The following is a 57,671-nucleotide window of genomic DNA, read 5'->3' on the forward strand; positions in this document are numbered from 1 at the left end:
CCCTGTAGTTCTCTTTTTAGTGTGTTTCTGCTCGAGCCTTCTAAAAGCCTGTTATATGCATATCTCATGCAGGATGACCATCTTCTCATTAAATCCAGCACTATTTGCTCATCTTCCTTGCTTGGGAAAGTAAGTTTAGCCTGTATTGTTATCATGTCTTTCCCCTTCTTTTTTATATCTTCTTCTCCCTTTTGGTGTCCTAATTGGAGTTATTAACCCTTCCTTTTCCCAATTTATTAATGTACTTCTGCTGATGTTGTATGTTTCTTTAACTTTTTGTATACTCAACAACATCGATAATCACCCAATTAAAATTATATCATTTTGTATTGTTATTTTTAACTGTTGTTACCCTCCTAACGCTGTTTTAATTTCAATCCCTGTACATAATTCTACCACATATTCGCAATCAATTCATCCCCTGGATGTCCGACAGCAAATCCTGTCTGCCATCACCCGTTTTGCACTTTACCCACCATATAATCATTCCTTACTTCCTTCAGCAGAACTTTCAGGATTTGCCCCTTCAAATCCCCTTGGCTGTTTGCCACCACCCTTATATAGTGCTGAGTGTATCCCTCATAGGTTTGAGGCCCATACGGGCTTTCCTGCTCGAAATAGACTTCCTCGACCCTGCCCACAAACCCCTCCATATAGCGCCGGGCCATCCGATGCCCCACATCTATCAGTATGCGGCTGCGCTCCTCCTTTATCCTCGCCGGCACCTGATTGGGGAATTCCGCCGCAGGGGTCCCCTCCCTGCGGGAGTACTGGAACACGTGCAGCCTGCTGAACCCAATCTTCTGTACAAAGCTAACGGTCTCCTCAAACTCGGCATCGGTCTCCCCGGGAAACCCCACCATCACGTCGGTGGTTATGGCGGCGTCGGGGAAACTCTCACGTATCATGCCTATGGCCTGGCTGTACTGCTCTGTGGTGTACCGCCTTTTCATCCTTTTGAGAACGGTATCGCTGCCGCTCTGGAGCGGAACGTGAAAATGTCGGCATACCTTGCGGAGTTTTTGAATGCCCTCCACAAATTCCGGGGTTATAAAGTTGGGTTCGATTGAACCTAAGCGTATTCTCGCCAACCCCTCTATTGAATTTAAACCTTCAAGCAGATAGACCAGGTTGACGCCCTCCAGTTCTTTTCGGAGGTCCATTCCATACGAAGCCAGATGAATCCCCGTCAGCACTATTTCCTTAAACCCGGCACCCGCCAAACGCCTTGCCTCTTCCAGCACCTCCTGTGGGTGCCTGCTCCTTATGGGACCGCGGGTGTATGGTATTATGCAGTAAGTGCAAAACTGATTGCAGCCCTCCTGGACCTTGAGAATGGCCCTGGTCCTTCCTTCATATGAGCTTATCGGGGTGCTCTCAAATTCTTTAGCCTTCATTATATCCTTGACGTCAACCACCACTTCTCCGGTGGACTGCGCCTGTTCCACCAAGTCTACAATCCTGTGTCGATCCTGCGTGCCCAGCACCAGCTTGACACCTGGAATTTTCATAGCTTCCTCGGCCGACCTCTGGGCAAAGCAGCCCACCACCACAATGGCGGCATCGGGATTGGTCCGATGCGCCTTGCGTATCATCTGTCTAGACTTCCTATCAGCCAGGTTGGTCACGGTGCAGGTATTGACCACGTACACATCGGCCTTTTCATCGAAATCCACTATGCGATACCCTCGGCTTTCAAACTGCTCCATCATGGCCTGGGTATCGTACTGATTGACCTTGCAGCCTAAGGTGTAAAAAGCAACGCTCTTTCTTTCTACTCCGCTGTCCATTGCATCTCCCCTGTATAAAACATGATTGCAGATAATATAGCCACTCCCACCGTTTCGGTCCTCAATATCCTGGGCCCGAGGGAAACGGTGTTCCAGCCCATCTCCCTTGCCGCTTCAACCTCTTGCTCTTCCCAGCCACCTTCGGGACCTACCATAACGGCTATGCCATCCTCCCAGCTGTTTGTAGCTTCAAAAAGACCTTTAAGCCCCGCCTTCCTTTCGTTTTCCCATGGGAATATGCGAAGCATTTCAGGCGACTGGTGTATCGCCCGGCTGAACGGCACAGGCAAGGATACTTCAGGGATAATCCCCCTCCTGCTCTGCTTGGCCGCCTCTCTGGCAATCCTCTGCCAGCGAGAGGCCTTCTTGATTTCATCTTCCGTAGCGCTGAGCTTCACTATGGTCCTTGCCGTAACCACCGGGACGATCTTGTGCACTCCCAGCTCAACGCACTTCTGTATTATCAGATCCATCTTGGCGCTTTTGGGGATGGCCTGATACAGAACTACCTTGACCCTGGGTTCGCCCTGACTGGGAAAGCTCTTCTCTATATGAACCTCAACCCCATTTTTGCCCACACTCTTTATCACGGCTTCATAATCGTTTCCCTGGCCGTCGCACAGCTCTATAGTATCTCCTCGGCGCAGGCGCAGCACCCTGTGGATGTGCTCGGCATCCTCGCCCTCAATCATCACCGTATCTCGCCTGATTTGCTCTCTATCTATAAAAAACCTATGCATGCCTGGCCACCACGACCGCCCAGTCGTCCATGGTACGATGTTCAATCTGCCTGTAGCCTTCTCTTTTCATGGCTTCAAGCACGTCATCCAGCCGATCGAGTATGATACCCGAAGCTATGAAGACTCCGCCGGTGTTCAAGAAGTTCTTCACCGGCCGGGTGAGTGCGATGATGGCATCGGCTATGATGTTGGCCACAACCAGGTCGTATTTGCCTTCCACCCTGTCGACCAGGTTGCCCTGAAGCACATCCATCCGGGAAAGCACTCCATTTTGCATGGCGTTTTGGCGTGCAATCCTTACGGCATTGGGATCAATGTCCACCGCCACCGCATGCCCTGCCCCCAAAAGCAGTGAAGCGATGGCCAGAATACCCGTCCCGCATCCGACATCCAGCACGCGGCTCGAAGGAAAAACATGTCTTTCAAGCTCCTGTATGCAAAGGATGGTGGTCTGGTGCGTTCCCGTTCCAAACGCCATACCGGGATCGAGCTCCAGCACTATCTCGCCTTCCTGAGGGCGGTATTCTTCCCAGGTGGGCTTGACCACAATCCTTTGGCCTACTTTAACAGGCTTGAAATACTTCTTCCAGCTGTTTGCCCAGTCCTCCTCGTGCATGCTGGCAAGGCTCAGCTCGCCCGATCCCACATCAAAGCCCAGGTCCTGCTCCTTCAGCCACTTTATCCTCTCCTTGATGTACTGGAGCTTGTCGTGAAACTCGGCATCGTTGGGCAAGTACCCCTTAAGGGTCACCTCATCGTTTAAATCCTTCAAAATCGACTCGTCCACCAGCTCCCAATCAGCATTTTCCTCAATGAAGGCGGAAATCTCCCTGGGGTCCTCAATCACAACCCCCTCAACCCCCGCTTCATACAGGGGCTGGGCCATCACATCAACCCCTTCATGAGTCGTCTTTATGCTTATTTCTATCCAGTTCATATCTCATCCCTCCGCCTTCATTGAAATGATAAACCGCTATACAACCAGTTAAACGCCAAAAGCGTCTTTCATCTTATCGAAAAAGGATTTTTTCTCATCTTGCTCCCTGTGTTCCCTGCTCAGCTCCTCAAACTGCCTTATGAGCTCCTTCTGCTTTTCGGTAAGCCGCCTGGGCACCTCTATGTTTACCTTTACATACAGGTCTCCCCGCGAACTGCTTCTCAAATGCGGGATGCCTTTATTTTTCAAGCGAAATACCGTGCCCGGCTGTGTGCCTTCAGGGATGCGGTATTTCATCTTGCCCTCAAGGGAGGGCACCTCAATCTCTGCGCCCAGCGCTGCCTGCCCAAAGGTTATGGGCACCTCACAGTACACATCATATCCTTCCCGCTTGAAGATCTTGTGAGGTCGCACCGTTACATACACGTACAGGTCTCCCGGTGGGCCACCGCGCTCTCCTGCTTCACCCTCTCCCCTTAAAGTGATGACCTGGCCGCTGTCAATCCCGGCAGGGATATTTATGCTGATTTTCCTTATTCTCTTTATCTTCTTCCTGCCATTGCAGCGCTTGCACGGCTCCTCTATTATTGTGCCCTCTCCATGGCACCTGTCGCACGTCCTCACGTTTACAAAGCGCCCAAAAGCTGTAGTCTGTGAATACGAGATCTCCCCCGTCCCTTTACATACCGGACAGGTCACAGGCTGTGTACCGCTCTTTGCACCTGTACCCTTGCATTCGGGACAGGTTTCCATGCGGGCAACCTCTATCTCCTTCTTGGTGCCAAAGGCTGCCTCCTCAAAGGATATATCCAGGTCATAGCGGATATCGGCTCCCCGTACAGGCGCATTCCTTCGACGCCTGCTGGAGGTACCAAACCCGATATCCCCGAAGAACATATCGAATATGTCATCTATGCCGCCAAAATCAAACCCGCCAAACCCTTGCCCTGTTGGCCCTTCATGGCCATACCTGTCATACTGGGCACGGGTTTCGGGATTGATCAGCACGTTGTAGGCCTCGTTGATCTCCTTGAACTTGGCTTCGGCTTCAGGATCACCCGGATTCAAATCGGGATGGTACTTCTTTGCCAGATTTCTGTAAGCCCTCTTGATCTCTTCCTCGGTAGCGTTGCGATCTACTCCCAGTATCTCATAGTAGTCCTTCTTTTCCAAGCCCACTCACCACCTTCCCGCCATGCCTCACACCGCAAATGCAATAAAAAAGAATTCTGGAAAAAGCCAAAACCGTGACGGTTTTGGCTTTTTCCAGCTTGCGAACACAAACTATTATACATCAATTATTTATTGTCGTCCATCACTTCATAATCGGCATCTACCACATCGTCATCCTTTGCTCTCTTTCCCTTGCCGGGTGCATCCTGGCCGGAAGCCTCACCAGAAGCCCTGGCCTGTTGCTGATATATCCTGCCGAATATTTCATACGAGACCTGGGTGAGCTTCTCGGTAGCAGCCTTGATCTTGTCTATATCGTTGCTCTCTATGGCCTTTCTGGTGGCCTCGATCTCCTTCTGGATCCTGTCCTTATCTTCCTTGCTGATCTTATCCCCCATCTCCCTCATGGTCTTCTCGGTATTGTAGATGAGGGAGTCAGCGTTGTTCTTGGCCTCCACCAGCTGCCTGCGCTTCTTGTCTTCCTCGGCGTACTTTTCGGCATCCTTAATGGCCCGCTGTATCTCATCTTCAGACAGGTGAGTAGTTGCCGTAATGGTGATCTTCTGCTCCTTACCTGTACCCAGGTCCTTTGCAGAGACATGTACGATGCCGTTGGCGTCTATGTCAAACGTCACCTCGATCTGAGGTACGCCTCTGGGAGCAGGAGGTATTCCGTCCAATATAAAGCGCCCAAGCGTCTTGTTGTCAGCCGCCATCTCCCTCTCGCCCTGCAGCACATGTATCTCAACGCTGGTCTGACCATCAGCAGCAGTAGTGAATATCTGGCTCTTTCTGGTCGGTATGGTGGTATTCCTCTCTATAATCTTGGTGAATACTCCGCCCAGCGTCTCAATACCCAGCGAAAGGGGCGTAACGTCAAGCAACAGCACATCTTTTACCTCTCCCGCCAGAACAGCTGCCTGGATAGCGGCGCCGATTGCCACGCACTCGTCGGGATTGATTCCCTTGTAGGGCTCCTTGCCGGTGGCTTTTCTCACAGCCTCCTGAACCGCAGGAATCCTGGTGGAACCTCCCACAAGGATTACCTTGTCGATATCGTCGGGAGTAAGCCCAGCATCCTTGAGGGCCTGTCTCAGCGGGCCCATGGTCATCTCTACCAAATCAGCCGTCAGCTCCTCAAACTTAGCCCTGGTAAGTGTCATGTCAAGGTGTTTGGGACCCGAGGCATCGGCCGTAATGAACGGGAGATTTATGTTGGTGGTAAGCGTGCTGGAAAGCTCTATCTTTGCCTTTTCGGCCGCCTCCTTTAGCCTCTGTAGAGCCATTTTATCCTTTCTCAAGTCAATGCCATGCTCTTTCATAAATTCGTCGGCTATATAATCGATGATCCTCTGATCAAAGTCATCTCCTCCCAGGCGGTTGTTACCGCTGGTAGCCAGCACTTCAAACACGCCCTCACCGATTTCAAGTATGGATACGTCAAAGGTTCCACCGCCCAGGTCATACACCAGTATCTTCTGGTTGCCCTCTTTGTCAAGGCCGTACGCCAAAGCTGCAGCGGTGGGCTCGTTGATTATACGTAGCACCTCCAGCCCGGCAATCCTTCCCGCATTCTTGGTAGCCTGGCGCTGGCTGTCGTTAAAGTAAGCCGGCACAGTGATAACGGCCTGGGTTATCTTCTCACCCAAATAGGCCTCTGCATCCTGTTTCAGCTTCATGAGGATCATTGCAGATATTTCCTCAGGCGAATACTCCTTATCATCTATTTTAACCCTGTAATTGGTGCCCATATGCCTTTTTATGGAGATTACGGTGCGCTCAGGGTTGGTTATGGCCTGCCGCTTAGCAACCTGCCCCACCAAGCGCTCCCCTGTTTTGGTAAACGCTACAACAGAAGGAGTCACTCTGGCACCCTCTGCATTGGGAATTACCACCGGTTGTCCGCCTTCCATGACAGCAACGCATGAGTTGGTGGTTCCAAGGTCTATTCCAATCACCTTTCCCATATTTATTCCTCCTTTTATCCTCCAATTTAAAATTTCAAGATTATTGCTTCACAGCCACTTTGACCATGCTGTGGCGTATTACCCTATCTTTGTATTTATAACCTTTTTGAAAAACTTCAACCACAGTGTTATCCTCAACGCCTTCCTCGGCCTCGGCTCTCATGACAGCCTCATGAAGCTCTGGGTCAAAGGCCTTACCCAGAGCATCTATCTCTTCCACCCCCAGCTTCTTAAGTACATCCTTGAACTGCCGCGCAACCATCTCAACGCCTTTGGCAATGGCTTCATGGGAAGAACTCTCCTTGGCCGAATCGAGAGCCCTTTCCAGGTTATCCAAAATGGGCAAAAACGACTTTACAACATCGGCAGTTGCAGCATCATATGCTTCGGCTATAGCGTTTTTATTCCTTTTTCTGTAATTGTCAAAATCTGCCTGAATCCTTTGGGCCAGCGAGAGGTATTCGTCTCTCTCCTGCATGACCTTTTCAAGCTGCTGTTGCAGGCTCTCAACAGTAGGAAGGGGCTGCTCATCCCGCACACAGCCCTCCTCCTGTCGCTGTTCTACCTCTCCTCCAGCATCGCGCTCTTCCAGAGGCTTATCGCCCTGGTCACCTTCAATGGCAACAGCATCTTGGACATTTTGCTTTAAGTCCTCATTCTCATTGATGGCTTGATCCATCAATTGGTCCTCTTTTGGCAAATCCTGGTTATTCATCATCAAAAAATTCACCGCCCTTAAGATATTTTGCAAACAGCCTGAAAATTATATTACTCCTCAAAAAGGGAAGTCAAGTACTTGCTCACCGTCTCGCCCACGTAGCGGACCACCGAAACCGCTTTGGAATATTCCATGCGGGTAGGCCCTATAAGGCCCATAGTACCCAGCACCTTGTCTCCTATGCTGTAGGTAGTCATCACTATGCTGCATTCCTTCATCTGCTCGCACTCGTTCTCGGTCCCTATGACCACGGTCACCCCTTTTTTATCGAACTTGCTCAGAAGGCTGTACAGCAAATCTTTCTGCTCCATAAGGCTCAAAAATGCCTTGGCCTTCCTAATATCCCGGTATTCCGGAAAATTGAATATATTTGTGGTACCTCCCAGATACACCTCAGTTTGTTCCTTCTGAGCAATGCTCTCCGTTAAAGCGTCTACCAGGGAGTTGAAAAACTCCTTCTGTCTCGTCATCTCCTTCTGCACATCCTGGATGGAGTTTATATCCACCTCTGCAAACGTCTTGTTGCGATAGTGCACCGTAAGCATGTTGGAAACTCGGTTCAGGTATCCCGAATCGACATCGGCTGGTATCCGGATAATGGTATCCTTTATTATACCGGCAGAGGTTACCACCAGCAAAAGGGCATATTGCCTGTCCACAGGTATCAATTCAATGCGCTTTATCAGTACCTTATTGAGCTGTGGCCCCAGCACCACCGAGGTGTAATTGGTGATATCCGACAGTATCCTGGCCACCTGCTCTATGACCTTCTCTATTTCAGCAGTGCGCTGCTCGTATATCTTCTTGATGTATTCAGCTTCAGCAGCGGTGAGCATCCTGATCTTCATCAATTTGTCTACATACAGCCGGTATGCCTTATCCGATGGAATACGCCCTGCTGACGTGTGCGGCTGATGTAAGTACCCCATCTCTTCCAGATCAGACATTTCGTTCCTTATGGTAGCAGGGCTGATACCCATGCCGTATTTTTTGGCTATCGTTCTGGAGCCTACCGGCTCTCCCGAACAGATATAATCATCTATCACCGCCTGCAGTATCTGCAGCTTACGCTTGCCCAGTTGCATAGATATCACCCCTCTTTCTGTTAGCACTCTCGACCGTTGAGTGCTAATCTATATTTAAGTTAACACTTCAGCAATTGTTTGTCAATAGGTTTTTGCACTATTGCCTCGAATAGATATAAAGATATTTACCGCCACGAATAGGTGTTCGAAGCAAAAATGTCTCAAAAACTGCTAGGATATTAGATGGTCAAGGCACACCATAAGGAGGGCTACAAATGCGCCTTGTTTCTTTTTGAAATCAAATTGCTTTATATTCCTAGTTTTTTCTCTTGTAATGTGGCTACATTTAGGTTATAATATAGCTACAAAGGAGGTGTCCCTAATATGGAATATGTAGGCATACGACAGCTCAAAAATTCTTTGAGCCGTTATTTGAAACTGGTTAAGAGCGGTAAAACAATACAGGTAACAGACAGAGGAAAACCCATTGCAAAACTGATGCCGGCAGATAATTCTCTTCCGCAGGGAATCATTGAAATGCTGGACAAAGAAATCGCTTCCTGGAACGGAGAAAAACCTAGAGGAATGACAATACTTCATTCCATCAACAAAGGCAGAAATGTTTCCGATATTGTATCGGAGGATAGGCGATGATAGTATATCTTGATACAAGCGCTTTGGTTAAACTGTATATTAACGAAGAAGGGACTTCTCTGGTTCGGGAGGCCGTGCAGAACTCTTTAATAGTTGCCACTTGTAAAGTTGCCTATGCTGAAGCGCGATCCGCCTTTGCACGTGCCTGCCGCGAAAAACTTATCGATATCGGTACACATGATGAAATTGTTGCTGCCTTGAAGCAAGATTGGAAAAACTACTTTAAAATCAAGATTACCGACGAACTGATAGACCTGGCCGGAGAACTGACTTATACTCATTCCCTGCGAGGATTTGACGCCATTCATCTTTCCTCTGCCCTAACTTTAAGCTATATGGCAAACAATAAGGTTACCGCAATCTGTTTTGATGTAAAATTGTGGGAAGCCTTTAAAAAGTATGCCCGTTTTAATGTGCTACCAGAGAATTGTATAGCAAACAAAAAATAGTCTTTGTCTGTCGGAGGAAAACAAAGGAAAAGGATCAAAAACTTATGGAGGAATTATGTAAAGAAGAATAATGCGGAGGGTCCATTTCATGAGCAATCAAGTTAATATGCTACCGTTTTGCTGGAGGCTTTCGCAGAAAACGAAAACCTTTTTGCACTATTGCATAAATTCTAGCAAAACGACATTTTGAATATCCATCCCCTTTTCGGTAAGCCTAATGGAGACCTCATCATCTATCAACAACCCCTGCTTCATCAGCTTTTTTATGGTTTTACCATAGTAGAACTCTATGTCCCTGCCAAACCTGGCCTTAAATCTCTGTTTGTTGACACCCTCCACCAGGCGAAGCCCCAGCATTACGGTTTCAAAGCGCTCATCCTCTTCCCCTATCTTCTCGCGGTAGTTTATCCTCTGTGTACCATTCATCACCGCCTGTATATACTCCTCTACATCGCTGGTATTTGAAAACCTTTCATTATTAAAATAGGAATGCGCTCCACTTCCGCACCCTATATACTCCTCGTTGTGCCAGTATATAAGGTTGTGGACACATTCCTTACCCGGTATGGCGAAATTGGATATTTCGTACTGTTTAAGTCCAAACCCGCTCACGTACTCCCTACCCTTGTAATACATAAGCCTGTCCTCTTCCTGAGTGGGAAGCGAAAACTTTCCCTGCTCATACCATCGATGCAATGGGGTACCGCTCTCCACCTTCAAGCTGTACATGGATATATGCTGTATCTCAAATGAACACACCTTCTCAAGGGTCTCCAGCCAGTCCTCAACTGTCTGATAGGGCAGTCCAAACATCACGTCCACATTTATATTTTCAAACCCTGCCTCTTTAGCGTACATCACGCTTTGAACAAAATCGCTGCTGCTGTGTATCCTCCCCAGAAACCTCAAATGCTTATCCTGCCACGCCTGCAATCCTATGCTCAAGCGGTTCACTCCGGCACCCCTTAGCGCGGACAGCTTGTCCAGGTCAACAGTGCCAGGGTTGGCTTCAATGGTGATTTCCGCATCTTTCCGCACATTGAAGCTCTTAAAGCACACCTCCAGCACTCTGGCTATCTGCTTGCCAGAAAAAAGGGTAGGAGTACCCCCACCCAGATATATGCTTTTAACGGCGTAATCGCAAACTTCACCCTTCCATTCGAGTATCTCCCTGAACAGGGCCTCAAGATAAGGTTCCATCCACCGCTTCATTCCCTGATAGGACGGAAAATCGCAGTAATGGCATTTCTTGAGGCAAAACGGAAAGTGTATATAAACCCCCAGTTGGCGCATATGGCTCTCCTTCTCCCCTAATTGAGCTTGAGTACGGCCATGAAAGCCTCTTGAGGAACCTCTACAGAGCCCACCTGGCGCATCCTCTTCTTGCCCTCCTTCTGCTTTTCCAGCAGCTTTTTCTTGCGGGTGACGTCTCCGCCGTAACACTTGGCAAGGACATCTTTTCTCAAGGCCTTTATGGTCTCGCGGGCTATAACCCTGCTTCCAATAGCCGCCTGAATGGGTATCTCAAACAGGTGGCGCGGTATGACCTCCTTCAGTTTTTGAACGATGGCCCGTCCCCTGGCATAGGCCTTATCCCTGTGCACTATGACTGAAAGGGCATCCACCACCTGCCCGTTGAGCAAGATGTCCAGCTTAACCAGGTCCGACTCCTTATATCCTATCAGCTCATAGTCAAACGATGCATATCCCTTTGTCCTGGACTTGAGCGCATCAAAAAAGTCGTATATGATCTCGTTAAGCGGTAGCTCGTATGTGAGCATCACCCTTGTGCTCTCCAGATATTCCATATGCCTGTACTCTCCGCGACGTTCCTGGCACAGCTCCATAATGTCTCCAACATACTCGGTGAGGGTTATGATTTGAGCCCTCACCACCGGCTCCTCCGTGTGGTCTATCTCGGCAGGCGGCGGCATTTCGGTCGGATTGGAGACTTCCACCATTTCGCCGTTTTTCTTGTATACGCGGTACACCACGCTGGGAGCGGTGGTTACCAGGTCCAGGTCATACTCCCGTTCCAGCCGCTCCTGGATGATCTCCATATGCAGCAGCCCCAGGAAGCCACACCTGAAACCAAATCCCAAAGCAGCCGACGTCTCAGGCTCAAACACCAGCGATGCATCGTTCAGCTGAAGCTTGGCCAAAGCCTCCTTCAAATCTTCGTATTTTGCTCCATCGGCCGGGTAAATGCCGCAGTAAACCATGGGCTGAAGCTTTTTATATCCAGGAAGAGGTTCAGAAGCCGGCCTGTCCGCACTGGTTATGGTGTCTCCCACCCGGGTGTCGCCTACATTCTTTATCCCAGCAGCGATATAGCCTACATCTCCTGCCCTGAGCTCATCTACAGGAACGAGATGTGGCCGGAATATACCCACCTCGGTGACCTCGAATTCCTTACCATTGGACATGATCATTATACGCTGCCCCGGCTTTACTGAGCCCTCTTTTATCTTGACGTATGTGATAACCCCCCGGTAGTTATCGTAAAACGAATCGAATATCAGGGCCCTTAAAGGAGCATCCTCATCGCCTTCGGGTGGCGGAATTCTCTCAATAATCCTATCCAGCACTTCCTCTATGCCTATGCCGTTTTTTGCTGAAATAAGCGGCGCATCCTTGGCGTCCAGCCCGATCACCTCTTCAATCTGCGCCTTTGCCCAGTCAGGCCGTGCGCTGGGAAGGTCAATCTTGTTGATGACCGGTATAATCTCCAGGTCATGCTCCAAAGCCAGATAGAGGTTGGCAAGGGTTTGTGCCTGTATACCCTGGGATGCGTCGACCACCAGCAACGCCCCTTCACACGCTGCCAGGCTCTTGGAAACCTCGTAGGTAAAGTCCACGTGGCCCGGAGTATCGATAAGGTTTAATATATACTCCTCCCCATCCTTGTATTTGTACACCAACCTTACAGCCTGGGCCTTAATGGTAATGCCGCGTTCCCGTTCAAGTTCCATTGTATCCAGTACTTGATCCTGCATCTCCCTTTCAGTCAAAGTACCGGTCGTCTCCAGCAAACGATCGGCAAGGGTGGACTTCCCATGGTCTATATGGGCAATTATACAGAAATTTCGTATCTTGCTTTGTCTAGGATTGGGCATGGTATGCTTTATTCCTCCTTCGTGCTTCGTTAACTATAATTATATACCACTTAAATTATAATAGTGAACTACCAGCACCTGTAGAGGTGGTGGCTTCATAAGAAGTTTGGCATATCTGCTCAACAGCAGACTGGCCAGTTACTCTCGTCAGTTATACAGATTTTAGAAAGGCGGCACAGCGCCTTCAATGGCCTGTGTATTTGCTCCTCATACCCTATACGGTTTTTCTGAGCCTCATACATCAGCTATCACCCAGAAAATATTTTATCATATTTTTAGCAATTCATCTCCATCTCGTAGAAGATAAAGCTTTCTTGTATCTCACATTACAGCCTATAGAGATAATACTATGTTATTTTCAATGTGGCAATTATAAAGTTTCAAATGCTACGTTTATTAAGAGACAGCCAAAAGCAAAAACTTTTTGCCCCAGCCAAGGGTACTTAATATAAGAGGGCCACAACCGATAAAGAGGAGGTACAGCCATGGCTGATGTGGATAGGGAAAAATATGAAAAATTTATACAGTCGCATCCGAAAGGCCACTTCATGCAGTCCTTAAAATGGGCAGAGGTTAAATCAAACTGGCTAAACGAAATAATAACGGTCAAAGACAACCAGGGCAATATCAAGGGTGCAATGAGCCTGCTTATAAGAAAGCTTCCTTTTGTAAACTATACTATAATGTATTCCCCTCGTGGACCGGTGTGCGATATACATGATTATGCCACAATAAAAGAGCTGATTGATAAAGCAAGAGAGGTGGCCCGGAGATATAAAAGCTATGTACTCAAATTAGACCCTGATGTGGAAAAAGATAACCTTGAATTCCAGAAAATAGTTAAAAAACTGGGATTTAGAATCAAAAGCAATTCAAAGGATTTTGAAGGGGCACAGCCCCGCTTTGTCTTTCGCCTGGATATAAAGAACAAGACCGAAGAAGAGCTTCTGATGTCTTTTCATCAGAAGGTAAGGTACAACATAAGGCTGGCAATGAGAAAAGGGGTGGAAATCAGGATAGGCTCTAAAGATGACATTCCTGAATTTCACAAGATAATGGTTGAAACGGGCATAAGGGATAAATTCGTTGTAAGGAGCGCCTCTTATTTCGAAAAAATGCTTGACTGCTTGGGTCCCGATAATATAAGGCTTTACCTTGCTTACTACCGTGGAAATATGATCGCCGGAGCCATTGCGGTAGCATATGGCAATAAATGCTGGTATCTCTATGGTGCCAGCAGCAACCAGCACAGGAATGTAATGCCCAACTATCTCTTGCAGTGGGAAATGATCAAATGGGCTGTTGAAAGGGGCTGCGATATATATGACTTCAGGGGTGTATCAGGAAACGTCGACAAAAACCACCCTTTGTACGGCCTTTATCGATTTAAAAAAGGATTTGGTGGCAAATTTACCGAGTTCATAGGTGAATTGGATTACGTATTCAACCCGCTTGTGTATTTTGCCGTGGAAGCAGTCCAAAGGATATATCGCAAAACGAGAAGGAGATTCTTTATCATTAAAAACCTGAGAACGGCCGGAGGTAAAACATTAGATGAATAAACTGATCATTGAAAAGGATAAACTCATCCAAAATATTGAAATCATAAAAGGTTTATCGAGATCAAAGATAATCGCTATTTTAAAGGCTAACGGTTACGGCCTTGGACTGCTGGAATTTGCGGGCATATTACAGGAAAACGGGATAGATTTTTTTGGCGTATCCAATATTCAGGATGCGGTCCGTTTAGCCAAAAATGGGTTCAAAAGGGTTCTTCTTCTCACCCCCACCAATCAGGAAGACAAAGCCTTATTAATTGTCAAAAATAAAGTAACGGCTACTGTGGGTTCCCTGACATCAGCTATAATATTAAACGATGCGGCTTTAAAGCTCAACACAACAGCAGACTTTCATCTAAAAATAGATACAGGGTTTGGACGATTCGGCTTTTTGCCTAGCGAAATTCCCCAAGCTTGTACACTCCTTAAAGGTTTAGAAAACATCAGAATTACAGGCACATACTCGCACTTCTCTTTTGCGTTCTCCAAAAAAACAAAGGCTGTGTACTCCCAGTATAATGCCTTTATAGACGCGGTCAACCTGATGCGCCAAAGCGGGTTGCAACCCGGCATGCTCCATATATGCAACTCGTCAGCCTTTTTGATGTATCCGCAAATGCATCTGGACGCCTCACGCATAGGCTCAGCCTTCCTGGGCAGAACCATTGTGAAAAATACCTGTGGGCTTCAAAAGATAGGCTATTTAAAATCAACCATTATAGAATGTAAAGAAATACCCAAAAATCACAACATAGGCTACGCCAATACTTATAAGACCCGCAGGAATACAAAAATAGGAATCGTACCGGTGGGATACCTGGACGGCTTTGGACTTGAAAAAGCAAGGGATGCCTTTAGAATCCGCGATATATCGAGCTATATATATAGGGATATAATGATGCTCAACAAGAAGATGTATGTCACCATCAGTGGAAAGCAAGTCCGCATACTGGGGAAGATCAACACCCACAATATTATAGTAGACATAACCGACATTGATGCAAAAGTGGGAGACGAGGTCTTGCTCAATATAAACCCCATGCTTGTCGGTCCCCACATAGAGAGAGAATATGTCTGACATACAATCATTCTATGATCTGGCTCAAAGCCTCGGCCAGATATTTGGTGGTCCGCTTGGCCTCCTCCAGCGTGGTCAAATTGCTGCCCACCTCAATGAGTATTGCCTTTGTGGATACATGCTGGTTGTATCTTGAAGGCTTGACATAGACGGGCTTTGCTATGCCGGGATACAGTTCATTCAATTTGTTTGTAAGCCGCAGGGCAAACTTATAATTTTCCTTCCAGTTGGGCTTCTCAGAAAAGCCGCCAATATACCCTTCGCCAGTGCCGATGACCACAAAAAGCTTGGCAACCCTTTGGCCGTCTATGACCACCACCTCATCGTCGGGGCTTTTTGCACCCGGCTGATATGCATTCCTGTGCAAGTCTATAAATATTTGTAACGACTTGTATTCCGCCATTCGCTTCTTTATGGTCTCCAGCGACCTTTGATAGGCGGTGGAATGGTCACCCTGTTCGTGTTCGGTACGGTCATGAAGCACTGGAATCCCTTTAGCCTGTAGATGCTTTGCCAGCTCTTCCCCTACCCGTACCACAGTATAGTTCAGGTCATTGCTACGGAAAGCCTCCACCTCTCCATAAGGATTTTGGGGATCCGGCCTGTACGCTTCCCGAGAATGGGTATGGTATATGAGTATCTGGGGCCCTTCCCCGGTCAGGGTAATGGTCCCCAGATCATCCTTTATCTTGGATATCTCTATCTTTATCTCCTCGGACATATCCGGATCATGCTTTAAAAAGACCTCTGGCGCATCGATATTTTGTTCAGTTTGGCGCTGTGTGGGCTCTCCACGGGACACGCTGGCTTCAACAGCAGTTTCTTTAGCAGCTTCCTTTTCGGCCGAGATGCCGCTCAAAAACGGCATCTGATACGCCAGGATGTTTCGTGGGTCATTCAATTTATTGAGCACCTTCAGATACAGCTGACGCCCCTCTCCCGCAGGGCTTCCATCGCTTAACAGAGCAAAGAAGCTGCCCTTGCATACCCTGGCTATTAGCTGATAGGCGAAAAAGGCTATTAACCCTATGATCACTGCCACCAAGACATAATACGCAATAGTTCTCGCTCTAATAACCCGGATATGTACCATCCCCCATATCCCTCTTTCACCTTTTTATACTTTATATAAATATTCGCCGTCAAAAACATATATGCCACATTTCATCAATCTTAATTTATAAAATGCTTTATATCTTCTATGGTCATATTTTCGTGCAGGGCCAGGTTGAGCCCATCGGCCAGCACATCGGCCACATAGCCTATCAGCAGGTCTATCTCCTTGGGAGTCACCACCAAATCCCCCAGCTCCTGCGTTACCACCTGATGCACCAAAGCATCCAGCTGGGCTTCGTCCATTTGCTTGAGCATCTGATAAAACTGACTGCCCGGACTGGTCTGATCGGCAAACTGGTCTATCAGCATCTGCAGGGAATCGCGCCCTATGGTATATGCATAAACGACGGTGGGTACGCCAATTGCGATGGTGGGAACGCCCAGCGTCTCCTTGTTAAGCCCCATCCGCTTGTTGCCTATACCCGAGCCAGGGCTTATACCGGTGTCGGCGATCTGTATTGTCACTCCAATCCTGTCGGTCCTGCGCGAAGCCAGAGCATCTATGGCGATTACCAGGTCGGGCCTTATCTTCTCCACAATGCCCTTTATTATTTCCCCAGTTTCAATGCCGGTTATACCCAGTACGCCGGGAGCTACAGCGCACACCGGCCGCAGCCTGTCATCCACCTGGTCAGGCATATACTCAAGAATGTGCCGGGTAACCAGCAACCTGTCGACCACCTTGGGTCCCAGCGAATCGGGAGTTATGTTCCAGTTTCCAAGGCCCACTACCAAAGTCACACTTTTCTTATTAAGGCTTACCAGTTTGCCTATCTCCTGTGCCAGGAGTTTACTGAGCGTTTCCTGAAACTCGGGGTCCCTGTTCTTTATATCGGGGGCTTCTAAAGTTATATAGTTTCCTTGGGGTTTGCCCAGGCTTTCCTCGCCCAAAGGAGATATGATGTGCACCCGTGAAATCTTTACCCCTTCCACCTCTTCCTCATCAACCTTGACCCCCGGTATATGGCCTCTGTTCTGTTGCTGATAAAGCTCCCGTGCTTCCAGCGCCAAATCGGTACGTATGTTTCCCATTTGTCCACCATCCTTTCAAAATTATAAACTCTCAAGCAAAGAGCTGTCTTGAAAAGTTTCAAGCAAGCCGTCACCTAAAAAGAACAAGCACTTCTCTTTCACTTCTTATAATTTATCATCAGGATTGGATTTTATACCTGAACCCCTAAAATCAAAACATACCCTGCTACACACAGCTTACGCTAACAGAGAATTAGTGCCAACTTAATTCTTGCATTGGCGCTTTACTCATGGTAGAATAATTACCGTTGAACTGGTAAAGGAGGTGAAATAGGTGGCAAATACCAAGTCGGCCCTTAAAAGGATAAGGATCATAAAAAAGCGTACCCTAAGAAACAAGATGATACGCTCCAACGTCAAAACCATGATCAAGAAATTTGAAAAGGCTCTGGAAGCCGGCGATATCGACGGTGCAAAAGCACTGTTCCCGCAAGTGGTCAAAAGGATCGATATGGCCGTTTCAAAGGGCGTTATTCACAGAAATACCGCCAACCGTAAAAAGTCCAGACTGGCTATCCGTCTAAATCGTGCATTGGCACAGCAGCAAGCAGCACAGTAATATCCTCTACTTCCGTACACCCTTGAAGGCATGAACTCACCCTTTAAATTTGTGGGGGATATATAGTATCCCTTCCATAAACGACGCAACCACTCGATCTTTAACCGAATTGTATAATGCCAAAAACACAAAAACCGCCATTTATCCCCGGCCAAAAAGAGGGATACTGTGGCGGCAATTTTGTAATATGACGATTGAGCCATCGCCTCAGCAAGCAGGGTTGGCTCATTTTTTGCACATGTTTATGATGAGCATTTCAATCCCCAGACGCTGCTGTATTCTTCCGCTCTTTATGCCGTAATCAACCTTCAAGCACTCCCTGAGCCCCCTCTTTAGCTGTTCCATGCTGAAATAACGGCTCTGCTCCAGCCCCTTTTTGACGGCATAAGGGTGAAGCCCCAGTTTCTGCGCTATCTCTCCTGCCGAAAGCCCTTTTTCAGCAAGGCCCTTGCATTGAAATATTATGCGCACCTGCCTGGCAATCAGCGCCAGCAATGCGAATATGTTTTGGCCCTCGGCCAACAGCTGATGAAGCAGAACGAGGGCCTGGTCGGTTTTTTTCATGCCTATGGCCTCTACCAGCTGGAATACGGTGTATTCCACAGCAGGCGTCACCACTTTATCGATGTCAGCGCGGGTTATCACATCCCTATCGCCTATATACACCATCAGCTTTTGAAGGTCGTTGTATATATCCTCCAGGCTGTTACCGGCAATACTCACGTAATACTTCAGGGCAGACGGCTCCATCTGCTTCCCGTGGCGCTTAAGCGTGCTTCTTATCCATGTCGCTATCTCCGCGGGCTTCAGCAGCTCAAACTCGATTACCTTACCCGCCTTATCTATGGCGGTGAATAGGCCCTTTCGCTTGTTGACCTCCTCGGTGCAATAAAAAACCAGGCAGGTGGAGGAGGGTATCCTGGGCAAATAGCTCTTGAGCCTGTCCTCGTCAATATTGCTGCGCCCTCCCTGCAGCAGGGCAGGCAGATCCTTTACCACTACCAGCCTTCTATCCGACATAAACGGCAGGGTCTCACAGGCATTGATGATATCGTCGGTGCTGGCAGCCTCGCCATCCAGCACCTGATAATTCAAGTCCTTAAGCCCCGGAGCTACCAGCGCCTGTGAAAGCTGTGAAAGCGCCTGTTCCTTCACATACCCTTCCTGGCCGTAAAACAAATACAGCCTGTCGATCTTTCCTTTTTTTATGTCCTCAAATATCTCCATGTAACCAGCCTTCAACTGATTCCACCCCTCATTATTTGGTCCTTTTATTGGTTCCACTACCCTTTATCCGCTTTAAAATAATTATAATTTATTTCCATCATACACACAAGCACGTTGACAAACCGTCGAATCTTTTGCTATAGTGTTATCATTAAAAATGCAAATCGACTTTTTCCAACTTGCATATGGAGGGAAAAACATGGAGAGCTATTACACTGAAAACACCCGTTTTTATGGAAACACCAATCCCAAGCGGCTTCTTGAAAAATACGGAAGCCCGCTTTACGTATACAACGAAAACATACTGAGAGAACGCTGCAGGGAAATGGTAAAGTTGGTCTCTTATCCCAAGTTCCGGGTATGCTATTCGACAAAGGCCAATTCCAACATACACCTGCTTAAGATAATCCATGAGGAAGGGCTGCATGCTGATGCCATATCCCCCGGTGAGATATTCTTCCTCCAGAAAGCGGGGTTCAAGCCACAAGAGATCTTCTATATCAGCAACAACGTATCCCCCCAGGAGATGGAGTTTGCCATAGAAAGGGGGGTCACCATAAGCGTTGATTCGATATCGCAGCTCAAGCAGTACGGGGCCCTCAACCCAGGCGGCAAGGTGGCCATTCGCATAAACCCCGGAATAGGCGCCGGCCACAGTGAAAAGGTGGTGACAGCCGGCAACAACACAAAATTCGGGATATATCCTGATCTCATCCCCCAGGTAAAGCGCATATTGAAGGAGCATAACCTGAAGCTGGTGGGCATAAATCAGCATATAGGCTCATTGTTTATGGAGCCAACGCCGTACGTTGAGGCCGCAAAAACCCTCCTCTCCATCGCCGAAAACTTTGACGAGCTGGAGTTTATAGACTTTGGAGGCGGCTTTGGCATCCCCTATCGCAAGCAGGAAGGAGAAAAGCGCCTTGACCTTAAGGCCCTGGGAGAGCAGCTTGACGAAATAATAGGCAGCTGGACAGCAAAGCGCGGCATTTACCCCACCTTCCAGATAGAGCCGGGCAGGTACATCGTCGCCGAATGCGGCGTGCTGCTTGGCACAGTATACGCTGTAAAGCAGGGTTACAATACCACCTACGTTGGGACCGACCTGGGATTTAACGTACTCATCCGTCCCGCCATGTACAACTCCCACCATGATGTGGAGGTGTATGATGAAAACGGCCAGCCCGTTAAATTGAATGAACGCCAGAACACCACGGTTGTAGGCAACATCTGCGAGAGCGGCGATATAATTGCCAAGAGTAGGCTCCTTCCCAAAATCAAGGAAGGCAACATATTGGGCATTATGGATGCCGGGGCATATGGCTACTCCATGGCGTCCAACTACAACAACCGCTTAAGGCCGGCCGAAGTTTTGATAGACAAAAACGGCAACGACGTGCTGATAAGGAGAAGAGACACCTTTGATGACCTTTTAAGTACCTTCAATTTCTAATGCCATTTGCGGAGGCTTAAGCCTCCGCATCGGTGTTTTATCATAAAAAACATTTGATGAAATATGAAACACAAAGCGCAAAGACCTGATTTAAAAATAAAAACGGCCGTACCACTGTACAAAGAAAGCATTGTATGGTATAGTAAAATAGCAGGCAAAATCTGTAATAAAAGCATGCTACGTTAGCCTCGTTGTTAATACCATCTAATAATAAAATATAAGGACAGGGGGTAAGAGGCTCATGCAAACCGTTATCATTGCCGATACGTGCAGCGACCTCCCCTTTGAATACGTTAAGCAGCACAACATTCCTCTCATACATTTTACATACAACTTCAAAGGCGCTGAATACGCCGATGACCTGGGTCAAACGGTGTCGTACAGATATTTCTACAACGCCATGAGGGATGGAGAGGCTCCCACCACTTCCCAGGTAAACGCTCAAACCTACGCGGACATGTTCAAAAAATACGTCTCTGAAGGGAAGTCGGTAATATACCTCTGCTTTTCCTCCGCTTTGAGCGGCAGCTACAATAATGCCCTCATAGCCCGCGACATGATACTGGAAGAATACCCCCGGGCCGACATAACTGTCATCGACACCAAGTGCGCATCACTAGGCGAAGGGCTTTTGGTATACTACGCCATAGACATGCTTGAACGGGGCGCTTCCAAGGAAGAAATTATAAACTGGGTTGAACAAAACAAGTTGAAAATGCATCACTGGTTTACAGTGGAAGATCTGGTATATCTCAAGAGAGGCGGAAGGCTTTCGGGGACGGCCGCATTTATAGGCAACATACTGGATATTAAACCCGTGCTCAATGTAGACAGAGAGGGACGTCTTGTCCCCAGGCTTAAAGTAAAGGGGCGCAAGAAATCCCTCCGTACGCTGGTGGAAAAGATGGAAGAGCACATCGTCAATCCAGAACAGCAGGTGGTGGCCATAAGCCACGGCGACTCATCTGAAGATGCCGAATACGTGGCGGGGCTGATACGTTCCAAATTCTCGGTTAAGGACATAATCATAAATCAAATAGGCCCTGTGATAGGGTCACATTCAGGCCCTGGCACATTAGCGATATTCTTCCTGGGAGGAGAACGGTAAATTTTTTGATGGGGGAATCGCAAGCGCGATTCCCTTTTTAATGCATCTTTTGGGCGTATATTCATCTAATAAAAAATCAATTAATTCAGTGCGATCCCTTTTTAATGTATTTTTTGGCCGCAATAGGGGCAATATGCAAAAGAACGATGGAGTACCGCACCACAGTTTGAACACTGATTGCCAAAATAGGTCTGCACCTCTTCAAGTCTGTTTACATCCACATCAGTGCTGTCCTTCAACTCGTTTACGTAGTCGGGCGGCACCCTAAAAATCCTGTTGCAGCACCTGAACCTCATGTAGTACCTTTTGTTCCACTTAAATATCGGGATAAAGAAAAAGTGAAAATAGGTGTACTCCTCAATCAGTTCGCCCCTCGAGAGGCTACCACACTTGCATATGACATTGGGGTATTCCCTTATAACCCTTTGTTTGTCCTGTATACCGAATATTCCGATGAAGATCATACTGCTCCCTCCTGAAAAAGCCCCGGGTATCTACTACTCTTATTATACCATTCAAACGGCTATCGTGTGAATCATGCCAGTACCACTTTATCCACCTTTCGAGTGGCAACTAAATTGGCACCTGTACCTGCTATATTCTCAACAAGCACATCGCCTATGTTTACGGGAGCCTTGACCTTCAACCCTTTTGTCTGCTTTAAAGCCTCCATTATCTTATCCCTTGGAATACTCCTGTCGGTCTTTGCCGATACCAGCCTGTGGGTTCCTCCTTCCACCCACACCGAGGTGGTAAGGGTGCGCAAGGGACACGTCATCTCCTGAACGGCGTAGCCTTTGCCGCGGCTGCATCCGTTGCCCTTGACCTCCCACTGGCCGTCTCCGCCGGGTTCAACATTCATTCTGCAGCCCCGGGGACACAGTATGCATATCAGCTCCATGCGCGCTTTACCCCCTTCACGCGAGGTTTCTCCATCTGATCAGCAGCCTGCCACCAGGCTTTATGCCAGATAAGGCCTGTTTTTTTATTTTAAACCGCTCCATCTGCCCCGGAACGATGCGCAAAAACTTTTTAGAAGCCAACAGCCTCTGCCCGTCGGTCAATTCTACCACGCCGTCATTGTATATATTATCGGACCTGAAAAACAGCTCTACGTCCTCCTCTCCCAAAATCCTCTGGGGAACAACGTAGCGTATGCCGTATCCTGTCTCTATTTTAACCCGCCTATCCACATGCTGGCCGTATTGAGAGGCCAGGCCGTTCAAATACCGCCACACGCCATATCCAGCAATCTCAGCCTCTTCGCTTACATAATCCACCAGGTCGTGAACGTGAAGCACGTTGCCACAGGCAAAGATCCCCGGCACGCTGGTCTGCCTGTACTCATCCACAACAGGTCCTCCCGTTACAGGGTCAAGCTGTACGTTGGCTTTCTGGCTGAGCTCGTTCTCGGGTATCAGGCCCACCGATAAGAGAAGGGTATCGCAGGGTACGTATTCCTCGGTGCCTGGAATGGGCCGCCGCGCATCGTCCACCTGGGCGACGGTCACCCCCTCAAGCCTTTCCCTGCCATGAATTTTGATGACGGTGTGCTTGAATCTTATGGGAATACCGTAATCCTCCAGGCACTGCCTTATGTTCCTGATAAGCCCGGTGGAATAGGGCATGATCTCGCATACCATCTTGACGTTGGCGCCTTCCCAAGTAAGTCTCCTGGCCATTATGAGGCCTATATCCCCCGACCCGAGTATGACAACCTCTCGGCCTGGCATATATCCCTCTATGTTGATGAGCCTTTGGGCCATGCCTGCCGTATACACCCCTGCCGGTCGCCCTCCCGGAATCATGAGAGCCCCCCTGGTCCTTTCCCTGCATCCCATCGCCAGTATAACCGCTCTGGCCTGTATCTCTATCGGCCCATGCTTGGGGTTTACGGCATAGACCCTCTTGTCCTCATCAATGTCCACCACCATGGTGTCCAGGAGATAAGGGATTTGCGCCTTTTCAACCTGGTCGATAAACCTCTGGGCGTATTCAGGGCCGGTAAGCTCCTCGCCAAACCAGTGGAGCCCGAACCCATTATGGATACACTGCTGGAGTATCCCTCCCAGGTGTGAATCCCTCTCGAGTATGATGATGTCCCGTATGCCGTATCTGTGACAGGACAAAGCCGCTGCCAGTCCGGCCGGTCCCCCTCCTATGACCACCACATCGGCTTTCATGCTCAACATCCTGCATCCTCCCCCCAAAAGTCTTTGATCTTCCCCAGCACAATCCTGGAGCCATCCCCTTTTTTGGTTATCTGCTCCATGGGGATGCCCAGCTCCCTCTCCATTATCTCCATAATGCGCGGCGTACAAAATCCTCCCTGACAGCGCCCCATACCTGCTCTGGTCCTCCGCTTTACCGCGTCTAGCGTAAGCGCCGGCGGATTCCTGTGAAGAGCCTGCACTATCTCTCCCTCGGTCACCATCTCACACCTGCATATTATGCGGCCAAACCTTTGGTCCTTCTTTATGAGCTCCTCCCGGGTATGCCAGTCGGCATCGCTAAAACGGCTTATACCCTTGCGATAGGGGTTGAAATCCCTCTTAGGCTCCAGCCTATGGCCGTTTCTTTGCATAACGCCGTTTAAAATGCTTGCCACATACCTGCCTATTGCCGGAGCAGCCGAAAGCCCTGGTGAACAAATCCCCGCTACCTGAATGAACTCCTCCGCCCTGCGGGAAGGACGGATTATAAAGTCCTCCCCATCGGCTATGGCCCTCAATCCCGCAAACTCGGTTATAACGTCGTTTCTTGGCAGGAAAGGCACCGACTCCAGCGCTTTTTGATACACAAAGTTCAACCCATCGGAAGTGGTGTATACGTCATCCCTCTGGTGTATATCTACGGCGTTTGGCCCTATGAGCAGGTTGCCGTCCACGGTAGGGGTAACCAGTACGCCTTTGCCAAGCCCCGACGGCGGCTGGAATATGGTGCTGGTGACCAAGCTCCCCCACTTTTTGTCATACAGGCAGTATTCTCCCTTGCGCGGGTGTATGCGGAATGAATCATCGCCTACCATCTGGCTTATCAAGTCGCTGTTTATGCCGGCTGCGTTTATCACATACCGAGCGATAAAGGTTCCGCCTGAGGTTTCAATGTGGAATTTGCCGTCGCTGTGCCTTTGAATGGATAAAACAGCATGGTTGAGATAAAACTGCACGCCATTGTCGGCGGCATTCTCTGCCATGGCGATGGTGACTTCAAAGGGGGATGTAATGCCTCCCGTGGGAGCCCACAGCGCCGCTTTGATGGAGGGATTTAAGTTGGGCTCCATCTTTAGCACTTCTTCAGCAGGTAGAATCTTGAGTCCGTTTACGCCGTTCTTTATGCCCTGCTCCATCAAGCGCTTAAGAGTTGACATGTCGTCATCGGTAAATGCCAAAACCAGCGAACCGTTTCGCTTGAAAGGGACGTCCAATTCCCGGGCTATGTCCTCATACAGGAAATTGCCCGCGACGTTGAGACGCGCCATCAACGTCCCCGGCTTGCAGTCATAGCCCGCATGCACGATGCCGCTGTTGGCACCCGAGCTCCCCATGGCCACATCAGACTTTGCTTCCAAAACGCATACATCCAGCTTGTACCTGGCAAGCTCCCTGGCTATGCTGCAGCCTACAACCCCCGCACCGATAATGGCTACATCAAACATTTGGTTTCTTCCCCTCCCCTCAAACGAAAAAAGCCATATTAATCAAGCTGCATGCAGCCTGACTAATATGGCTCTCACACATCTCCAGCCACTATTTATTACAATGACCCTCCCCACACTTGGAGGAGGTGGGTTTATCTATGAGACCCTGACAATAATATACCAACCTCTCGGCAAGCTGTCAATCACGATTCAAACCAATCATTCAACATTAGAAGCATAATTATCGAAGTATCCCTGAATAAGCACCACAGGCGTGCCCTTATCGCCGCTTCCGCTCACCAGATCACAAAGGCTTCCTAAAAGGTCGGTCAAACGGCGAGGAGTGGTACCCTGGGATATCATGCGCCCCACAAGGTTTTTATCCTTGGACCTTATAATTTCTCTTATCTTTTCCTCGATGTTTTCCTTAGTATCCATATTATCGGCCAGATATTTCAGCTTAACCTCGTTAGGTGTACCCTCCAGCCCTTTTGTGTATGCGGGTGACACCACGGGATCTGCCAGCTCCCATATGCCGCTCACTGGGTCCTTAAAGGCTCCATCGCCATATATCATTACTTCCATGTGCTTGCCAGTCAGCTCTTTAAGCCGCGCCTGCAGTCGATTCACAAACTCTTCGCCATCCCTGGGGAAAAGCTTGACGGTGGTTTCTGAAGCCTTGTTCGAGCCCAGCAAGCCGTACTGCGGATGGTAACCGCTGCCGTTAACCGGCCGGGTCAAAATATCGTCCAACCCATAGACCGTGCTGGCTCCCGCCTGTTTCAGCAGGCGCTTGGTTCTAAAACGGGTGTGAATATCGGCGGCCAGCACTTGCGGCGTGTACCTCAATATCGCCCTCGGGTCATTTGAAAATATTATGGTAATCCCTTCCACCAGCTCCTTGTAGTATTTTATATAGTCTATGCCGGTGAACGGATGAATTGCCCCGTGCCCAAAATATTTATAGAACTCCTCTTCAGTTAACGTATCGGTGTATGGGTTAATCCCTTTCTCGTCCAGTTCATCCCATGTGAGGATGGGGTTGCCCACCTCGTCGGAAGGATAGCTCAGCTGAAGGTAAACCTTCTTAACCCCTCTGGCGATGCCCAGGAGCAGCATCGAAAACCTGTTACGGCTCAATATCGGAAACACCACTCCCACTTCACCATCAGGATATTTTGCTGCCACGTCTTCTGCGATCTGATCAATGGTGGCATAATTCCCCTGAGCCCTAGCCACTACCGACTCTGTAACTCCCACTATATCCCTATCGTTCAATTGGTATCCTTCAGCCCGGCTGGACTCCACAACCGCTTTGGCGACGATTTCCACCAGGTCATCGCCTTTGTTTATTATGGGCAAGCGTATGCCCCTTGCCTGTGTGCCTACCGTCCTCATCTGCATACCTCCACTTCACCGATTTTTATGCTAAACCAATGTACCGTCAGTTCTCTAATAAGCAAAATATTACATTTCATAACCAACAACAGCATTCAAGTTTGATTATATATCATTGGTAGCCATAAATCCAATTATTAAAAATTATTACAAGTATAAGCTATTTTTATCACGCCAAAAGGCCCCTTTCGCATGAAAGGGGCCTTAAAGTTCCACTGGCTGCTTTTCAACATATGTTCGGTAATTCTGTAACGACCTGCTCTAGGCCAGTATCTGGCCTCCTAAGTTGGTAAACTGCTTTTTTACCTGACTTTGTTTAGCTACAAAGTTACCATAAAAAGCATATGAGTGAGGTTGACCTCAAAAGACGGTAAAGCGGCTTTCCCAGCGCAGTTCACCAGTCACTTTCTACAAAGAAGGTTTATCAGTAAATTCAACAACCGGTTCTTGCATCCCTTCAAGTTCGAATACTATTAACTCATTTTTTCCTTTCTTGAGCAAAGGTCCTGGAACATACAACGTTTGTTGAGGCCCTATTTTCCAATACCTACCGAGGTTAAATCCGTTTATATAGCATACGCATTTCGTCCAACCAGAAAGCTTTAAAAAAGTATCGCAGGGCTCATTCACCTCAAATTCTCCTTTGAAAAAGCAGGGGCATTCACATGATGTCCCCTTCACAAATTTCAAGCCCTCGAGATTATCCATTTCCAAAGTATATATAGTCCAGTTATATATGTACTGTTGCCCTATCCTCACTCCTTTGGTGATTCCTTTTTTGTCAGCTAAATACGGCCCGTAATTAACACGCCCCATATTTTCAACCAGTATATCCAGAGAAATGCCTTCCCTGGGCACCTTTATATTTATGGTCGGCTGCTTATCGTTTCTATACATAACTCCTGTGAATTCACCATTTATAAATACGAGTGCCCTGTCGTGCAGATCTTCAATTATAAGAGGCGCCTCATCCCTCGGCCCGGCTATAAACGTACGATACAATATAAAGCCGTAACTTTGATCCAACGCTTCCATCGGAAGGGGAACCGGGCTTTCAAACCTCCTCCCTATATCATCCAGCGAATCGAAGAGCTTTACGTGTTCATCCAGCTTTACACTACCATAAGCCTTTTTAGGCATAACTTCAATTGGAATGTCCGGGACATCCACATATTTTTTTATCACGTCTCGTATTGCATAATATTTTGGAGTTGGATCACCCCACTCAGTAAGAGGCGCATCGTAATCATAGCTGGTCACAGTCGGCTGATATTCTTCCATACAGTTAGCGCCATTCATAAAGCCGAAGTTAGTGCCCCCATGGAACATATAAAAGTTGACTGACGCTCCCATAGCCAGCATCTCGTCCAGCACCCTTGCCACATCCTCGCTATCCCTGGTATGGTGCTGCTCTCCCCAGTGATCAAACCATCCGTTCCAATATTCGGTACACATCAGAGGCCCATCAGGCTGAAATTCCCTGAGCTTATTGAACTGCTCCCTAGGCCTTGACCCGAAATTCACCGTCTTAAATACATGAGGAAGAGTGCCGCCCTGCAACATGCTGTCACAGGCCCCATCGGAAGTAAACAACAGGACATCCACTCCCCTGCTTCTTAGTCCCCTTTCCAAATGCTTCAAATACTCACGGTCATTCCCATAGCTGCCATACTCATTTTCTATCTGCATGGCAATGATGGGGCCACCTTTTGTAGATTGTAAGGGCACCAGCTTTTCCATAAGCTTATCAAAATATCTATCCACCGCATCCAAATACGGCTTATAGCTACACCTCAGCTGCATTGAAGGGTCCTTTAAAAGCCAAGCCGGCAGACCACCGAACTCCCACTCAGCGCAAATGTATGGCCCTGGCCGAACTATCACAAACAAGCCCAAGTCCTGAGCCGTCTTAATAAACCTTGTTATATCCAAACCGCCCTCAAAACAGAATTTTCCAGGTTTTGGCTCATGCAGATTCCATGGTATGTAAGTCTCCACGGTATTAAACCCGCAAGCTTTAAGCTTTCTAAGCCTATCTTCCCAGTATTGCGGGACCACTCTAAAGTAATGAATAGCCCCCGATAGTATACGTATGGGTTTACCGTCATATAAGAATTGATCATTTCCAACGGTTAATTTTCCCATAGTTCATTCCCCTCAAATAAAAAGATTATTTGCAATAAACAAAATTTTTAGTTTATTTAACGCAATATATGGAGAACTCCCTTATAATCGGGTGGGCAGCGGCCTCCAATACGGTCAATTTTACATGGTCAGTACATACATCAGCAAACCTGTCTATTTTTTTGTGTCCAATAGCGCTGCCTTCTACAATAGTTACCCAACCATTCCCTTGCTTTGCCTCCAACCTGTACTTCAATACTCTCTCCCCATGGGCTATATCCTCCATTATTATGGCGTGATTTATGCAAGTTGGGTGTCCGATATTGATGTGTATTTCATAGCCTTCACCGGCTGTTTTGGCTATTGGATTTTGAAAGCGCCGTCGTATCTCATTTCCAAACTCCAGTACTCTTTTAGCATCGGCCTCAGGTATAAGACCCCTGTTATCGGGAGCCACATTGAGCAACAGTGTAGCGCCATGGCCAACAGAACGGTAATATATATCCATAAGCTCATCCAGTGAACGAAGATTGTGCTCGCTGTTTGGATGCCAAAACCACTGACCCTTACGGATTGGCACATCACACTCTGCCGGAAGCCACTCCGGAGTACCGGGCAACCATTTGACGCTGTCGTTGGTAAACATGCTGTATCTAGCCGACCGTACGGTATTCCAGCATGGATAAGGAGCAACCCCATCCTCATTCCCTACCCATCTTATGGTAGGCCTCCCCATGTTGAATACCATGGCGTCAGGTTGGTATTTATCTACCAAAGCCATAATCCTTTCCCAATCATATTCCCTGCCCTCTGAACCTGCGCCATCAAACCATATCTCGACCAATGGTCCATACCATGTCAAAAGCTCTGTCAGCTGCCTACAGTAAAAATCGTCGTATAATTCCTTATTATTGTAAGTGGGTTCATGCCTATCCCAGGGCGACAGATACACGCCAAACCCAATACCCTCTTCTCGGCAGGCTTGGGCACACTCTCCTACCACATCTCCCTTGCCGTTCTTCCACGGACTGGATTTTACCGAATAATCGGTAGTCTCTGTAGGCCATAAACAAAAACCATCGTGATGCTTGGCAGTGAGCACAACATATTTAAAACCCGCTTGTTTGGCTATACATATCCACTGTCTGGCATCCAACTCAGTGGGGTTAAATGTACTTGGACTATCGGTACCATCACCCCATTCCCGGTCATTAAAAGTATTCAAGCCAAAGTGAATAAACATCCCCATCTCCATGTCTTGCCATGCCAATTGATTTTTTGTTGGCTTAGGCAAATTATCTTTTGGCATGCGTTTCATCAGCTCCTCCCTCAATATTCAATTATCCTAGCACAAATCATTATAAATTGTCGTACAATTACATAAGTTACAGTTAAAAAACACAGTTATAAGGTTGATGCATAATTACAATTTCATTTTAAACACATGAGCTATAGGTGTTTTACCTTTTTTTGCCCACTCTGGTAGTTTTATATACACTCCATTTTCTGTTTGCTTAAAATCAACCCTGCTACCTTGTGTACCCATTAATTCTACATAAGTTATCTTTTTATCCGTATAAGGAATTACCAGCTCATCCTTTATGATTTCATCTTCATCATAAAGATAAAAGCTATATACGGTATCATTTTTCTTTGTAAATGCAAACTTTCCCTGGATGTATGGCGGGCACATCCTAGTTCCATATACTGCTTCACCATAGATTTTAAGCCATTCTCCCATCTCTTTCATTCTAGAAATAGCGCCTCGCGGCAATCGTCCATCAGGCTGCGGCCCAACATTTAAAGCTAAATTGCCTCCCTTTGATATTATTTCAATAAGAATATGTATAATTTGCCGAGTAGATTTGTAATCATCCTCATAACTAAAGGAAAAGGATGTTCCCATTGTAATACAGCTTTCCCATGGAACATTCATGGGCTTAGGAGGAATCGTTTGTTCAGGCGTAAGATAGTTTTCGTACGGGCCACCTACAGTACGATCAACCACAATAAGCCATGGCTGTAATCTACGAGCCTTCTCAACTATCTCTCCTAAACGTATATCTTGCCCATTTCTAGCGCACACCCATCCAGCATCCAGCCAAAGTATATCAATTTGTCCATAGCGAGATATGAGTTCCATGATTTGAGCATGAGTAAACTTAATAAATTGTTCCCACAACCAAGGATATTCTTTAGGGTCATAAGAAGGACCTCGCCACATATGACGACCTCGTGCCATTCCAGGGGCCCAATAATAGGGAGTGTGCCAATCAGCTTTCGAAAAATAGGCAGCAATAGCTAATCCCCTGCTACGAAAAGCATTGAAAAGGTTTTTACATACATCGGCATATTTATGAGTATGAAATGGACACTCAGGACTGGTAATTTTATAATCCGTAACATGAGTATCCCACATGCAAAACCCATCATGATGTTTAGTAGTGAAAATAAGGTATTTAAATCCAGCCTCTGCGGCTAAATCTGCCCAAACTTCAGGTTGAAATCGAATAGGATTAAACGTTTTGTATAAGTTAAAATATTGCCGTTTAAACTCTTCGCCATCCTTTTCCCAATCAATACCTCTGCGAGACCAATGAGCATCTGCATCGCTGAGTGCCCAAGATTCTACTATTCCTAGTTGTGAATAAGGCCCCCAGTGTATCATAAGCCCTAATTTTTGATCCTGAAACCACTCAAGCCGTTCAAGCAATAATGGATCCTCTGGCTTTACCCATTCTTGTTCACGGCTGTAATTATGTACTCCAGATTCAACTTCCTCGGAATGCTTTTGCTCTTCAAACTTTGGGTTCACTTAAATTACCCCCTTGACATATTATAGGCATATTATTTTAGTAATTTATTGCAATTCTTTATAAAGAGTATCTACAAGGGTATGAGTTTTATCAAGCGAGTATTCCCAAAACATTATACCAGCTAACCCTTTTTCCTTTACATAATGGGCTTTATGTCTTAGTGATTCCTCGTCATCATAGCTTATAAAAACATCTCCATTGAAAAGATAGGGTGCCTTCGCACTATCATCCCAATACCTTATAAATCCATTTTTATTAACATAATTTTGCACTAAATCAGTATACGACAACGTATATCTGCCTGTAGTTTCAGCTTTTTGATTTAAACCGCAATTTGCATTCTTAACACCTTTCCACATTCTTCCGTAAAAAGCCGCACCAAGTACAATTTTTTCTACAGGTACACCAGCTTTTTCAAACATACCAACAGCTTTATCACAGCTTATCCCATCAGGATTATCTGCTGAAGCAAACAAATTAGTATGATGTCCTGTTATATCCTGAAAGCTACCTCGCATATCATAAGTCATTAAATTAACGTAATCAAGATATTGCTGAACTATATGCATTTCAGTACCGTCTATAAAATATTGTCCCGCCCCAGCTGCAATAGTCAAAAGATAGTGCTTATTATCTATTTGCCCCAATTTATCCAGCTTCTCTCTCAGTTCCCTCAGCATAAGCGTAAAATTATACTTATCATTCGGACTCGATGCAATACCTGCCACTGAAGAACAAGGATATTCCCAATCTATATCTATTCCATCAAAATTGTGAGCTTTCATAAACTCTATAGCAGTATCAACAAAAATTGAACGGGTTTCAGGTGTAGAAGCTGCCTCTGAAAAACCACCAGCTCCCCACCCACCAATAGAAATCACTGTATTCAATTTAGGATTAATCTTTTTAAATTGATTCAATTTATCAATATTTTTTAAATGGTCCCCTACAACTTTACCATCCCTAATTACAGCAAAAGCATAGTTAATATGCGTCAATTTAAAGATATCCTCCTGCATAATAGCATCTACTTCTTTATCCACAAGATAGGCCGCTAAAACATATTTTCTTTCCTTCTGTAAAACTGCTTTTTCCATAAATCTTCCCTCTCCTCATTACTTTTTATTATAATTCGCAACAATTTCTGAAATTTCTTTTCTAGGAGCAGTAGTATCCCTTTTTATTAATTTAACTGGTACAACAACTTCTTTAGGTTTATAAGCACCATTTTCTATAGCTTCTAAAACTATTTGAGCCGCTATCTTACCTATTTGATAAAAATCTTGATCAATAGTAGTCAATTGAAATTCCAAGTGTTCCAGCATTTCAATATTATCAAATCCCACCAATGAAACATCTTCTGGAATACGAACCCCCATATTACTGAGCTCTTTTGCAATTAATATTGCAAGATAATCATGCTCAGCAAAAATAGCTGTAATACCTTTTTTAAGCAAATCATAAAGTACATTCTTCAATCTGTTCTTTGTCTCCCCTTGAGTATACTTTGACAAAGGAACACGAATAATATCGTGATCAATAGGTATTCCGTGATCTTTTAAAGCTTTACAGTAACCTAAGAATCTCTCTCTCACACTGCTTACATCTTCAAGCTGGACAAGCGCTATATACGCTATACGTCTATGCCCCAGTTCAATCAAATGAGATACCGCTTGATAAGCTCCATCACAATTATCCGAAACTACCGAACTTAATGGTAATGATTGAAATCTCTGATCAATAAGCACAATCGGATATTGCTTTATACACAAAGTACTTAAAACATCAAAATTCGCTCTCATAGAAGGATATAAAATTATACCTTTTATACCATTTAGTGGCAATTGGATTAAGTATTCTCTTTCTTTAGCCGGATCATCATGCGTAGTATGAACACTCAAATAATACCCTTTACCATCCAGATAATCCATGGCACCTCTGATATATTTCTATCCTTCGACCAGCTGTACCATCTGTTGGAAGAACTATTGCTATAATTTTAGGTACATTCTCTTCAACTTTTCTCTCTCGGAGAGGCAAGACAAAACTGCCTTGCCCTTTCTTACGATATATCAAATTTTCTTTTGCCAGTTCATCCAATGCTCTTTTCGATGTAATTCTACTTACTCCAAACATTTTTGAGAGCTCTAATTCAGTAGGAAGCTTATCCCCTGGTTGTAATTTATTCTGCAAAATCTCATTTCTAAGATATTCTGCAACTTGGGAATACAGCGTTTTTTTATTGCTTTTTTTAGACATAATCTTTGCTTCACCTACTTTAAAACTAAGATTTGTTCTCTATATTTATGTATTAATATGTTATTTACATATCTTTTTATCGTAATTAAATATATCAATTTCAACCCACTTGTCAAGAAAATAAGAAAAGTATACAAATCACGCATTTTTTAACATCAAACTGACAGACCCCACATGATAACCGCTAAAATAACACAATGCATTCAATATACCCTCACTCGTCTTTTGAACAAGTGCTTGTACAGGATAATTCCCTTTTTTATGGCCCAATTGAACAAGAAGCATTTCTGCAAAATCCTTATCATTTGTTTTAATTAGTATAAGTTCTGGAAATAGGGATATAAGTTTTTCCACACTCTCGTTTGTATTAGCACTAATTAAAACTATTCCTATATCCTTATTCTTAATAATGTCTGCTTCTTCCATTAATTCCCTAAATAAATGCTCTGTCGGTTCTTTAGAAGGCTCTACATACGCTACAATATTGTAATCTTTTGGCAAAACATCTGACAAAGTAATATTACCCTCATCGGTCACAAAAGTATAATCTGAAATAACCACAGGTTCCATAATTTTCTCTTCTTTAGGAATAGAGACATCAAGCGTTAAATCATTACCTTTTACCAACTCTACAAAATAAGCATTAAATAGCATAGTGCCATCATCGAGCCTTTGACCGGTTAAAATGCGGTAGCAACCCTCTTCAAGCTCAAATGTAGTGCTATCATGCCCTCGGAAGTTCAAGGTTTGGTACCATCCATTGACTAAGCGAGCAATTGTAAAGTTCCTGAAATACTGTAATTTTTCTTCACAGTTCAGCGTTAATTTCACCATTTCTTTGGGTTCATAAGGAACAACACGAATAAATTTACCATCTTGATAATACTCAAGTTCTTGATCGTTGGGATTGAAACGAGCAGGTATACCTAAACTACGGCAAATAGCCACAAACAGTACCTTTTTCGAAATTTTTGAAGCTCGTTTTAACTGAAGAGTCCCCTGCGGCGAAGCGATTAATGTTCTGTAATCCATCTCAGTTGCATCTTCAATTATTTCGTTGATATAATCATATATTTTCCTAGGGTTCTCTACAAATTCTTTCTTGGTATTATCATCAAAGAAGTTATTAATAAATCCTCTATAAGGTGAAAGCATTTCTAGATAAATCCTTGGATTTAAAACATATTTTACAAAAATATCTTCATAAAAACAATCTCTAAACGGATACGCATATAATAAATGATCGTTAAGCATCTCACAAGTACTGTCAGTTAAGTCCTTTGAAGCTATAGATTTCAACAGCAATACCTTATACTTAAAGGGTATTCCATTATCGCTATCTAAAAAAGCCTTAATTTCTTCATGGTTACCCTTGGATTCCACAAGAATGCGAGCAACATCATCATGAAAGCCAGGATATTTTTTAGCCAGTTCCCTCCCTTTTTCCTCAGTAATAAACGTATTTTCAAAAGCTGCGCGCACTTTATTACAATGCTGAATCCTGGCTTCATGAACAGGATCCTGAATTGTATCCTCGTCCTCAACGGTAGCAACTGGCGGTACAAGCTTTATCGTAGTGTTGCTGGTTTCTTTTAGTACAGCATTTGCAAAATCTAAAATTACAACTTCCTGCTTACGTACATCCACCTTACACGTCATAAATTTCTCTCCATCGGTAACATGAACGTGTAAGTCACCAAGACCAGTTGTAATAGAAACTATTCCATTTTCATCTGTTTCCAGTACGGCAATAGGGCTGAGTTCGCAATAATTGGGAACCTCAAATCGCACCTTTACCTTTCTGCCACCGGTATTTAAAACCTTAATAGTCAATTTTTTGGTCTTAGCGTAATTGCTAGTCAAATTTAACTCGGTAAAAATCCCATTCCTATGTATAATTTCCTCATCTTCATAAACTATATCAGAAAACACGCGAGTATCTATAAGCATAGCCCTGGTTGCTGGAACTTTAAACCAACCTCGATCCAGCGCAGGTTCTGGTTCACAAGCTCCAAGAAACCTCCATCTTCCATCGATATACACTTCTACCCATGCATGATTACTATCACAATGTGCCCATCTAGGAGTATAAATCTGACGCGCCGGTATACCCACACTCCTTAGTGCGGTTACAGTAAACGTAGATTCTTCACCACACCGTCCCTTTGCATTCTTGATAAGCGTTAAGGGCGAAACGGTACGAGGATTCGTAGGAGTATATGTAGCTTTTTCCAAACACCAGTAATTTACCTCTAGAGCAGCTTGATACATGCTTTTACCTTTTATACGCTCATAAAGTTCGTTGAAAAATATCTCTCTATTGTATTCAATATTTTCATTATTAACACGGTAGTGCAAAACATAATTAAGAAAAATATCTTCTGGTATATCCACTCCAAATATGTTCATATCATATACTTTTAGGGTATGTCTAATTATTTTTAAAAAAAGCGAAGCATCATACGTTGCCAAATCGCTCACTGGCATATATGCATAATAATACTTCAAACATATCCGTTCTCGCTCGTCGGCGCTATCAAAAATATTCTTAAATTTCTCAACATAAGGCTCCACACGTTTAAAATCTTTTTCTATCTTTTCAATTGTTTTTTGCGTAAACATATTTATTCCCCACCCCTTCAGTTTACTTTAATTTTTTTTGTTGGAAACGGCCATCAGAAAACAATATAATCTCTTTCGTTTGATCATGATTTAAACAAGAAATTTCAAAACTATTAGAAGTAACTTCAACTTTAGGCATTATAGTATTACCTGTACCTTCGGACAACAAGACCACATCATCGGTAAATTTACCATGAATATCATAATATTCGTAAAGATTGTAATAGATCTTACGCATTTGCCATTTAATTTTTTCATCTTCAGGAATAGTATAACGTTTGTTCGAATAAGTAAAGAACACAAAACCCCATAGTTCTGGGTAATGAATGTTAACAATTCCCGTAGGTGCCCACACCCAATTGTCTTCCGGAAATGGTTTACCCGTTTGTGGATTTATGCGTTTTACATACTGATTGTCAACAATGTCTACTAACCACTGTACTCGTGAAAAATTCATTCTCCAATAAACCCCTTCATCTGGAATATTTCCCTTTGCGCATTGATTAAGTACCGAAAAAGGCATTACAATTTCCACCGACCACATCTTATTATCAGCAGAAGGATTATTTAGTTCCCCATCAATATAAACGGCAGTTCTTAAGCCTTGAATATCAAAGGCATTTACGGGCGTCCCATGATTTAAATATGGTTTTGTGAGAAGCAAATCCCATACGGTATTCAAGGCATTTATCTCCAATTCGTAGTATTCGTGAGTATCCCCATCCGGATCGATAAAAACTTCAAAATCATTATCCATAAAAATGACACTATCCCGCTCTGTTAAAGTGGCCCAGATTTCCGGTCCATACAATTCTGCGCCGATATACAGATTATCATCATCCCACAACATTTTAACTCTTGTTTGAAAGCGCGGTTTAGGGCGAATATCGCCTTCTATATCCACAAACCAATCAGTATATTCCGCATTTTCCCAAAAAGGCTTATCCAGTCTCCCATCCAGTTCGAACGGCTTATCGGCGCGCTTGCAAATGTATACTGGTGGATTAAATTCTATTTTAGGTTTTGGAATTGTGGCCATTTTCATCCCTCCATTTATTCTTTAGTATGCTTTATCCAACAATACCGGATCTTTCAATGCCTTCAATGAAATGCTTTTGGATGATTATAAAGAATACAATTAATGGTAAAATAACCAATAGTGAGCATACGGTCAAAATCAGTGAATCATAGGAAGCCGAAGAAAGCCTAACTACATCGGATGGTATTTTAGAAATAGCATTACCGATAGCAAGCTGTACATTACTTGTACCACCGCTAGGCGCACTCAGCATCCCTAACCTGACTCTTAGGTAGTTACTTGATGGATTAAATAATTGTGGGAAATAGGTATCATTCCAGTTCCATACAAAACTCAATACACCTACAGTCAATATACTGGGTTTAGATAAAGGCATAACTATTCCAAAGAATATACGTAAGAAACCGGCACCATCTACATATGCTGCTTCCTCCAATTCTTTTGGCAAACCCTTAAAAAATTGACGGAAAATATATATAAACAACCCTCCATTTAAACCCTGCCCCATTGCCGCTAGTATCAACATAGATGTAGGTTTACCCAATAAATTCAATTTCTCACCAGTCATTCGCTCAAATATTCCCAAAATATCAAAATTTCTGAAAAACACATATTGTGGCAACATAACTGAAGCTGGAGGTACAATAATTGTAAAAATGGCTAAAGCAAATAGCAACCCACTTCCTTTAAATTTTAACCTTGCAAATGAGTATCCTGCCAGAGCGGCGCTCAAAACCTGTAACAGCATTATACTCAACGTTGAACCAGCAGTATATAAAACCGACTTAGGATAATCCATTATAATGGCCGCTATTTTTATATTATCAAAAGTTGGCGACGCTGGAATCCATATAGACCCCAAAGAACCATAATCATATGGATGGGTGAATGTAGTTGAAATCATACGTAAAAGAGGATACAAAATCATATACGATAAACATATAATAAGCGCATATTTAAAAGTCATTACCAAAACGCTATTTGTTTTTTTCTTTAGATAAGAATACGTTATTTTTCTTCTTGTCTTAAACTTTTGTATAACTATAACATTACGTTTTGATGTGTTGGTTATATTATTGATTATACTAGCTAGACTATTAATCATAGTAAAACACCACCTTTGAAATTAATAATGAAACTATTAATACAATAAACACTGTTACCAACATATACACGGTAGCCATAGCAGCACCAAGACCATAATTAGCTTGTCTAAAAGCTATATCGTATATCCTGTCAATCATTCCATATCTTATTCCATCTATCATAGTAGCATGTTTAAAAAACCTATCTATAATGCTATAAACAGTGCTCACCAATATCATAGGCGATAACATCGGCAAAGTAACTTTCCAAAAAGTCTCATGAGCTGATGCCCCTTCAATTTTTGCTACCTCATATAATGAAGGTGAAATAGTCTGCAATCCCGCAAGAAAAATAAGCGTAGGCACACCTGAATTGGCTAGCACAAAAAATATATTGTTTAAAGCACCAGAAACAAATCCAACAATTTCAGTAGGGAGCCCTGTATGAATCAAAACATCCAGAATAATTCTAGAACTGAAAGCTTCTATACCCCTACCCCCTACAAGTTCTTGACTTACAAGATCAGTACCTACCAAAGTCGTACTGGCAATTTCCGTACCCATTATTATAGGTATGAAAAATATAGTGCGAGCCAAGCTCCGTCCTGGATACTTTCCATTTATCAAAATAGCTGCTATTATTGAGAAAATGATAATTACCAATACTTGTGGTAATGCTGAAATCACCATAGTTATAACTAACCTGTTAAAAATGGGATCAATTTTAAAGGCTCTAATGTAATTCTCCCATCCAATAAACTCTGTTTGTACTCCCCCCTCTATAACTTTAACTTTATTAAAACTATAATAAATAGATTCTATTAGTGGCTTAAGAAAAAACAACAGAAATCCCAATAACCAAGGTAACAGAAAAACTATACCCCATACAGCCTTTTTTTGAGATAGGCTTAGCCTATAATACCACCTATTAATGCTAAATATATTTAATGTCTTCTTCACCACAACCTCACCCCACTCCAATTATTCTACAACAACATAAGATAGAGGCTTGAGTAAAAGCCTATCTATTATTTTTTCTTCAGTTGAATAATTTAGATACACAACAACACCATTTGTATACACTACCTTTACCAAATCTTTATCAATAATCTCATGACTGTCAATCTCTGCACTTTTTACTTTTTGATAAAATTCATTGTATAAATTGTAAAGTTCAGCAATCTTTTCTTCCCAATGCTTAAATTGTGTCTTATAGTAGTATTTCATTCTGAAATCATCCGACAAATATGCTGGTATAAATTCCCTTTCATCTGCAGCAGTTATTATCCACTTTAAACTACTTTTCGTTTCAATAGCTTTCAACAAATATTTTTCAAAACCCTCTAAACTGTATTTGTTAAATGCCGGCATAGAATATATTATATTATTTTCCAGTACCATCTGCACAAAAGGTACATTGTAATCTATTATCCGTCTACTACTTCCATATACTGGCAAATCAGTTATATACTCAGCATATTTATATACATAACTATTAGCGTTGGAAAACAATAAACTATTATAGTCATCCATTATTTGGAACGCATTTTGGAACATCGGCAAAGCATCCCATCTCATTATCTGGTTTTTTTCATTATAATCTCCATACAACAAAACTCCTGCTTCTCCAAGTCCCAATCCTTTTATTCCCAAATTATTAGACCACTTTATTATTTCTGAAGCGTATTTAGAGAAAAAGGATGGAGATATTAGCCATTCCATTACCCTATCTGTAACTTTAGTCACCATATTAAAGCCCGGCTTAACTGCCAAAGTATTGTTAATAAGTTTAGCTATATCCTTGCTTCTACTAATACCTTTAGTAGAATAAGTAGTTAACATATTTATTGTAAAAAACAGGGGAATATCATTTTGTTGTGAGTATGAAATAAACTTCTTTAATCCTTTTTTACCACCAATACTTCTTATAACTTTAATATCGTTAAAAGGTGAATTTTTTGCACCCCCATTTGCCCAATCAGTATACTGTACAACAATATCAGTAATACCTTTTTGCTTTAACGTTTCAGTAATGTGCTGCGCTTGATCAAAAGAAGTCATGCTTATATAGGAAGTATAAGGAATTCCCAAAAACATCTTTTTCCTTGGAACGGTAGCAATCATCTCTAAAAACAACGGAGCCTGCTGTGGAACGTTGTTCTTTTTTATAGCCTTTCTTTCTTCCAAATATTTCCTATATTCTTTAGCCATGCCTACATAGTTTGCATTTTCCCCTTCTAAAAACCTATATCTTACCACAATGTCTTTATCATAACCTCGTTCCGCATGTTTTAATATGTAATTATCAAAACCTACAGTAAGTGGTATTCTCTCAGAATAAAACAAATTAAACTTTACACTAATCTTATTAAACTCATCTACTCTACCCGCCACATTTGCTGTAACAGTTGCTATCTCTGCCCCTTCTTCAATTATACCCATTACAGCAATGTCATTTTTCTTTATACCAAAAACCGGAAAAGTAGATGGCGTAAACTGCTCAGAATAAAGCTTATTCTCATATAATGGATCCGGCCCAAAAATGGGCGCAGAAAACTCTGTTAAATATTTACCGTTATTAAAGTTAATAATTCCACCGCATCCATCGGGCACAAACAAATATCCTTTGTCGCGTACACTTCCACAAAGCAAATATGGCGTCAGTATCAACTCTGAAATCGGATGCTTGGGATCCGTTTCGATATCTTTTACAGGTACGCGAACAACCAAATCTTTCCCATCAAGTACATATTCTACAACAATCTTAAAAGTGATATTTAAATTCTCAGCTTCCACACCCCACATCTCATTGTCGATAGCCAGCTCTTCTTCGGAGTAAGCACCTATTTCGTAAAATAAATTATACATTCTTTTAAGAACGGGAATAGGTACCGCTGTAGGAGAACCATCTTTAGTCTTAGACTCCCAATTACGTATATATTTATCTTTAGTTTCAGTATAATACCCATGTTTACCTAAAAGCTCTTGACGTTGCTTATCATCAAGATATTTTAGAACCAAGTTTTCCATTCGTTCTTTGCTTATATACATAGGAAACATATCAAGATGTATTCTCGAAGCATCCCCTACAGTAAAGATGCATCTAATGCCATTATCCAACAAGGCATATTCTACCTGGTCTAATTTAATGCTCATTGTATAATTATCCCACGTCTCTGTTGTACCTCTTATTAAATCTCTATAATAAGTCACGACAAAATCTGACTTTTGAATATTTTTTACATGTTCGCTGCCCACTTGACCGTTCATAACCTTGGTATCAAAATAATTACCAGTTTTTAATGAAACTACTCTTAAAAGGTTAGAGGATTTATCAATAAACAATTTCGCTTCATCGTTTTGAGCAACCACTTCAAAATTAAATTTATATTGTTCTTCCTCAGCAACATCCTCTAGTGAAATTTCCCCCACCACATCACCCTTAACATCACCTTCGTCATTTAAATTTTCTTGCTCACCAAAAACAGGTGTCTGAAGTAAAAGCATAAATACGATAATCAATGCTAAAATTCTTTTCATGGTAGATCACCTTTCCTGTCATAGTCTCATAGTTAATTCTTCTACTACTGTTCTAATGAATACAATTACCTCATTAGAAAGAGCTAAAAGTAAAGCCACTATGAAAACAATTATGCACATTACAATAACAGTCATCACAATCATTAAAACTGACTGGGTAAATGAATATTCATGAATGACAACTAAGCCCACAAACAAATAAAATAGAAACGATACCATTCCCAGAGAGTAAAAAAACATAGCAAAAGCCGCTTCTTCTACAGTAACAAAATTAGAAAGTATCAACCCAATAAAACTAAAGATGATCTTCGGATAAGATGCGTAAGCATAGACCATAAATATTTCTTTCATCTTTCCGCTACCATTTGCAATAGCAGTAACGCTCCAGTTTGCCACTACAAATAGTATAATTGGTATAATAGTCATAAAAATAACGTATACCGTATTAACGGTCTTATTTTCGGTATAGTATCCGGCCAGCACAAATCCTTTATACATCTCGTTATATATATTAAAAAAACACATCAAAATAACTACCATAAGAGCAAAATACATTTTTCCTCTATTCTCATATTTCAAATCGCTAAATCCTTTAAATGGACGAGAAATTATATAAAAAGGATATTTTATAAAATCCTCCTTTAAGTCTATACGATTTTTAAAAACTTCAAGGACGCTAATGAATTTATCTTGTATAAATGCAATCATTTTTATGCCTCCATCCGAACCTGAAATTTAAACTTTTTAATAATTTTATAAACACTAACACACATAACCAAAAGAACTAGTATCCCCACAAAGAGGTCAAAATATTGTTCAGCCCATTCCTGTCTTATCTTTTTGTATGCCATAGAATAGTAATAAACATCTTGACCAAGTAAGAAATAATCCCTGGCTGTTTTATAATCGCCTCTACGATACAAAGCTTTACCAACACCTACATATGCATATTGAAAAGCCGGATTATGATCTATTACTTTTTTCCATTCCTCCATGGCCAAATCATAATTAAATTGTGACTGATACTTAACAGCATTATGAATACTTCTACCATAATCATTTAATTCAAAAACTTTAATAGACTCACTTCCTCGATCAGCAACCAATAACCTATCTTCCCCCATAAATTTAACATCCACGGGCAGTTGAAATCTCCATTCGGCAGTGCCTGACTCCCCAAATGCGTATAACATATAACCATCTTCATCATACGCAAAAATCCTTGAACGCTTAGTGTCAAGTACTACGTACAGACCATAATCATTGACATCAATAGCACTAAGCGTAGATTTACCTGCTGGTACTCTCAACCCATAGTGATTGTATTCTAAATCTCCCTGGGGCTTCACACCCGTCCCAACGGGATATCTCAAAATATTCCTACCTTTTGCATTCAACTTTCTAATGGGCTCTTCATCTCCGGAACCCGCCACCGTAGCGTATACAAAATCGTCCCCATCTATTGTTAAGTTACTAAAATTAACAGGAAGCCACAGCCGCGATCGGGCGCGTTGTTCCGCGGTTTGAAGCCTCCTCCAGAAAAGTTGTATAGGAGTATACCTGACTTCTACCACTCCAAAATATCTCAAAAACGTACCATCAGGATTTATTTCTACCAATCCTTCATAAATGTTATTAGCAACTACATAAATACGCCCTACACTATCCACCGCTACCTTCAATGGTTGATATGCAACATTTTCGGGGATAATAATCCCTTCCGGCTTACCCAAAATTCTTTTTATAGACCAATCCGATCCAAAATGAAGTATACGACCTTTCGAAGGTTCGCACGCATACAACTCTTCGTTGTCTGTTACCCACATACCTGTAATATCACTCATCTCCTGCTCTTTACCATTGTAAATAAAACTGGTTAATTCTCTTATTAAGTTAAAATTATGATCAGTAATTACAATTTTGCCGTTACATCCAATATAAACATGCTTATCGGAAACAAATATACTATTAATTCCATTTAAATCCTCTATCCTCAAATCTTCAGCATTAACGCTTTTTATATAATTATAGGGCGAAGGGGCTGGAACAGGATGATATCCCGTGTCAGTATAATAGTATATATAGCTCAATATATCGCCAGCAAACACATCATACTTTGCTAAAAAAAAGCTAAGCATTAACACAACCGCACTCACTATAGCTCTTAATCGTATTCTTTTTTTGTTCATTTTTTCACCCACCTACTCTTTTAAGCCTGAAGTCGTCATAGTCTCTATAACGTTACTTTGAGCTATAATAAATGTAATTGTAGGAATTAAAAACATAATAAGAGAGACGGCTGCCATAACACCCTGTCTTGCAATTCCTACCCTTGCAATCTGTCCTAAAGCATAACTAAATGTTTTCAAATTTTCTTTATAGATATACATGTCTCCCGTGACTCCCCACATAGTTTGAAAAGAAACTATAAACAATGTTATCCATGCAGGTTTTACAGAAGGCATTATCACGCGCCAGAAAATCACAAATTCGCTTGCCCCATCAATACTAGCGGCTTCAATTAACGATGATGGTATTTGTTCCATAAAATTTTTCATTAAATATAGTCCTAAAGTTGCAGCAAAAGCAGGTAAAATAATCGCCCAATATGTATCAATTAATCCCAGCTTTGAAATAATAACATAATTGGGTACGGCTGTTACTACAGGAGAAAACATCAGTGAAAGAACAATAATCCTTGAGATAACTTCACTCCCAAAAAACTTGTATTTGGCTAATGGATAAGCTGCCATCGAAGCAAATATAATCTGCCCTGCGGTACCTATAACAAGTATAAAAACCGTATTAAAAATATATCTAGAAAGCGGTATAACGGAATCCTGAAATATTACTCTTAATTCTAGAAAATTATTAAGAGTAGGGGTTCTAACAATTATATCCGGTGGAAATTTTAAAAGTTCGTGTAGTGGCTTAAAAGCATTATTAACCATAAAAATAACTGGGAAAAGGAACAAAAAAGCTAGAAAGGTAAGAAAAGCAACAAGCAAGATATTGCCCCACACCGAACGATTGCTTCTGGTATTGGTAAAAAATTTAATGAAGGCATTGGGTGCTCTCTTATATTTTATTCTTAAATTTTGCTTTTTCTCCAACGAAACTGTTGATACTTTAAATGGTGCCATATTTAAGTCCCCACCCTCTTTATGAACTTCTGTATAAGTAAATTAGTAAATACCATCATCCCAAATAGCACTACTGCAATCGCTGAAGCATATCCCATCTCCATTCTTACACTACCATAATCCAGAAGATGATTGGCTATAGTATGTGCTCCATAATTGGGACTCGGGAAACCCGTTAAAGCAACAGTTATATCCCCCACTCCCAAAGCACTAGTAATAGACATAATTGCACCAAACATTAATTGGGGTCTCATATTTGGCAAAGTTATATACCAAAGTTCTTGCCATCTGTTTCTGATACCATCTATCTCTCCCGCTTCATACTGAGTTTTATCAACCGTCTGTAATCCCGCAACAAAGGCCAAAAACCCAAATCCCAAGCTCATCCAAAGAGAAACCAGTATAACAACAGGCAACATATACTGCGTATCCTGCAACCATAGTATCGGTGAATCAATTATTCCCCACTCCAATAATTTAGCATTTAAGTAGCCATAAGGATCTCCTGAAAATATAATAGTGAATATCAAATATACATTTCCTGAAATACTTGGAGCGTAAAAAATGATTGTCAAAATAGCTCTAATCTTAGCAGGAAGCTCATTTATAAGCCACGCCATTAAAAAAGCCAGTAAATAACCTATAGGGCCAGTTATAACAGCAATTACAAAAGTATTTTTAACAGCGGTAATAAAAATATCATCATTTAAAAATAATCTTCTATAATTACTAAGCCCTACAAATTTAGGGAATTGGAGCAAATTAAAATCAGTAAAACTAATTATTATAGAAACAGATACAGGTAAAACAACAAATATGAAAAACAAAACTAAAAACGGAAGCATCATAAGATATAAATCTTTATTTCTCTTAAAACCATATACCCGGATTTTATCTTCCATCTAAAACATCACTTCCTTCTTTTATTCAATGCCAAATTCTCTTCGTTTTATAACCAGTTCATTATTAATTGCATCAGCAGCTTCATAAATAGCATCTACAGGATTTTTGCTTTCTGATTCGGTCACTACGGATAAAAACGCATTTTCAATTAACCGACCCGTAATATAACCACCCGGTACTTGTGGAACAGTTCTTAACCATTGCAAACTATCTTCCAAAACCTGTAGATTATCTTTTCCCCAACCTAGTTTCTTAAAAGCTTCGATATTAGCAGTGGTATAACGTCCAGCCAATCCAAGAACCGATTCCATGGCAGTGGCAAAATCATACTGTGCTTCTTCAGAAGTCCACCACTTCAGAAATTCCCATGCCAAATCAGTCGTTCCTTTTCGTTCAACTATATTTTTTACTATAAAAGCTCCGCTTACCGTTACTGGATTATCGTGTCTTATAACCCCCTCAGAAGAAATAGTTCCAGGTATTACAGCCATAGCCCATTGTCCTTTTATTTCGGGGGCGGCTACGGACAAGGAATTAAAAGTTGTAAGGTCAACGACACCAATGGGAATTTCCCCTAGCCTAAATCTAGTAACAAAATCAGTGGATACAATAAAGTTATGCTTTGTATACAATTCAGTCCAGTATTTAAATGCATTAATACCCTCTTCACTAGTAATAGCAGTTGACTCTCCTTCATTATGATAAAGAGCTCCGTCCATCTGATACAATAATGATACATATACAGGATTTATATTTTTGGTCATACCGGTTCTCGCAACTGCACCTAATTGAGGTTGTTCAGTCGTAATAAAATAAACGTCCATATTATTTTTCTGCAAAATCGGAACGATAGCCAACAATTCTTCCATAGTTTTTGGTACAGGAATATTCAGTTCATCAAAAATATCTGTTCGGTAAAACATCACGTTGAAACTCATCTGATCAGGTAAAGCATAACATGCATTTTCATACATAAAAGTACCTAATGCCGCTGGAGAAAACCTCCCTTTTAGCTGAGAAAAATCTGGAAATTGTGCTAAATTATATGCGCCACCGCGATAACCTAAATTCATGGGTATACTTGCTGCTGCCTGTATAATAACATCCGGACCAGCGCCAGTCAAAGTGGCTGGAATTATAGCTTCAGGGGTTACCAATCTTAAATTTACATCTATATTATGTTCCTTAGAAAAAGACTCATTAATTAAACGGCGCAAAACATTATATTGGTCCCTACCAGTAGATACCCAAACCTCAATAATACCCCTCCTTTGTCCAGTCCCACTAGCTAAAACTTCATCAAAATTTACTTTAAACGAACCAATAAAAGCTCGTACCTTATGTATAAAATTTTCAACTAAATTAGTTTCTCCTTTGGGTAATTTATAATCTGCTGGTGCAATAATAATATAATCTAAAAGTAAAGGTTGCTTTATCATAGAATCTATCCAGTATCCCAAAGCGGATATATTATTTTTAAAGTCTGCTAAATATCTTCCAATTTCGTTTGGCCTTTGTATTATTTTTTCTAAAGTTATAACCAACATTTCAATGACAGTATTAGCCTCTGTAAAATCTCCCGTGATGCTGTTTATTTCTTGTATAATATCCTTTAAATCATTGCGCTGTAAAATTAAACGTTCTCTTAAATCGGGGATTAATAAAGTTAAGTTATAATCTCTATACCTATCAGGTGAGGTCCCCGTAACAACTACTATATCTTGATAAATTTTATTAAGTTCTCTCAAAGAATTCTCTACTCTTTCAATGAGTTCACCAAATACTCCAAGGCACACCTCTAAAGAAATTGTATTTTTTCCCTCTTTAAAGTAAAAGTAAAATTCCTCACCGGAGTCTTCATCAGCCAAATAATTAAGATTAAATTTAGTATCATAAGGAAACTTTATTTCACTTGCTTCAGCAAAAGGTATTTCTCCATTTATAGCCAACTTTCGCACAGAAAATCTGCCACGATTATAGGACTGCTTATACCTAAATGCTATCTTATATAAGCCCTCTTTAGGAATGTCTACCTCCCAAACTATCATCTGCCCAGGGAATCTCCACGCATAACCACCAATAGAATTTAAGACCACATAATATGGATGGTAGGGTTCAGTTAACGACGACGTACGATCATTAATAGGGTAAAGGCTTGGACTGGTTTTTAACACAGCATCTTCAGCTTGTATTTTAATAGGTTCTCCATCATAAAATTCATAACCACTTTTTGAAAGCTTGGATATGTAGCTTTTATAATCAGGAAGCGGTATTGCCGGAATAAGTTTAATTTTATCCAACCAAATTTCTCCATCTACAGCCTCTATAGTCAATATGTTTTCCCCGGCTTCAAAAAAGAACTCAAAAGGCTCTCCTTTTGAATTAGATAAAATAAATTCATGCCAAACTTCTGCTTCAATTTGCGGAGGAAATGTTTGGTTACCCTCTTCTTTTTTATATTCCTGATGTTGATCTTTATAAAAACGTCTAAATGTTATATGCCTTGCTTCTTCAAAAGGATACTCTGAATTGATACGAATTCCCCTTGCAATTTCACCTCCACCTGCAACGGCTTTATAATTAATCATGATATAATAAAGACCGGGTTTGGACAAATTAAAAGAATAAGATACAGTTGAATTTTCTCCTGAAAGTAAAATTCCATCAAAAATCTTTGCACCAATAGCATCTTTATAGTGAATTGCAGATAAAATTACTTCCTCATTATTTTCATTTAAAAATTGAGCATACTCATTTATGTATTCTGAATATGCCTTTTTTACTTGTTCTACCGCAAAAGCTTGTATGCTGAACTCAAAACCTAACAAAAATACTAACATTGTAATCATAATTTTAATCACTGCTTTTTTCTGTAAATTAATGCCACCACTTCTATCTGCCATAAATTTTAGCATAATCACACCTTCTTTAAGCATTCAATAATCAATAATAAAAATATAAAAAGAAATATAAGCGGAAACCATGCTATGTCAAAAGTTACCCTTTCGACATAACATGGTTTTTAAAATATTCAATTAAACAAAACTTTACTGTTCTTTGTCAAGCGTCTCTCTAAACTCTGCAACTTTTTGCTTTAAATCATCAGGAAGTTGAGCTTCATTAATGAGCCCAGCTTCTATCATAGCATGCAAATCTTCGCCTACAACAGCTTCAAATTCGGCTCGCGGACTACCTCCCACGGCACAAACTTTGTATAATGCTCTAAAGAATACAGGTGATTGTGCAGTAGTATCAGTTGGATCAAATTTATATCGACCAATGTACCAATCCCACAATTCGGCATCTAAATCCGTAGAAAACCACCTGTAAGCACCTTTCCCTTCCCAAGTGATAGGTTCTCCTTTTGCTTCCCTTTCACGATTCTCTAACATCAATTCGGCTTTTTCAGGCCAATAAGAGAATAGGAGATTCATATATTGTTCAGGTGTGGCTTTCTTTTCTCCGCCTTTTACAACCACAAATACACCACAATCTTTATAGTAATTAGTATAATTATCAGAAAGAGTCCTATAATCATTGGGATCTTTAAGAGTTACATTAGAGCCCCACGGGAAGGGCACCACACCAAAATCAAATTTAGCTGCCCATTCATCAAAATTCCAATTGTCTCCGTGAGTTATCACGATCTTCCCCTCATCAAAGCCCTGTTGTGCTGGATTCCAATCGTAACCCTTTGTCCCATCATCCCGTACCACTTCTGTTGCATTAACAGCTATACCTTCTTCTACTAATTTCTGGAAGAATTCTACTATTTCGATAAAACCGTCAGATAAATAGCCAGGATGATAGGTTTTAGAATCCATCATATATGCGCCATTTGCAAAAGCTGCACCTCGAGCCCAGTTAAGCGCATGAATACCTAACACATATGTTCCTTCCGGCAATTTAGATTGTAATTCTTTACAATACTTATAAAAATCATCTAAACTCCATTTTCCTTCAACAAACATCTCTCCAGGAGTCTTCTCCATACCAACTTCTTTAATAATATCTCTTCTGTAAACTAGAGCACTCCATGGAAGCATAGGATCTTTAGAAAATCCTACTATTTTGTCTCCCCACTGGCAACCGCCTTCCCAATATGCTTTTGGTAAATTGTAATTTTTTACAACCTCTGTCATATCAATAATAGCATCATTGGTAACCAAATCACTTATGTAATATCTGGACATCTCACCGAAATCAATAACCGGATCACCTGCTGCAACAGAGGTTATAATTTTCTGCGGAACATCGTTCCAGCCTACGCCTTCCAAACCGCTAAAATCAAGCTTACAGTTAAATTTTTCTTCTACTGTTTTTAACCGCTCAGCCCACATCTCTTTCTGTGCCTCGTCAACCGTTTCAGGGTTTGGCAAGCCCCATACTTTTAGAGTTACTCCTCCAAGATCTGCACCAGGAAATGGATCTTTATTTGTTTCATCCTCTTCTTTGGATTCTTCAGGCTGTTCTGAAGATTCATCAGAGGGGGTCTCTACAGGTGTCGTAGTTTGCTCCGGAGTCTCCTTTTTACTGCAGGCAGCTACCATGCTAATAATGAAACACAACGCTAGCAACAAAACAATAGACTTTTTCCCCTTCATTCATACTCCTCCCTTTTTGAAATTTACATTTAATATATCAAGCGGTATTTCCTTTTTAATTTTAAAGAAAATACCACCTGACAGCACAATGAAACTCCTCCACCACAAAATTTTTGTATATAATTTGTATATAATAAATAAAGAAAAGATATAACTTTCTACGCTATTTCTTATTTGTTTTTAGAAATTTAGACATTTCTGAATTGAAGAACTATTTAAGTTTTTGAAACAATTTTACCTTTAATTAATAACTTCTCATAATGCTTTTTTAATTTAAGTTTACAACAACATATGTACTCTCCTGTCTCCCATCTATAACTTACATGGCCCCTTACTATACTGAATGTATCTTATGAATATGTCCCAAACAAAAAGAACAGCTTTATTTAGACATACCCGATTTCGTTTACTTGCTACATCGAGATGCTATAAACATCTGCAATTTTATCTACTACAATTCTTTTAAATCCCCAAGTACAAGGGCATTACTTACGTTATATCTTTTATCCTCATTTTCTCTACTTCAAAGTATATCATACTATCTTAAAAATTGCAACATTATTTTTATTTGGTCTGTATCAAATAGATATTTGTAATCTTTTATTGCAGTTTAGTAGCTTTGATCAACTCAGCCTTTATAAAACATGAATGTAATATTTTAATTTTTCCTATAATATAAATATTACATTATAATGTTACTCATGCACAAAAAATCAGCTCACAACTTATGAAAAATAAAACCATTTAATGTACACAAAAATTATGTTTTCCCATACAAGCCTCTTAAAAAATGAGCATCTTAATACAATAAGCTATACTCTAATTAATCTCTTACGCAAATTACTCCCCCAAAATAAAAAGCTTTCCTGCCGAATCACAGCAGGAAAGCCTGTACAATCGCGTTTATCTATTCTGCAGCGCTTAGCTATTCTGCAGCTTATACAGTATCCTAAAGCCGTTTTCCTCCAGCGTTTTCTCTATATCTTCAGTATTGAAAGAGTTTATACCCACCACAACGCTGCTGGTACCATCTGCTCCACGGTAAACCGCCACGCGAGTGATGTTTGCGCCGTACTGCGCAAAAATGCCGGTCAGCCTGGCCAAAATGCCGGGTTCATCCGACGCTTCGACAGTAAGCCGGGTACCCCGCTCACGGAAGCCCAGCAGTTCAATAAAAGCGTCGAAGATATCGCTCTCGGTTATGATCCCCACCAGCTTATCCCCATCCACCACCGGCAAAAAGCCCACCTTTTGATCCCGCATGAGCGTGGCTGCCTCTTCTAAAAGAGCGTTGGGCGATATGGTAACCAGATCCTTGGTCATGATCTGCTTTATCTTGGTCTTGGATAGCAAATAGGTGATCTCTCCCATGCTGAGGCTGGTTGCCTTGGAAGGCGAATACCGTTCGATGTCCTCTTTTGTGACCACGCCCACCAGCTTGCCGTCTTTGACAACCGGCAGCCGCCTTATGCCATGTTTCATCATGATCTCCTGGGCATCCGGAATGGTTTGATCAGGAGAGATGGTAAACGGGTTGGTGGTCATCCTGTTTTTAACAAACATAGCATTAACCCCCTAGATAGGCTTTTTTGATCTCTTCGCTCTCCATCAGTTCAGCGCCGGTGCCCGAAAGCACAATCCTTCCTGTCTCTATTACATAAGCGCGATGTGCGATCTGCAGCGCCATCCTTGCGTTTTGCTCCACCAGCAGCACCGTCGTTCCGTTGCTGTTTACATCTTTTATTATATTAAAAATTTCCTGAACTAACAAGGGCGCAAGCCCCATGGAAGGTTCATCCAGCAGCAAAATTTTGGGTCGGCTCATCAAAGCCCGGCCAATTGCCAGCATCTGCTGTTCCCCGCCCGAGAGGGTACCAGCCAGCTGCTTTCGCCTGTCGGCCAGCACTGGAAAAAGGTCAAACACCTTCTTTAAATCCTTTGCAATTTCCTCCTTATCCTTTCGGAGATAGGCTCCCAGCTCGAGGTTTTCCAAAACCGTCATATTGGAAAAGACGCGCCGCCCCTCGGGTACATGTGAGATGCCTATCCTGACCCTTTCTTGAGCGGAGGCATTGGTTATGTCCACGCCGTCAAGTATAATCTCGCCGCTGGTAGGCTTCTTCAAACCCGATATGGTGCGCAACGTGGTGGTTTTGCCCGCCCCGTTGGCACCTATCAGGGTTACAATCTCCCCATCGTTGACCGTCAAAGAGATCCCTTTCAATGCGTGTATCACGCCAAAATGCACATGGAGATTCCTAACTTCAAGCATCGCCAACATCCTCTCCCAAATACGCCTCTATGACCCTCTTGTTTGACCTGATTTCATCCGGAGTACCCTCAGCAATCAATATTCCGTAATCCAGTACATAGATGCGCTCGCATATCTTCATGACCAGGGACATGTCGTGCTCGATCAGAAGAATGGTCAGGTTAAACTTCTCCCTGATCCACTTTATCAGCTCGGTAAGCTGAGCAGTCTCAGCAGGGTTCATCCCCGCAGCCGGCTCATCCAGCAGCAACAGGCTGGGATTAGTAGCCAATGCCCGCGCGATCTCCAGATGGCGCTGTTCTCCATAGGGAAGGTTTTTGGCATACTCATCCTTTTTGCCATCCAGCTTGAAGATCCTAAGCAATTCCATTGTGGCCTCGCTGATCCGCTTCTCTTCCCTGTGGTACGACGGCAGGTGCAAAAAGCTGGACAGCAGCCCATACCGCACGTTCTTATGCATCGCGATGCGCACGTTATCAAACACCGTCAGATCCTTAAACAAACGGATATTTTGAAACGTCCTTGCCACTCCCGCTTTGCATATCCTGTGCGGCTTCAGCCCCTGTAGCTCCTGCTCGGCGCCGGCTTTATTCAGGATAATGCTGCCGCTGGTTGGGACGTAAACGCCGGTTAAAAGGTTGAACACGGTGGTCTTGCCGGCACCGTTGGGACCGATCAACCCTACCAGTTCGCCCTGCTTAAGTTCCATGCTTACATTCAAAACGGCTGTCAATCCGCCAAACGATTTTGTGAGCTTGTGCACCTTGAGCAACGGCATAGTTTATTTTTCCTCCTTTTCAAACGCAAACAACCTGCCCAACCTGTTAAACACGGAAAGCGAAATCTCCTTTGAGCCCAGCAAACCCTGAGGCCGGAATATCATTATTACAATCAAGATGAGAGCATACAGTATCATACGGATTTCGGAAAACGACTGAAGCAACGTGGATATAACGGCCAGCAAAATTGCCGCCAGAATCGATCCCGATATGCTCCCCAACCCTCCGAGTACCACCATGACCAGAATATCCACCGACTTTAAAAAGCCAAACAGGTCGGGTTTTATAAAATAAAAGTATGAAGCATACAGCGCTCCCGCTATACCCGCACAAAAAGCCCCTATTACAAAAGCCAGAACCTTGTACCATGTGGTATTGATTCCCATGGCCTCGGCTGCGATCTCGTCCTCGCGTATGGCTATACAAGCCCTTCCATGGGATGACCTCAAAAAGTTCCTTATCAGCAGCACCGTTCCAACTGTAAAGATAAACAGCCACGTCCAGTTAACAAATCTAGGTATACCGCTCAAACCTCGCGGGCCGTTGGTGATTTTATCCATATTGATGAACATGATTCTGATGATCTCTGCCATGCCCAGCGTGGCAATGGCCAAGTAGTCCCCTCGAAGGCGCAATGTGGGCAATCCAACCAGAAAACCAACCAGCGCCGCCAGCAAAGACCCCAGCAGAGTACCAAGCAGAAAGTTGGGCATGGTGGGATCCTTAAGGATAAGCAGAGCACATGTATAAGCCCCTATGGACATAAAGCCGGCATGCCCCAGCGAAAACTGTCCGGTAAACCCCGTAATCAGATTAAGGCTCACAGCCAATATGATGTTTATGCAGATGGTGGTCAGCGTCGCCTGCAAGTAGTCATTTATAATATTAACAGAAATAAGCAGCTGAACAATCACATAAGCCAAGACAAGAAGAATAAGTCTCCTTGTAAATTGAGTACTCAGTATCCCCTTCATCTCCTGCTACACCTTCTCCCCGGTATTTTTACCAAGCAGTCCTGCCGGCCTTACGATAAGAATCAATATCAGAATGGCAAACACCACAGCATCCCTGTACATGGAATATCCTAATCCCGCCACAAAAACCTCTATGATACCTATTACATATCCGCCCAGCATGGCACCTGGAATTATGCCAATACCTCCAAAGACGGCAGCAACAAAGGCCTTAAGGCCAGGCAAAACACCCATCAGGGGATTGATGGAGTTATAATACACGCCAACCAAAATCCCCGCAGCTCCGGCCAAAGCCGATCCCAAAGCAAAGGTAAAAGAAATGGTTGAGTCTACATCGATACCCATAAGTTCGGCAGCATCCTTATCCAGGGAAACGGCACGCATTGCCTTGCCGATCCTGGTCTTCTTGACGATAAGCTGTAGTAGCACCATCAAAATGACGGTTATGAGTGCGATCAGAATCTGTTGGGCCGATATCACCACATCTCCCATTTTGAAGGTCTTTGCCATAAACCCGGTCATGGGGGGATAGGTCCTTACGTCTGCGCTAGCAAAGAACATGGTGGTATACTCCAAAAATAACGATACGCCTATGGCGGTTATGAGCGCGGTAATCCTGGTAGCATTGCGCAAAGGCTTATAGGCAATCTTTTCGATTACAACGCCCAGCAAGGTACAAACCAGCATGGAAGCAAGCAGGGAGGGGAAAAAGCCCAGACCCAGCTTGGCCATGCATACATACCCCACATAAGCGCCTATCATGTATACATCGCAGTGGGCAAAGTTTATCAGCTTTATAATGCCGTATACCATCGTATATCCCAAAGCGATAAGCGCATATATGCTCCCCAGCGATATGCCATTGACAATCTGCTGTAACAGCTGCTCCACACGCTCTCCCTTCTTCCTCTATATTCTAATAGCCATACTAATAGCCATCTCCACAAAATCACAAAGTCCTGGTACTGCCCAAAATAAAACATCCATGGGCTGTCTAAACGCATATAAGTGAGGACGCAATAAACGCCCTCACTTATATGCAGGATGATCACACTGTATGGTATTTCATTTATTCGGTAACTCTATAGGTTTTGTACTGTTTTCCATCCTTCAATTCGATGACGATTATATCCTTCACCACATTATGATTCTCGTCAACGCTCATGGTTCCAGTTACGCCTTCAAAATTCTCGGTTGCCTCCAAGGCCTTCTTCAACGATTCGCCGTCCAGCTTCTCGGCTCGGCTTATAGCGTCAACTACAAATTTGGCCAGGTCATACCCCAATGCGTTAAAGGCGTCGGGCTCCTTCTTGTACTTGGCCTTAAAGGCCTCCACAAAGTCGGCTACCACAGGGCTGGGGTCCACCGAAGAATAGTGATTGCTAAAGTAAACGTTGTTGAGGGCCTCAGCACCGGCCAGTTCGGCCAGCTTGGGCGAATCAAAGCCGTCGGCCCCAAGTATGGGAACGTCTATGCCCTGTGCACGCGCTTGCTTGATGATCAACCCCGCCTCATTGTAATAGCCCGGAATAAATATCACATCGAAGTCCTTCCCCTTTATGCTGGTCAATACGGCATTAAAGTCGGTATCGCCTGACATATAGGCTTCCTGGGCCACAATGGTGCCGCCTCCAGCCTCAAAAGTGGAAGTAAAAGCTTCTGCAAGTCCTTTGGCGTAATCGCTTGAGCTATCCATGATTATGACGGCCTTCTTACTAGAAAGGTTTTCTAAGGCGAACTTGGCTACCGCGTTGCCCTGCTGAGAATCGGTAAAGCAGATGCGGAAGGCGTATTCCTTTACGCCCTTATCGTCTACCGTTACGTTGTCGGCAGTAGCCGAACCCGAAATTACAGGTACCTTGTTCTGGTTTGCTACCGGAATGGTAGCCATGAAAGCTCCAGAAGTAGCAGGTCCCAGTACAGCCACTACTTTGTCCTGGGTTATCAACCTGGTAGTCAGGGTAGTGGCTTCTGACGCATCGGATTTGTTGTCATACTTTACGAGCTGAATTTTCTTACCGTTTATGCCGCCAGCCTCATTAATCTGCTCAATAGCCAGCTCTATACCTTCTACCGAGCTTTGACCATAAGTCGCAACGCCGCCAGACAGCTCGTAGTTGACGCCTATCTTGATGACATTCTGATCCGTAGAGACCGTTTGAGAACAACCGGCAAACACCAACATAGACATGACCAACAAGAAAATTACGCTGTACTTCTTCATCCTATTCACCCCTCCGTATTTTTATAAATAATACTATAACGGTTAACGCCGTGTCAATATACAAATCAGCGGTTTTAGACCTATTGTTACTACATTAATATAGCGTCCAAATGTTTATAATTAAATAAAAATGAAAATTTATAAGCTTATCCATTCCATTTCACAGCTTTTTACACTTTATAATGCTAAAAAAGATAAATGGATTTCGAAAATTTCAATTGCAATTTTGAAGAATATACGGTATTATATGAATGTAAAACACATTATCGGCATAATTAAATGGTTACAACCCATAAGTTTTTTACAAAATCATAACAATCGTTCGACTATATTTTAATAAGGAGGTTTTGTTTATGGAGAAATTTTTCAAAATCAGGGAAAACGGCTCCACAGTAGCAACCGAAATTCTCGCAGGCCTTACTACCTTCTTTGCCATGTCTTACATCATTTTCGTCAATCCAGCTATCCTCTCACAGACGGGCATGCCACGGGAAGCCGTATTTTTGGCCACAATCATTGCTTCGGTGGTAGGCACTCTTGTCATGGGC

Annotated in this window: 48 protein-coding genes and 2 pseudogenes (1 of these 50 running past the window's edge); 8 read left to right on the forward strand and 42 right to left on the reverse strand. The window is 43.1% G+C overall.

The genetic code is table 11. The annotated features are described in order from the left end of the window. The 9 genes and pseudogenes from BM241_RS13080 to hrcA all read right to left on the reverse strand — a co-directional run. Nucleotides 1–155: pseudogene (locus BM241_RS13080) on the reverse strand (IS200/IS605 family accessory protein TnpB-related protein); the annotation flags it as partial. Nucleotides 156–165: 10 nt separating this feature from the next. Next, nucleotides 166–294 (reverse strand): annotated as a pseudogene (locus BM241_RS02405) (MerR family DNA-binding transcriptional regulator); the annotation flags it as partial. Nucleotides 295–452: 158 nt separating this feature from the next. Then, complete coding sequence (gene mtaB, locus BM241_RS02410) at nucleotides 453–1,790, reverse strand: tRNA (N(6)-L-threonylcarbamoyladenosine(37)-C(2))-methylthiotransferase MtaB (RefSeq protein ID WP_025747114.1); 1,338 nt, start codon at nucleotides 1,788–1,790, stop codon at nucleotides 453–455. Then, nucleotides 1,775–2,530 carry a 16S rRNA (uracil(1498)-N(3))-methyltransferase gene (locus BM241_RS02415; RefSeq protein ID WP_092281952.1) on the reverse strand — a complete coding sequence of 252 codons (756 nt, stop codon included), beginning with the start codon at nucleotides 2,528–2,530 and terminating at the stop codon, nucleotides 1,775–1,777. The genes mtaB and BM241_RS02415 overlap by 16 nt, the downstream gene beginning before the upstream one ends. Then, nucleotides 2,523–3,467 (reverse strand): 50S ribosomal protein L11 methyltransferase, encoded by a 945-nt coding sequence (prmA, locus tag BM241_RS02420; RefSeq protein WP_025747116.1) that lies wholly within the window; start codon nucleotides 3,465–3,467, stop codon nucleotides 2,523–2,525. The genes BM241_RS02415 and prmA overlap by 8 nt, the downstream gene beginning before the upstream one ends. A 48-nt stretch (nucleotides 3,468–3,515) precedes the next feature. Continuing rightward, nucleotides 3,516–4,640: a molecular chaperone DnaJ gene (gene dnaJ / locus BM241_RS02425; RefSeq protein WP_177206071.1), complete on the reverse strand. Its 1,125-nt coding sequence runs from the start codon at nucleotides 4,638–4,640 to the stop codon at nucleotides 3,516–3,518. A gap of 125 nt (nucleotides 4,641–4,765) precedes the next feature. After that, on the reverse strand, nucleotides 4,766–6,607 hold the full coding sequence (gene dnaK, locus BM241_RS02430) for a molecular chaperone DnaK (protein ID WP_092281954.1): 1,842 nt from the start codon (nucleotides 6,605–6,607) through the stop codon (nucleotides 4,766–4,768). A 40-nt stretch (nucleotides 6,608–6,647) separates the two neighbouring features. After that, a complete protein-coding gene (grpE, locus tag BM241_RS02435; RefSeq protein ID WP_035146052.1) occupies nucleotides 6,648–7,325 on the reverse strand; it encodes a nucleotide exchange factor GrpE in 678 nt (225 codons plus the stop codon). A gap of 50 nt (nucleotides 7,326–7,375) precedes the next feature. Continuing rightward, nucleotides 7,376–8,410 (reverse strand): heat-inducible transcriptional repressor HrcA, encoded by a 1,035-nt coding sequence (gene hrcA / locus BM241_RS02440; RefSeq protein ID WP_092281956.1) that lies wholly within the window; start codon nucleotides 8,408–8,410, stop codon nucleotides 7,376–7,378. A 324-nt stretch (nucleotides 8,411–8,734) separates the two neighbouring features. On the opposite strand from hrcA, the gene BM241_RS02445 reads away from it, so the two are divergent. Both BM241_RS02445 and BM241_RS02450 read left to right on the forward strand, forming a co-directional pair. After that, nucleotides 8,735–9,004, forward strand: coding sequence for a type II toxin-antitoxin system Phd/YefM family antitoxin (locus tag BM241_RS02445; RefSeq protein ID WP_092281957.1), 270 nt, complete (start codon nucleotides 8,735–8,737; stop codon nucleotides 9,002–9,004). Beyond that, nucleotides 9,001–9,453 (forward strand): type II toxin-antitoxin system VapC family toxin, encoded by a 453-nt coding sequence (locus tag BM241_RS02450; RefSeq protein ID WP_092281958.1) that lies wholly within the window; start codon nucleotides 9,001–9,003, stop codon nucleotides 9,451–9,453. The genes BM241_RS02445 and BM241_RS02450 overlap by 4 nt, the downstream gene beginning before the upstream one ends. Nucleotides 9,454–9,609: 156 nt before the next feature. Here BM241_RS02450 and hemW read toward each other — a convergent pair whose 3' ends face one another. Further along, nucleotides 9,610–10,746 (reverse strand): radical SAM family heme chaperone HemW, encoded by a 1,137-nt coding sequence (gene hemW / locus BM241_RS02455; protein WP_092281959.1) that lies wholly within the window; start codon nucleotides 10,744–10,746, stop codon nucleotides 9,610–9,612. A gap of 17 nt (nucleotides 10,747–10,763) precedes the next feature. Beyond that, nucleotides 10,764–12,569: a translation elongation factor 4 gene (gene lepA / locus BM241_RS02460; protein ID WP_092281960.1), complete on the reverse strand. Its 1,806-nt coding sequence runs from the start codon at nucleotides 12,567–12,569 to the stop codon at nucleotides 10,764–10,766. A gap of 485 nt (nucleotides 12,570–13,054) precedes the next feature. On the opposite strand from lepA, the gene BM241_RS02465 reads away from it, so the two are divergent. After that, nucleotides 13,055–14,131 carry a lipid II:glycine glycyltransferase FemX gene (locus BM241_RS02465; RefSeq protein ID WP_092281961.1) on the forward strand — a complete coding sequence of 359 codons (1,077 nt, stop codon included), beginning with the start codon at nucleotides 13,055–13,057 and terminating at the stop codon, nucleotides 14,129–14,131. Next, nucleotides 14,124–15,206 carry an alanine racemase gene (gene alr / locus BM241_RS02470; RefSeq protein ID WP_092281962.1) on the forward strand — a complete coding sequence of 361 codons (1,083 nt, stop codon included), beginning with the start codon at nucleotides 14,124–14,126 and terminating at the stop codon, nucleotides 15,204–15,206. The genes BM241_RS02465 and alr overlap by 8 nt, the downstream gene beginning before the upstream one ends. Before the next feature lie 7 nt (nucleotides 15,207–15,213). Here alr and spoIIP read toward each other — a convergent pair whose 3' ends face one another. Continuing rightward, on the reverse strand, nucleotides 15,214–16,299 hold the full coding sequence (gene spoIIP / locus BM241_RS02475; RefSeq protein WP_025747127.1) for a stage II sporulation protein P: 1,086 nt from the start codon (nucleotides 16,297–16,299) through the stop codon (nucleotides 15,214–15,216). 80 nt (nucleotides 16,300–16,379) lie between these two features. Next, the gene (gene gpr, locus BM241_RS02480) at nucleotides 16,380–17,354 is read right to left on the reverse strand and encodes a GPR endopeptidase (protein ID WP_092281963.1); all 975 of its coding nucleotides are present in this window, start codon (nucleotides 17,352–17,354) and stop codon (nucleotides 16,380–16,382) included. A gap of 274 nt (nucleotides 17,355–17,628) precedes the next feature. On the opposite strand from gpr, the gene rpsT reads away from it, so the two are divergent. Then, the gene (gene rpsT, locus BM241_RS02485) at nucleotides 17,629–17,913 is read left to right on the forward strand and encodes a 30S ribosomal protein S20 (protein WP_025747129.1); all 285 of its coding nucleotides are present in this window, start codon (nucleotides 17,629–17,631) and stop codon (nucleotides 17,911–17,913) included. A gap of 225 nt (nucleotides 17,914–18,138) precedes the next feature. Here rpsT and holA read toward each other — a convergent pair whose 3' ends face one another. Further along, complete coding sequence (gene holA, locus BM241_RS02490) at nucleotides 18,139–19,155, reverse strand: DNA polymerase III subunit delta (protein WP_025747130.1); 1,017 nt, start codon at nucleotides 19,153–19,155, stop codon at nucleotides 18,139–18,141. A gap of 184 nt (nucleotides 19,156–19,339) precedes the next feature. On the opposite strand from holA, the gene lysA reads away from it, so the two are divergent. Beyond that, nucleotides 19,340–20,593, forward strand: a complete 1,254-nt coding sequence (gene lysA, locus BM241_RS02495) for a diaminopimelate decarboxylase (RefSeq protein ID WP_092281964.1) — start codon at nucleotides 19,340–19,342, stop codon at nucleotides 20,591–20,593. Nucleotides 20,594–20,834: 241 nt separating this feature from the next. Next, complete coding sequence (locus BM241_RS02500; RefSeq protein ID WP_092281965.1) at nucleotides 20,835–21,701, forward strand: DegV family protein; 867 nt, start codon at nucleotides 20,835–20,837, stop codon at nucleotides 21,699–21,701. Between the two features lie 101 nt (nucleotides 21,702–21,802). On the opposite strand, the gene BM241_RS02505 is transcribed toward BM241_RS02500, so the two are convergent. The 28 genes from BM241_RS02505 to BM241_RS02635 all read right to left on the reverse strand — a co-directional run bounded on the left by BM241_RS02505 (nucleotide 21,803) and on the right by BM241_RS02635 (nucleotide 57,123). Beyond that, complete coding sequence (locus BM241_RS02505) at nucleotides 21,803–22,165, reverse strand: zinc ribbon domain-containing protein (RefSeq protein ID WP_025747133.1); 363 nt, start codon at nucleotides 22,163–22,165, stop codon at nucleotides 21,803–21,805. Between the two features lie 71 nt (nucleotides 22,166–22,236). Then, a complete protein-coding gene (locus BM241_RS02510; protein ID WP_025747134.1) occupies nucleotides 22,237–22,602 on the reverse strand; it encodes a DUF1667 domain-containing protein in 366 nt (121 codons plus the stop codon). Between the two features lie 16 nt (nucleotides 22,603–22,618). Next, the gene (locus BM241_RS02515) at nucleotides 22,619–23,884 is read right to left on the reverse strand and encodes an FAD-dependent oxidoreductase (RefSeq protein WP_092282010.1); all 1,266 of its coding nucleotides are present in this window, start codon (nucleotides 23,882–23,884) and stop codon (nucleotides 22,619–22,621) included. A 2-nt stretch (nucleotides 23,885–23,886) separates the two neighbouring features. After that, the gene (locus tag BM241_RS02520) at nucleotides 23,887–25,359 is read right to left on the reverse strand and encodes an NAD(P)/FAD-dependent oxidoreductase (RefSeq protein ID WP_092281966.1); all 1,473 of its coding nucleotides are present in this window, start codon (nucleotides 25,357–25,359) and stop codon (nucleotides 23,887–23,889) included. A 201-nt stretch (nucleotides 25,360–25,560) separates the two neighbouring features. Then, on the reverse strand, nucleotides 25,561–26,739 hold the full coding sequence (locus tag BM241_RS02525) for a coenzyme F420-0:L-glutamate ligase (RefSeq protein WP_092281967.1): 1,179 nt from the start codon (nucleotides 26,737–26,739) through the stop codon (nucleotides 25,561–25,563). 408 nt (nucleotides 26,740–27,147) lie between these two features. Then, a complete protein-coding gene (locus BM241_RS02530) occupies nucleotides 27,148–28,884 on the reverse strand; it encodes a glycoside hydrolase family 35 protein (RefSeq protein ID WP_092281968.1) in 1,737 nt (578 codons plus the stop codon). Nucleotides 28,885–28,936: 52 nt separating this feature from the next. Further along, on the reverse strand, nucleotides 28,937–30,172 hold the full coding sequence (locus BM241_RS02535; protein ID WP_092282011.1) for an alpha-L-fucosidase: 1,236 nt from the start codon (nucleotides 30,170–30,172) through the stop codon (nucleotides 28,937–28,939). 114 nt (nucleotides 30,173–30,286) lie between these two features. After that, nucleotides 30,287–31,678, reverse strand: coding sequence for an alpha-L-fucosidase (locus BM241_RS02540; protein ID WP_092281969.1), 1,392 nt, complete (start codon nucleotides 31,676–31,678; stop codon nucleotides 30,287–30,289). Nucleotides 31,679–31,723: 45 nt separating this feature from the next. Next, nucleotides 31,724–32,776 (reverse strand): glycoside hydrolase family 18 protein, encoded by a 1,053-nt coding sequence (locus BM241_RS02545; RefSeq protein ID WP_092281970.1) that lies wholly within the window; start codon nucleotides 32,774–32,776, stop codon nucleotides 31,724–31,726. 18 nt (nucleotides 32,777–32,794) lie between these two features. Continuing rightward, nucleotides 32,795–33,610, reverse strand: coding sequence for a substrate-binding domain-containing protein (locus tag BM241_RS02550; RefSeq protein WP_092281971.1), 816 nt, complete (start codon nucleotides 33,608–33,610; stop codon nucleotides 32,795–32,797). Further along, complete coding sequence (locus BM241_RS02555; RefSeq protein WP_092281972.1) at nucleotides 33,591–33,938, reverse strand: GntR family transcriptional regulator; 348 nt, start codon at nucleotides 33,936–33,938, stop codon at nucleotides 33,591–33,593. The genes BM241_RS02550 and BM241_RS02555 overlap by 20 nt, the downstream gene beginning before the upstream one ends. Nucleotides 33,939–34,076: 138 nt before the next feature. Beyond that, nucleotides 34,077–36,560 (reverse strand): transglutaminase-like domain-containing protein, encoded by a 2,484-nt coding sequence (locus tag BM241_RS02560; RefSeq protein WP_025747143.1) that lies wholly within the window; start codon nucleotides 36,558–36,560, stop codon nucleotides 34,077–34,079. Nucleotides 36,561–36,582: 22 nt separating this feature from the next. After that, on the reverse strand, nucleotides 36,583–37,599 hold the full coding sequence (locus BM241_RS02565) for a carbohydrate-binding family 9-like protein (protein WP_242948233.1): 1,017 nt from the start codon (nucleotides 37,597–37,599) through the stop codon (nucleotides 36,583–36,585). A gap of 31 nt (nucleotides 37,600–37,630) precedes the next feature. Next, nucleotides 37,631–38,704 (reverse strand): carbohydrate ABC transporter permease, encoded by a 1,074-nt coding sequence (locus BM241_RS02570; RefSeq protein ID WP_025747145.1) that lies wholly within the window; start codon nucleotides 38,702–38,704, stop codon nucleotides 37,631–37,633. Further along, a complete protein-coding gene (locus BM241_RS02575) occupies nucleotides 38,697–39,644 on the reverse strand; it encodes a carbohydrate ABC transporter permease (RefSeq protein WP_143094038.1) in 948 nt (315 codons plus the stop codon). The genes BM241_RS02570 and BM241_RS02575 overlap by 8 nt, the downstream gene beginning before the upstream one ends. 21 nt (nucleotides 39,645–39,665) lie before the next feature. Continuing rightward, a complete protein-coding gene (locus BM241_RS02580; protein ID WP_092281973.1) occupies nucleotides 39,666–42,224 on the reverse strand; it encodes a DUF5696 domain-containing protein in 2,559 nt (852 codons plus the stop codon). A gap of 18 nt (nucleotides 42,225–42,242) precedes the next feature. Then, entirely contained in the window at nucleotides 42,243–42,932 is a 690-nt protein-coding gene (locus tag BM241_RS02585) for a YIP1 family protein (protein WP_025747148.1), read from the reverse strand. Nucleotides 42,933–42,934: 2 nt separating this feature from the next. Continuing rightward, a complete protein-coding gene (locus BM241_RS02590; RefSeq protein ID WP_092281974.1) occupies nucleotides 42,935–44,413 on the reverse strand; it encodes an NHL repeat-containing protein in 1,479 nt (492 codons plus the stop codon). Between the two features lie 12 nt (nucleotides 44,414–44,425). Then, entirely contained in the window at nucleotides 44,426–45,367 is a 942-nt protein-coding gene (locus BM241_RS02595; RefSeq protein WP_025747150.1) for a carbohydrate ABC transporter permease, read from the reverse strand. A gap of 2 nt (nucleotides 45,368–45,369) precedes the next feature. Further along, nucleotides 45,370–46,269, reverse strand: a complete 900-nt coding sequence (locus tag BM241_RS02600) for a carbohydrate ABC transporter permease (RefSeq protein WP_025747151.1) — start codon at nucleotides 46,267–46,269, stop codon at nucleotides 45,370–45,372. A 21-nt stretch (nucleotides 46,270–46,290) separates the two neighbouring features. Beyond that, complete coding sequence (locus BM241_RS02605) at nucleotides 46,291–49,185, reverse strand: extracellular solute-binding protein (protein ID WP_177206072.1); 2,895 nt, start codon at nucleotides 49,183–49,185, stop codon at nucleotides 46,291–46,293. A 132-nt stretch (nucleotides 49,186–49,317) separates the two neighbouring features. Beyond that, nucleotides 49,318–50,874: an ABC transporter substrate-binding protein gene (locus tag BM241_RS02610; protein ID WP_025747153.1), complete on the reverse strand. Its 1,557-nt coding sequence runs from the start codon at nucleotides 50,872–50,874 to the stop codon at nucleotides 49,318–49,320. 921 nt (nucleotides 50,875–51,795) lie between these two features. Then, on the reverse strand, nucleotides 51,796–52,437 hold the full coding sequence (locus tag BM241_RS02615; protein ID WP_025747154.1) for a CBS and ACT domain-containing protein: 642 nt from the start codon (nucleotides 52,435–52,437) through the stop codon (nucleotides 51,796–51,798). Between the two features lie 4 nt (nucleotides 52,438–52,441). Continuing rightward, complete coding sequence (locus BM241_RS02620) at nucleotides 52,442–53,146, reverse strand: ABC transporter ATP-binding protein (protein WP_025747155.1); 705 nt, start codon at nucleotides 53,144–53,146, stop codon at nucleotides 52,442–52,444. Further along, on the reverse strand, nucleotides 53,139–53,924 hold the full coding sequence (locus BM241_RS12605) for an ABC transporter ATP-binding protein (protein WP_025747156.1): 786 nt from the start codon (nucleotides 53,922–53,924) through the stop codon (nucleotides 53,139–53,141). Before BM241_RS12605 ends, BM241_RS02620 begins: the two co-directional genes overlap by 8 nt. A gap of 3 nt (nucleotides 53,925–53,927) precedes the next feature. Further along, nucleotides 53,928–54,899 carry a branched-chain amino acid ABC transporter permease gene (locus BM241_RS12610; RefSeq protein ID WP_207648951.1) on the reverse strand — a complete coding sequence of 324 codons (972 nt, stop codon included), beginning with the start codon at nucleotides 54,897–54,899 and terminating at the stop codon, nucleotides 53,928–53,930. A 6-nt stretch (nucleotides 54,900–54,905) separates the two neighbouring features. After that, the gene (locus BM241_RS02630; protein ID WP_025747158.1) at nucleotides 54,906–55,790 is read right to left on the reverse strand and encodes a branched-chain amino acid ABC transporter permease; all 885 of its coding nucleotides are present in this window, start codon (nucleotides 55,788–55,790) and stop codon (nucleotides 54,906–54,908) included. Between the two features lie 178 nt (nucleotides 55,791–55,968). Then, nucleotides 55,969–57,123, reverse strand: a complete 1,155-nt coding sequence (locus BM241_RS02635) for an ABC transporter substrate-binding protein (RefSeq protein WP_025747159.1) — start codon at nucleotides 57,121–57,123, stop codon at nucleotides 55,969–55,971. Between the two features lie 353 nt (nucleotides 57,124–57,476). Between BM241_RS02635 and BM241_RS02640 the strand changes: the two genes are divergently transcribed. Further along, on the forward strand, nucleotides 57,477–57,671 hold the start of the coding sequence (locus BM241_RS02640) for an NCS2 family permease (RefSeq protein ID WP_092281976.1). 1,227 nt of this gene lie beyond the right edge of the window; the window shows 195 of its 1,422 coding nt (coding positions 1–195); its start codon is at nucleotides 57,477–57,479; its stop codon lies beyond the right edge, outside the window.

The sequence above is a fragment of the Caldicoprobacter faecalis genome, assembly GCF_900115765.1.
In the GTDB taxonomy this organism is placed as follows: Bacteria; Bacillota; Clostridia; order Caldicoprobacterales; family Caldicoprobacteraceae; genus Caldicoprobacter; species Caldicoprobacter oshimai.

Bases quoted from the DNA above. Each gene is read 5' to 3' on its own strand.
- mtaB (WP_025747114.1), bottom strand. From the start codon at position 1,790: ATGGACAGCGGAGTAGAAAGAAAGAGCGTTGCTTTTTACACCTTAGGC.
- BM241_RS02415 (WP_092281952.1), bottom strand. From the start codon at position 2,530: ATGCATAGGTTTTTTATAGATAGAGAGCAAATCAGGCGAGATACGGTG.
- prmA (WP_025747116.1), bottom strand. From the start codon at position 3,467: ATGAACTGGATAGAAATAAGCATAAAGACGACTCATGAAGGGGTTGAT.
- dnaK (WP_092281954.1), bottom strand. From the start codon at position 6,607: ATGGGAAAGGTGATTGGAATAGACCTTGGAACCACCAACTCATGCGTT.
- grpE (WP_035146052.1), bottom strand. From the start codon at position 7,325: ATGATGAATAACCAGGATTTGCCAAAAGAGGACCAATTGATGGATCAA.
- hrcA (WP_092281956.1), bottom strand. From the start codon at position 8,410: ATGCAACTGGGCAAGCGTAAGCTGCAGATACTGCAGGCGGTGATAGAT.
- BM241_RS02445 (WP_092281957.1), top strand. From the start codon at position 8,735: ATGGAATATGTAGGCATACGACAGCTCAAAAATTCTTTGAGCCGTTAT.
- BM241_RS02450 (WP_092281958.1), top strand. From the start codon at position 9,001: ATGATAGTATATCTTGATACAAGCGCTTTGGTTAAACTGTATATTAAC.
- hemW (WP_092281959.1), bottom strand. From the start codon at position 10,746: ATGCGCCAACTGGGGGTTTATATACACTTTCCGTTTTGCCTCAAGAAA.
- lepA (WP_092281960.1), bottom strand. From the start codon at position 12,569: ATGCCCAATCCTAGACAAAGCAAGATACGAAATTTCTGTATAATTGCC.
- BM241_RS02465 (WP_092281961.1), top strand. From the start codon at position 13,055: ATGGCTGATGTGGATAGGGAAAAATATGAAAAATTTATACAGTCGCAT.
- alr (WP_092281962.1), top strand. From the start codon at position 14,124: ATGAATAAACTGATCATTGAAAAGGATAAACTCATCCAAAATATTGAA.
- spoIIP (WP_025747127.1), bottom strand. From the start codon at position 16,299: ATGGTACATATCCGGGTTATTAGAGCGAGAACTATTGCGTATTATGTC.
- gpr (WP_092281963.1), bottom strand. From the start codon at position 17,354: ATGGGAAACATACGTACCGATTTGGCGCTGGAAGCACGGGAGCTTTAT.
- lysA (WP_092281964.1), top strand. From the start codon at position 19,340: ATGGAGAGCTATTACACTGAAAACACCCGTTTTTATGGAAACACCAAT.
- BM241_RS02500 (WP_092281965.1), top strand. From the start codon at position 20,835: ATGCAAACCGTTATCATTGCCGATACGTGCAGCGACCTCCCCTTTGAA.
- BM241_RS02505 (WP_025747133.1), bottom strand. From the start codon at position 22,165: ATGATCTTCATCGGAATATTCGGTATACAGGACAAACAAAGGGTTATA.
- BM241_RS02510 (WP_025747134.1), bottom strand. From the start codon at position 22,602: ATGGAGCTGATATGCATACTGTGTCCCCGGGGCTGCAGAATGAATGTT.
- BM241_RS02515 (WP_092282010.1), bottom strand. From the start codon at position 23,884: ATGAAAGCCGATGTGGTGGTCATAGGAGGGGGACCGGCCGGACTGGCA.
- BM241_RS02520 (WP_092281966.1), bottom strand. From the start codon at position 25,359: ATGTTTGATGTAGCCATTATCGGTGCGGGGGTTGTAGGCTGCAGCATA.
- BM241_RS02525 (WP_092281967.1), bottom strand. From the start codon at position 26,739: ATGAGGACGGTAGGCACACAGGCAAGGGGCATACGCTTGCCCATAATA.
- BM241_RS02530 (WP_092281968.1), bottom strand. From the start codon at position 28,884: ATGGGAAAATTAACCGTTGGAAATGATCAATTCTTATATGACGGTAAA.
- BM241_RS02535 (WP_092282011.1), bottom strand. From the start codon at position 30,172: ATGCCAAAAGATAATTTGCCTAAGCCAACAAAAAATCAATTGGCATGG.
- BM241_RS02545 (WP_092281970.1), bottom strand. From the start codon at position 32,776: ATGGAAAAAGCAGTTTTACAGAAGGAAAGAAAATATGTTTTAGCGGCC.
- BM241_RS02550 (WP_092281971.1), bottom strand. From the start codon at position 33,610: ATGGATTATCTGGATGGTAAAGGGTATTATTTGAGTGTTCATACTACG.
- BM241_RS02555 (WP_092281972.1), bottom strand. From the start codon at position 33,938: ATGTCTAAAAAAAGCAATAAAAAAACGCTGTATTCCCAAGTTGCAGAA.
- BM241_RS02560 (WP_025747143.1), bottom strand. From the start codon at position 36,560: ATGTTTACGCAAAAAACAATTGAAAAGATAGAAAAAGATTTTAAACGT.
- BM241_RS02565 (WP_242948233.1), bottom strand. From the start codon at position 37,599: ATGGCCACAATTCCAAAACCTAAAATAGAATTTAATCCACCAGTATAC.
- BM241_RS02570 (WP_025747145.1), bottom strand. From the start codon at position 38,704: ATGATTAATAGTCTAGCTAGTATAATCAATAATATAACCAACACATCA.
- BM241_RS02580 (WP_092281973.1), bottom strand. From the start codon at position 42,224: ATGAAAAGAATTTTAGCATTGATTATCGTATTTATGCTTTTACTTCAG.
- BM241_RS02585 (WP_025747148.1), bottom strand. From the start codon at position 42,932: ATGATTGCATTTATACAAGATAAATTCATTAGCGTCCTTGAAGTTTTT.
- BM241_RS02590 (WP_092281974.1), bottom strand. From the start codon at position 44,413: ATGAACAAAAAAAGAATACGATTAAGAGCTATAGTGAGTGCGGTTGTG.
- BM241_RS02595 (WP_025747150.1), bottom strand. From the start codon at position 45,367: ATGGCACCATTTAAAGTATCAACAGTTTCGTTGGAGAAAAAGCAAAAT.
- BM241_RS02600 (WP_025747151.1), bottom strand. From the start codon at position 46,269: ATGGAAGATAAAATCCGGGTATATGGTTTTAAGAGAAATAAAGATTTA.
- BM241_RS02605 (WP_177206072.1), bottom strand. From the start codon at position 49,185: ATGCTAAAATTTATGGCAGATAGAAGTGGTGGCATTAATTTACAGAAA.
- BM241_RS02610 (WP_025747153.1), bottom strand. From the start codon at position 50,874: ATGAAGGGGAAAAAGTCTATTGTTTTGTTGCTAGCGTTGTGTTTCATT.
- BM241_RS02615 (WP_025747154.1), bottom strand. From the start codon at position 52,437: ATGTTTGTTAAAAACAGGATGACCACCAACCCGTTTACCATCTCTCCT.
- BM241_RS02620 (WP_025747155.1), bottom strand. From the start codon at position 53,146: ATGCTTGAAGTTAGGAATCTCCATGTGCATTTTGGCGTGATACACGCA.
- BM241_RS12605 (WP_025747156.1), bottom strand. From the start codon at position 53,924: ATGCCGTTGCTCAAGGTGCACAAGCTCACAAAATCGTTTGGCGGATTG.
- BM241_RS12610 (WP_207648951.1), bottom strand. From the start codon at position 54,899: ATGAAGGGGATACTGAGTACTCAATTTACAAGGAGACTTATTCTTCTT.
- BM241_RS02635 (WP_025747159.1), bottom strand. From the start codon at position 57,123: ATGAAGAAGTACAGCGTAATTTTCTTGTTGGTCATGTCTATGTTGGTG.